Source organism: Arcanobacterium sp. (ex Cirak et al. 2026), from assembly GCF_053585065.1.
The window spans coordinates 57,672-112,973 of sequence record NZ_JBQJCE010000005.1 but is presented as its reverse complement, the minus strand read 5'-3'; the positions used below and the strand labels follow the sequence as shown (position 1 = coordinate 112,973).

The window sequence follows — 55,302 nt, the reverse complement described above, 5'->3', positions numbered from 1 at the left end:
AAGCCTACCAGCGCCGATGGTACTGCACTCGTGAGGGTGTGGGAGAGTAGGACACCGCCGTCAACCCATATTCACAGTCACTGGCCCCCACACCCCCCCACCCCCTCTCTTCTTTTCTTGTTAACAAACACAGAAAAAGAAAAGAAGACCACAAAAGGGGGGGGGAACACGGGGGCCACACCCACACCCAAAACAAAAATATCGGAGCGCAGAGTTGAACCCGTATGAGTTGAACTCCATAGATGGACGCCTATATGCGGATGTTAGGCCCGGTTACACAGATTTTATTGTTGACACTCTCGTTCGCGATTTTCCGCGTGATTCCCATATTGTTGACATGGGAGCAGGTACTGGAAAGCTCACGTTGGCATTACTCGAACGTGGTTTTTATGTGACCGCCGTCGATCCCTCTGTGGATATGGTGAAACAACTTCGGTCAATGACTGGGGATCATCCGATGCTAACTGTTCAACAAGCGAAGGCTGAATCCACTGGTATTTTGTCTCATTCCATCGATTGTGTGGTTTTTAGTCAGTCTTGGCATTGGATGAATAAACAGGCTGCACTAAACGAAAGCTTCAGAATCTTAAAGCGGGGTGGACGTTTTGCCACGGTATTTAATCAACTGGATGTCAGTTTTGCGTGGGTTAAGCGACTGACACGTATCATGCGATCTGGAGATATCCAACGCTTAACGAAACCGCCCCAGCTTGGTCGAAGGTTTTCACATCCGATGCTCACAATTGATTCATGGTGTCAGCTTTTGTCTCCTCAGCAGCTACGTGAACTTGGAACAACCAGGGCTTCATGGCTGAAGTCCTCAGATGAGTACCGCAGGCATATGCGGCGCAATCTTGATTCATATCTTGAAGAGATGGGGTATGGAGACACTCACCGTATTGAACTTCCTTACATTTCCATTTTATGGGATGCCACGCGGCTGTGAACAGGGAATATATCGACCGTTACAGTTTTGAATGCTGTAGAACATTCCCTACATTTTGTTGTAATGTGGTGCCGTGGAGCAAGAGCACAACACTGTCTCACCTGAATCACAGCCGCGGAGGTACCCGCTAGCTGTTCGGTTAATTGCAGCATTCGCTATCATTTCGTTGTTTGTTGGAAGCGTGTTAATCGCAGCACTTATGGCGCTATGATCGTGGCCCAATTGCACCAGAGCAATGTGTCGACATGTAACTGATTATTATGACGAAATAGTGCTCAGAAGATTGCTGATCTTCGTCATTTTGAAGGGAGGCGTATGTGCGTAAGCAGTCTGCGTTTATTGCCGCAACGATGATTTCGTGCGCCCTCTTTTCTCTTCCTGGTGCTATTGCAACTGCTCGAGTGTTACCAATGTATGGTGTGGCTCCCACAGATACGGATCTCGCACGTAAAGTGCCAGCGAAGACCGGCTGGCAGACGTTACTCTCTCAATCTGAACGTTTGATGCATGGGGTCACCCCCTCCGTGATTGAGTGTGGCCGATTATTTCCAGGATCTTACGGTGTATTGCTAAAAGGTTGGTGGACGAGCGCGCTGACGTCGTTTACGGTGACATCCCCATTGAAGGTTTCGTCTGTAACCTCCGAAAACTCGCCTATGGCCACACCAACGACGTCCGTTCCCATGGTTTCTGGATTGGCTGAATCGTCGGGGTCAGTTAGGGCATCGTCGGCTCCAGGGTATGTACCGTGGAAGGATCTTGTTCCTGGAACCCCAGTCGTTAGCCCGACGTCGGGAAAACCGAGTGTTTTTCCGACGGCAACACAAGAACCTTCACCGGTACCGTCCTTACCGTTGCCAACCACGACGCCGTGGTTGGCGCTGACACCCGCAGAAACCGTGAACACTGAGTCACCGTCGCCGGCTCAAGCTGAACCGAAAACTGAACAGACGCAGTCGGTGACGCCGGTGGTTCCTGAGGAACCTCAGCACAAGAAACCTGCCGTTTCTGTAGAACCTGATCGACAGGAAGCGGCTGATCCGCCACAGACAATAGATGCAACTTCTCCCGCAAACACTGCGGGCGACAGTGCGCCGCTTGTTGCCGATCGTGTGCTGGTGTCAGAGTCAAATACCGATGATAAATATGCTGAGTCAACACACGAGAATGTCGACGAGGCAGAAGAAACGACGATAGATCTTTTTCAACTGTCTGTTGAACATGGACTGAGCGAGAGCGCACCGTCAAAATCACGTATTGTCCCCAAATTGCCAATATACGGGCCGTCGGTCAGCTCCGATTCTGTGCTCGAAAGCCGGCCGGGACAACCGATTCCGCCACGAACGTCGACTCCTGATATCCTGCGCCCGCAGCCAGCAATTCTCGTCTTTGACAATTCAGATTCAGCGCGTCATGGGCTTGACACCGCGGCAACTCCACTTCTCGTCGGTGCTGCAGCTCTCGTTGTCATAACGGGTGCTGGTGCTGGAATTGCCTTATATCGGTGGCGCCCATAGTTCTGCCATGCGTAGCTCACCTGCCGTCGGGAAAACTGGACTAACCTGTGAAGAGAAGTTTTACACTGGCGATTTGGAGAATACAGTGCAAGAAGAGCTCGAGCAGATCTCAGCAATGCCAATTCGGGACGCGGATTCACTTCTCAACCGTTTCACGTTCATCAAAGGAATGCAGGCAGCGGACTCCGTTGTGCAAGCTGCGAGGGAAAAGCCAGGCTTTGGCAACTCCTTTGCCGATTATATGGCTCGTATTACGTGGACACCGAATGGGTGGGGGAGCAGGTCGGTCGTTCCCTATGGGCCAATTTCGCTGGATCCTGCAGGCTCAGTACTCCACTACGGACAAGAAATTTTTGAAGGTCTGAAAGCTTTTCGGCATGAAGATGGTTCCGTGTGGACATTCAGACCAACATATAATGCAGCGCGTCTGAATATGTCCGCTCGACGACTGGCAATCCCCGAATTGCCAATTGATGATTTTATGGCGTCGATTGTATCGGTCGTGCGTGCCAACGAGCGCTGGGTGCCCTCACAGATGGGGACTTCGTTATATCTGCGTCCTTTTATATTCGCGTCGGAAGCATTCTTGGGAGTTCGGGCAGCAAAAAAATACGAATATATGGTTGTTGCTTCACCGGTGGGAGCCTACTTCTCAGGAGGGCTGAAGCCAATCGATGTGTGGGTTGATCGTACGTACCACCGAGCTGGCCCTGGAGGCATGGGCAATGTCAAGACCGGTGGCAACTATGCGGCGTCCCTTCTTCCGAATTTGGCTAGTCACGACGCAGGGTTTGATGAAGTGCTCTTCCTTGATGCGGCGACGAACACCAATCTCGATGAGCTCGGAGGTATGAATGTCTTCGTTGTCTATGCTGATGGACACGTTGCTACGCCGTCACTCTCGGGAAATATCCTTCCAGGAGCGACGCGGTCGTCGATTCTGCAACTCTTGCGTGCTCGCGGAGTCCAGGCAGTTGAAGAAACTATCTCTCTTGATTCTGTTCTCGAGGGGATCCGCTCAGGCAACATTAGTGAGATGTTTGCGTGTGGAACTGCGGCTGTTGTGACACCTATTGGGCGGCTGACATCTGATGACTTCGACGTTTATCTTGAAGGAGGAGACGTCGTTCAGTCAGTTTACGATGAACTTGTGGGCATCCAGATGGGGCGAGTAGAGGATCGCTTCGGCTGGTGTTACAGAATTTGCTAGGGACGAAAATCCCAATTGTGGCTGGGGCACGCTATTTCTGCATGTCCCGGCCATTTCTTTGATATATCAATGTTTTCTTCATCACGGAATCGACATCTTGCGGCAGTAAATGGGACTTGAGTCCACATCGTGTGATCCGGAACATGCCCAAGTTTTCTCTAGAGCCAAAAAGTATCGTGGCTTACATCGTTTTTTCTGGACTAAACCAAAAATTGTCGTGAGAATGGAAGTGAAAACAAAGCACATCGAGTCCAAAGGAGAAAACTCATGAGTGCAACTGTTGAAGCCGATGCCAAGTTTGCCGAGGCGTGGGATGGCTTCCAGGCCGGACATTGGCAGGAAGCGGTTGATGTCCGTGACTTCATCCAGAAGAACTACACCCCCTACGAAGGTGATGCGTCGTTCCTCGCGCCTTCGACTGAGAAGACCCTGCGTCTGTGGGATCACCTCGAGAAGAACTACCTGTCGGTAGAGCGCAAGCGCCGCGTTTTCGACGTGGACACTGAGACTCCTGCTGACATTGATGCTTTTAAGCCGGGCTACATTTCTGATGATGACGACGTCATTGTTGGCCTCCAGTCTGATACGCCGCTCAAGCGCGTGATGATGCCAAATGGTGGCTGGCGCATGGTCAAGACCGCTCTTGCTGAAGCTGGTAAGGAAGCAGATCCAGAGGTCGAGAAGATCTTCACCAAGTACCGCAAGACGCACAACGACGGCGTATTCGATATCTACACTCCGAATATCCGTGCAGCCCGTTCCTCACACATCATTACTGGTCTTCCTGACGCATACGGCCGTGGCCGCATCATCGGTGACTACCGTCGCGTGGCTCTCTACGGTGTTGACTACCTCATCAACGAGAAGCTCAAGGACAAGGATCTTAACGCTGACGAGCCATTCAGTGAGCACTGGGCACGTGATCGCGAGGAAATCTCGGAACAGATCAAGGCTCTCAAGAAGCTCAAGAAGATGGCTGCCGATTACGGTTTCGACATCTCTGGCCCGGCAACCAATGCGAAGGAAGCAGTCCAGTGGACCTACTTCGCTTACCTCGGCTCTGTGAAGTCGCAGGACGGCGCTGCAATGTCTTTCGGTCGACTCTCCAGCTTCTTCGATTCCTACTTTGAGCGTGATTTTGCTCGTGGCATTCTCACGGAGTCAGAGGCTCAAGAGATCATCGAGGCTCTTGTTGTCAAGCTCCGTATCGTGCGCTTCTTGCGTACCGAGGCTTACGATCAGATTTTCTCGGGCGATCCGTACTGGGCGACTTGGTCCGATGGCGGTACTGGCGAGGACGGCCGTACCCTTGTGACCAAGACCTCTTTCCGACTCCTCCAGACTCTCGTGAACCTCGGCCCAGCTCCAGAACCGAACATCACGATCTTCTGGTCGAAGCAGCTTCCGCAAGGTTACAAGGACTTCTGTGCAAAGGTGTCGATTGAGACTTCGTCTGTGCAGTACGAGTCCGATGACCAGATCACCGCTCAGTGGGGTGACGACGCCGCTATCGCGTGCTGCGTTTCTCCGATGCGCGTTGGTAAGCAGATGCAGCTCTTCGGTGCGCGTGTGAACGCGGCAAAGGCTCTTCTCTACGCTATTAACGGTGGCCGTGACGAGATTTCGGGCAAGCAGATCGTGGGCGGCTTCGAGCCCATCGAGGGCGATGGCTCACTCGACTTTGACGAGGTGTGGGACAAGTACGAAAAGATGCTCGATTGGGTTGTTGGAACCTATGTCGAGGCTCTGAATATCATCCACTACTCGCATGATCGTTATGCATACGAGTCGCTGGAGATGGCTCTTCATGATTCGAAGATCCTGCGCACGATGGGCTGTGGCATTGCAGGACTGTCCATCGTGGCTGACTCGCTGTCCGCAATCAAGTACGCAAAGGTGACCCCGATCCGCGATGAGACCGGACTCGTGGTTGACTACAAGACCGAGGGCGATTTCCCGCTCTACGGCAACGACGACGATCGTGCCGATGACATCGCCGCAACTGTCGTTCACACGGTGATGCAGAAGATCCGCGCGATCAAGCTCTACCGCAATGCCCTTCCGACCCAGTCTGTTCTGACCATCACCTCCAATGTGGTGTACGGAAAGAACACCGGAAACTTCCCGTCGGGACACCGTGCGGGAACGCCGTTCGCCCCGGGTGCGAACCCGGAGAATGGCATGGATACTCACGGAATGCTCTCCTCGATGCTTTCGGTGGGTAAGCTCAACTATCAGGACGCCCTCGATGGCATCTCCCTGACAAACACCATCGTGCCGTCTTCACTTGGACGCACGCTGGACGAACAAGTCACCAACCTTGTTGGCATCATGGATGCTGGCTTCATTAAGAAGGATTGATAATTATGACCAAGACCTATGCAGAGCGCCTCGAAGAGATGAAGGCTGCACGCGTCGATAACGGTGGAGTTCAGGGTCTTTACCATGCGAACATCAACGTTCTCAACCGTGAGACCCTCGAGGATGCCATGGAGAACCCGGAGAAGTACCCGCAACTGACTGTTCGCGTGTCAGGCTACGCCGTGAACTTCGTGAAGCTCACCCGCGAGCAGCAGCTCGACGTGCTTTCCCGCACATTCCACCAGGGCATGTGATTCCTGGAAAGGAATTAGCATTTAGCTAGCTCATACAATTCGAAAGGATCGGGACAATATGACCGAATTTGATGCTCGAGTTTATTTCGGCTCGGAAGGATCAACCGGGGAGTATCGTCCCGATCCTCTCGAATATGAGGTGCCACGCTTATCGGGCGCTGGTACCGCTGGTATCGAGTCGGCTGGTGAGATGACCCACGAAGAACATCTCGCTGCCGTTCGTGCCGGAGAGATCGGTTCTCTCCACTCGTGGGAATTAGTCACTGCAATGGATGGGCCAGGAACTCGTATGACGGTGTTTATGGCTGGGTGTCCGTTACGTTGTCTGTATTGCCACAACCCCGATACCTTCAAAATGAAGGACGGTACAGCTATCCGTGCGACAGATCTTCTTGATCGAATCAAGCGCTATGTGCCCGTTTTTAAAGCATCCAACGGAGGCATCACTTTCTCCGGTGGAGAGGTTCTGATGCAACCAGCTTTCCTCAAACGTGTGTTGAAGCCCCTCAAAGAGTGGGGCGTGCACGTTGCGCTTGATACCTCTGGTTTTTTGGGGCGCAACCTCACTGATGAGATGATGGAGAATGTTGATATGGTTCTCCTTGATATCAAGTCAGGTGATGAGGAGACTTACCAGCGTGTGACCGGTCGTTCTCTGCAGCCGACTATCGACTTTGCTCGACGCCTCGAAGCTGCGGGAGTAGAAATTTGGGTTCGGTTCGTTCTGATCCCTGGCTTGACTGATGATCCCGAAAACATCGAAAATGTTGCCAAGCTGGCATCATCGTTCTCCACGGTATCGCGCATCGAAGTTTTGCCATTCCATCAGATGGCGAAGGACAAGTGGGCGAATCTCGGCCTTGAATACCAGCTTCGCGATGTCGAACCGCCGTCGAAAGCAACAACAGAAGCGGTGCGCGACGTCTTCCGTAAATACGGCAAGACAGTCTACTAACACATACTTTTACCAGCGTTGCTGGTAGTCAGCTTCTCCTGGCTACCAGCAACGCTCTGTTAAACATTATGTCGATGGGCGCGAGCCAAAAACCGCGGTGCCAACGCGCACCAGTGTCGATCCCTCAGCAATTGCGAGCTCAAGATCGTGAGTCATCCCCATCGACAGTACATGACCTTGTACAGTTCCATCTGCTGTCATCGATTCTAAGAGACCACGGGTGAGTGCAAAGGACCGTCGAATATCGCCTTCATTTTCAGTGTGAGCTCCAATTGTCATCAGCCCCTCCAGACGGAGAAGACCCAGATCGGCAATCTGTTCTGCGAGCATACGTGCGTGGTCAGGGTGGACGCCATACTGGGATGAAGCGGAAGCAGAATTGACCTGAATTAGCACAGAAAAAGGCCCACTAGCAAGGCCATTATCAATGCGAGTGCGTTGTCGGCGTGCAATTCGCGTTGCCATGTGAAGCGAATCGACAGTGTCAATTCGTGACGCATAGTCCATTGCGCGGGCGAGCTTGTTTGATTGAACATGTCCGATAACAGTTGTCGAATGAACTGGAGCGCCACATGCGGCAAGCCCAATCTCTGTATCGACGAGCTGAGAAACAAAATTCTGCCCCAAATCGGACACGCCTGCCTCAAGTGCCTCGAAGACAGCACTGAGAGGCTGATGTTTCGCAGCCAGTTGAAGGACGACGTCGCCCGGTTGCCGTCCAAATAACTGTTCAGCTTCACCAATACGGTGGCGCACCTGCGCGATTTTCGACGCGATACTCATCGCGTACCTACTTTGATCATGTGGATCACAAGTGTGCCAGTGTCATCACATTCATCGAGGTCAACGTACGCCCACAGCGCCCAATCGCTGTCGCCATCACCATCATCGATCGTCTGAGTCACCAGCCATAGGCGTCCAGGAGCATGTGTCTCCAAAAGCTCTGACGCGTTACTTTCATCCATGCCAGCAGTGAGAAGATCAGCATATGAAGGATCTTCAAGAACCGAGAAAAATGCATCACCACGAGCCACAGTATCGGTTCCAACATATTCGTAGTCGTCCCAGTATGGATCAAAACAATCGGCCCAGTGGTCTGCATCCCAACCGTGTCGCCCATCCAGTCGACCCAGTTCATCCCAATCTTCGCGGTCGATCGCCTCCACTCGAGAAAACATTGCCTTGCGGACAGCTTTGCGCAAAGCAAACCGATTCTTACTCAGCGCAATATTGCCGTCGGCGTCGGCGCCGAAAGCAGATTCCTCACCATCAGTTGCATTGTCATCCGAAAGAAGCGTCAGTTCACCTGGTGTGATCGTCCCATCTGCAAGGGCTTCCCACTCGTCCAGAAGTGAGGAGTCGATGGAACGTACCAGCCGTCCAAGCCAATCGATAATCTCATCGACTTCTTCCGTACGTGCCTCGTTAGGCAATGTCTGGCGCATCGCTCGATATGTATCAGTGAGATAGCGCAAAATCACTCCCTCAGAGCGCGCGAGATCGTATCTTGATACGAGTTCAGAAAAAGTCATCGCTTCCTCGACCATCGCTCTGACTACTGACTTCGGGCTGAGGTTGTGTCCGAGTACCCAAGGATTAGTTTGTGCATAGATCTCTAGCGCAGGGGTGAGTAACGATGCCAGTGGCTTCGGCCAGGTGACTTCGTCTGCTAGCGCCATTCGTTCGTTGTAATCGAGCCCTTCAGCCTTAAGTTTGCCAATGAGTTCACCCTTCGCCGCCTTCTGCTGTGCATACAACAACGGGCGAGGATCTTCTTGAACAGATTCAATGACAGAAACGACGTCAAGCGCATACGTGTCGCTTTTTTTATCAAGTAAATCGAGGGCAGCAAGGGCAAACGGGGCGAGAGGAGAGTTCAATGCGAAGTCATCGGGGACGTCGCGGGTAAAGCGCAAGGGATTGAGACCAGGATGTGTTCGGCGCCAATTTCGATCGTCATGGCGGATAACCCCTGCCTGCTCAAGTGACGCAAGAATCGACAGCGCCTGACGCAACAGGAGATTGCGCGGAGTCGGCGGTTGATGATTATCGGTGAGCAGAGCCCAAATTGCTTCCACAGGATGAGGACGTTGGAGAAGATTAAGGATCATCGCGTGATTGACACGCATCTGCGAGGAGAGTTTCTCCGGCGCCGCTTCAATAATGCGTTCGAACGTTTTCTGTGACCACGACAGCCCCTCAGGAGCTTTGACTTTCTGGACGCGTTTGATTTTGATCGGGTCGTCGCCGGCTTTACGTAGACGGCGGGCATTCTCGATTTCGTGCTCTGGAGCTTGCACGACGACGAAGCCCATCGTATCGAAACCAGCGCGCCCTGCTCGTCCTGCGATCTGATGGAATTCACGGGCTTGAAGTTGGCGCATCTGTGAACCATCGAATTTCACTAACGAGGTGATTAACACGGTGCGAATCGGAACATTAATCCCGACACCGAGGGTGTCCGTTCCGCAAATCACGGACAACAGGCCAGCTTGGGCAAGACGTTCGACGAGACGGCGATAACGTGGCAGTAGACCAGCGTGATGGACTCCAATGCCGGCGCGCAAGAGCTTTGATAGTGTCTTGCCGAAGCCGGGGCTGAATTTGTATGCCCCCAGTGCTGATGCAATTTTTTCCTTGGCATCTTTGGAAATAACCGAAACGGATTGCAATGTCATCGCCTGTGCAACAGCTTCCCGTTGCGAGAAATGAACCACATAAACAGGTGCCATATGTGTATCGACGAGTTCTTTGATGACTTCGCTGATGGGTTCAGTCGACCATGTGTAATGAAGCGGAACTGGGCGCTGAGCACCGGCGACAACCGAGACGGGACGGCCAGAACGTCGCTCAAGATCTGCTTCGAGCGCGCTCGTATCGCCGAGAGTTGCTGAGAGAAGGACGTATTGCGCATGGTGAATTTCGAGTAATGGCACTTGCCATGCCCATCCGCGTTGAGGATCGCCGTAGAAGTGGAATTCATCCATGACGACGACGTCGGCGTCTGCGCTATCGCCGTCACGCAATGCAATATTGGCGAGAATCTCTGCAGTTGCACAGACAATCGGTGCCCCGGCGTTAATCGAAGAATCGCCAGTGACCATCCCGACATTATGCGCACCAAACAAGGTGATTAACTCGAAAAATTTCTCAGAAACGAGAGCCTTTAAAGGAGCTGTGTAGTAGGCAGTGCGGCCGGTGGCAAGCGCCGCAAACAACGCTTGCATTGCGATCATCGACTTACCTGAGCCCGTGGGCGTCGCCACGATGACATGATCACCTGAAACGATATCGAATAAAGCTTCAGTCTGGTGGGGATACATCTCCTTGCCAGTAGAGACGACCCAGTCTTCAAAAGCCTCGGCGATAGCATCGGGTGGGGGAGTGAGACCGTGAGCATCTTCGAGCATATCGAGGGCACGGTTGAGCGAATCGTTCATTGCTCTCCTTTCACCAGACAGTTTACGCGGCGTTGCGCTCGCGGGAACTAAGCTCTGAACGCACCGCGTCTTCAACGACGTCGGCGATTGCTTTCCAGCCTGCGCGATTCGGGTGGAAATATTCGCGAATGTTCCACGTATCAAATGGGGCAATGATCCAGGAATTTTTCGAGGATTCCGGATCGAAGGAGTGCTCACCGAGCGCATGACGGGTAGAAACAAAGTGGACGTTTGCTCCCGCCTCGGAAGCTGCTCGTTTTGCGGTTTCATCTGCGCAGTCTTGGAGCTGTGTCAGTCGCTGTCCGACGTCGACTCGTGGCGAGAGCTTCCCACCGATTGCGTAGTGAGTGTCCGCTAACAGTGTCGGATAACCAACGATGAAGATATCGGCTTTGCCGGAGGCTCTGTCTGAAATAGATGTGAGAACTTTTGTCAGAGCATCGTGCAATGAATGTGAAACGTAATCCTGTGCTCGGGCTAGAGCAGCGTCACACAGGCGAGCTGATCGAGCCGTGAGGCATGCTCCAGCGATTTGTGCGAACCCGGCGTCATTGCCGCCAATAGAGATGAGAACGACGTCGGTGTGATCGGTAACCGCATTACGTTGCGGTTGATTGGTTGCCGAGCACCAGGCGGTTGCGGTGTACTCGTCGCCTTTTCGCGACTGGGCGCTCAGCGTGATATCGACGGTGATATTGGCTTGTTTGCTGTCACAGATACCGTGAGATTTGGCGATTTTCAGCCAGTGCGTCCACGGATCCTTTGTCTCTGAAATGCGATAAGTGGCTGTTGCATGAGAAAAATTGCGGAACTTTTGTTTGTGGGACGTCACATTAGCCATTTTGGCTGAAGAACATGATGCATCAGTGAATTTCGCGTGGAGTGCGTGTGCAACCAGCGTGCCGTAGTTGTGTGGTGAACGCCAGCAGTTCTCATCTGAGTAGTCACCTGCTCCATTTCCTGAAGCGTAGGAATCTCCTAAGAGAACAATATTGATCGGATCGCGAGTCTGGGAGGAAGGCCCATGATTGATTCCTTGATTCGACACGAGCCACCAGCCGGCAGAGACGAGAGCAATGACAAGGAGGGAAATGGTGATAGTTGCAGCGATCTTCTTCATGAGGAGTCCTGAAAATCGGGGAGCGGATAGGAAAATGGCCAACCTCTCGGTTGGCCATTTTCTTTTTGTACACCGCCTGGGACTTGAACCCAGAACCCTCTGATTCAGTCATGACCAACAGAAAGCGTGTTCAGATTCTTTCTATTAATTCTAAAGTAGATAGCGTACTCCGAGCGGCCTAAACTTCGGGAATGATTGAATCATATTTGACGCATCTTAAAGCGGCTGGGCAACGCCGGGCAACGGTTCAACTACGCGAATTTCACTTGAAACGCCTACAGCGTGAATTAGGCGCTCTGCACACTCTTTCGCTTGCTGACCTTGAGCAATTCCTTGCTAATCCTGACTTCGGTAACTCTTACCGGCGATCACTTCGGGCAACACTGAGGGGCTTCTATTCTTGGCTTCAAGCCACTGGGCAACGCTCCGATAATCCGGCTGCGCTCCTTGCGAAAGTACCTGCAACGCCTCCGAAGCCTCGGCCGACTCCTGATATTGCCTACCGTCGAGCGCTTAAAGACGCTGACGAGGATTTAGTCCTTATGCTTCGACTTGGAGCTGAAGCTGGATTGAGGCGCGGCGAGGTTGCCCTGCTTCATTCCCGCGATGTTGTCGAGGATTTGAACGGAATTTCGCTATTAGTGCATGGCAAGGGCGGAAAAGAAAGAATCGTGCCCCTGAATGCCGCTCTAGGGCGGCTTGTGGTCTTGCGATCTCAAGAAATGCGCGGTTGGTTCTTCCCGGGCAGGATCGACGGGCACATATCGGCCGCTTGGGTAGGTAAACGCATATCCCGGCTCCTTCCCGATGGTATTGGGATGCATACTCTCCGGCACCGATTCGCAACAAGGACGTGGAGCGCGACACATGACCTCTTGAGCGTTCAACAGCTTCTTGGGCACGCTTCGCCCGCAACCACTCAATTGTATGTTGGTGTTGAGGTTGAGCGGTTGCGGGCGGTAGCGTCTGAAGCGGCCTAGTCCTTCGATAGTTTGTCGTTCATCGAGCGCATATCGGCGCGTAGCGAGTCGATCTCTGAGCGGAAATCGCGGCGGATTTCGCCTATCTGGTGGCCAAGCGAGCCGTGCCAATCGGCGCTAGTTTCCTGTATCTGATCGATAGATTTTTCAATCCTTCTTATCTGATCTTTCATGCTAGAGCCGTGGTTAGGTGTGAGCTGGATACGGACTATTTCCGAGTCTTTCTCGATTTGCTTTAGCCGTGGAAGGACGACGCCTAAGAGCGCGGCGATCCCTGCAAACCCGCCAAGGTTCGAGAGAGTGGTCACGACTGCGTTAAACATGGAGCGTCCCGTCTGGAAGTTCTGAGTAGTCGGCAGCGATTTCCGGTGTCGGTTTCTTCGTGACGTCGTGGACACCTGCGGCGGTCAATCCGAGCGTGAGGCCAGCCGCGATCTCGTAAACGAGTGGATCATCAATATAGTATTGGGTGAGCTGTAGGCCGACGCCGAGAATGACGGCCAGCAATGCTGACCATTTGCCGCGGATTCCGAAGTCTTTACCGAGATTCACGAGGGCGTAAATCATCGCGGGCGTGGCCAGCGCTAGAACGGAGTCGAATGTCATTTTTGTTTCTCCTTAAAGTCTGAAAGATTTAGCTAGTAGTGTTTGGTGGGCTTTGATCGTGTAGGGGCCGTAGTCGCCGTCTATTGCCCGGTTGTAGTAGCCCTTTTCGGTCAAAAACTTCTGAAGTCCGGCGATTGTGTAGTATCCGGGTTGGCCGTCAACCTCGCGGGTGTAGAACTTTCCCCATGAAAGGTATTTCTGCCACCCCGCCCACGTGGCGGTTTCTTGACCAGTTTTCGGCCAGCGGTAGAGTGCCCGGTCGGACAAGAAAAGATGCTCTGCTGTTTTTTGATAGGCACCTCGCACACCGTCGATAGCGCGCGTATAGTATGGGACTTTGCGGGGTGCAATGCGGGGCGCGGTCGGGGGCTTGGGTGCCTCATGAGCGCCCGGCTTTTCTACCGGGTGATCGATCGCCCGTGGGTGGTGATAGTCAGTAGCGAGAATCTGCTGAGCGCGGTTGAAAATTGCCGGGATTTGCATTATTCGACGGTCGCCGGGGCACGTCTTACCCCGGGCGTTCGAGAACCGCCAACCGCTCTGAGCGGCTGACCACGTGAGCCTGTTTTTCGGGTCAAACTTTCCAAAGTTTCCGACGATCCCCATACGGTGCCACGTCAGCCCGTCGAGCGGGCGATCCGGCGTGGCGATCCGGTTAGGGATACCCCATTTAGCGACAAGGTAGGCAAATAATTGTGCGAGCTTTTCAATCTGATAGGCGTCGAAAGGTGGGATATCCGAGCCGTTCTTCCAATAGCCCGGCGCCCGATTTGGGTATCCGTCCGAGTTCTCAACCGATACCAAGAAAGGATTTCCTTTGAGGTCGGCGGCGGCTTGACGGTTGATTTCGCACGCTTGACGCAATGGTACTGGCCCCATCGGATTGTAAAAGTGCGCATAGGTGCCGCCCGGCCCCGGGTTAGGCCCGTATATATCATTAGAGCCGGAAACGGCGGTGTGAATACTCATTCCCCTTGGTCGAATCCGGTAGGGGAGCCGCCCGGTCACGAGGTCTCGGATTGCTTGCGGAAAATACTCTTTGCCCATTTCTTCTCCTTAGCTGGTCTTGACCAGACGCCACACGAGGGTGATATCTTCCGTGTTCGTCGAGCCAATGCGCATTAGTCGAATCTGAATCGTCGAGTTGGATTCACCGGCGCCGGATTGGCCGATAGTCCAAAATCCGGTTGCGGTGTGGAGCTGGTAGAGAAAGCCATAGCCGGACGGCGGATAGTACGGGGCATTTAGATTGACTGACGCCGCGCCTACACCTTGGTAATTCGTGAGAGTGTAGGAAGTGGCTAAGATTTTCACCTTGCCAGTTTCGGCGTATTCAGTACCGCCGATTAATATGCGTCCGCTAGCGACTTTTGATCGCGATTCGGCTACCGCATCGGATTTGATCTGGTCGTTAATAGTGTTGAATTTTGAGGCGGTTGCTAGCTCGCCGTCAGCCCACCTGTCTATCATTTTCTAATCCTTTCCATTGAGTAAATTCATAGGTTGTCTCCCACGATTCGGGCGTGATTGAGTGGCGAATCGAGGTGATGTGAGCGGTGGCGCTCGATCCTCTATACCTGACAAATACGGGATCGAGTATTTCGAGTGTGGCTAGCGTTTCGAGCGCCGCGTAGTCGTATGCCCGTGCCCGTTCATCGACGGGGCGGAATTTTGCGGTTTTCATCACCTGCTGAGGCTGGTATGCAGCCAAAAATCCGTGGATAAATTCCTGAAGAACGGCAATGTCGGCGGCGGCGGTCTCGATCTGAACCGAGCGAGAACCATAGGTAGCCGCCAAGGTAGTGTTGGTCACTGAGATAGTGCTGGTCGTTCCCTGCCACTCTGATTGCTCATTGATCCCGGCCGAATTATTCACCGCCGTGAGCGTCGCGATCACGTTCTCTGAATCGGCGGCGGCGTCAACCTCAACGGGCGATATTTTCGGGAGAGTCGAAGGTGCGCCTTCACCCATTGAGACTGCCGCAATTGGGGTGGTATTCGGTGTGTCAATCGAGCGAATTTCGCCATGTAGTCCTGCCCACCACGTGACGCCCACAGTGGCACAAATCATGTCAATGTAGTCAACGAGTGTTGACTGCTTGACTATCGAGCCGATTTGAGGTGGCACAACGTCGCTATTGCGTGTGTGGTTCCATGTGAACCCGTCAGTGAGATTAGCGAGGAGATTCTGCCAGCCACGCGGTTTAGGCGAAGTTTCTTGATATTTCGTGACTGCCGCGATATCCGCGAGGATATCCCGCGCTTCGATTTGCACCGTATATGTGCCGTCCTTCGCCGGGTTCGAGAGGGTGCGAGCGAGTCGGCCTGTGAAAAGACGTCGCCGCGATCCAGTATCGAAAGCAACAATCGGCATTCCCGGCCAAAGGTTCGCCGATCGAGGATCGAGCGCATTAAAGAAATTCGCAACGAGCGTTCCAATTTCCGCCCGCCCGGCGAATCCGTTGTACTGAATGCCACGGTTGATCTCAACAACGGTCGCCGGGCCAAGGATTGACTTCCATACATGAGTAGCGCCTGCCGGTCGCAGGACACCGCCGCTAATACGTGATTCACCGATTCGGAAATGAGTCGAATAGGTTTCGGGCTTCGGGAGCCGGAAAGCTCCGATAATCGCCTTTCCAAGCACAGCAGAATTGAGCGTATCGAGCGGGGTATAGGCGAGTAGTTCGAGGCGGGCGGTTCCCTCACGGGCCGCGTAATCGAGAATGACTTTCGCGGCGCACCGGTCGGATGTCCACCCCGAAGTAGCCGATTTGATATCGATCGTGATAGGCGATTGTGGGTCAATTGAGACTTGGACGCGCTGTCCCTGCAACCGCTCACGGTAAGCGAAACGCTTCACCGTGTTTTGAATCTTCACGTATTCGGAGCCGGTCGCTGACGCGGCAGCCGCCGTTAGCTCCACTGAAACGGATTTGATGACGGCGGATTCGACTGGATCGAGCACGGCAGTTGCCCGGGTAGGTGAAGAATAGGAGAAAGTAAATTCCCCACCGTCCGCGAACTGCATACCCTCCGATTCGGTCGTGAAGTCCTCACGCTTGAGAAAAGTTTGCATTACAGCCGCCTACCTGAGGTGCCCGAGTATTCGGCCAATGCCCTTGCGATCACACGGCCAGTTTCGGCAGTCGGATTCAACGCTTGAACATTGATAATGATCGGAGAGCCACCGGCCGTAGCAAGTCCGGTTCCTCCGAGGCTCAATTCAGGGGAGCCAATCAGGCCCGGAAGGTCACCGGTTAGTCCTGCGAGTGATCGGCGGACATTCCCGTATTGGGACTCAAGCCCTTTAACAAATCCCTGGATAACGAGACGGCCATTCTCCTTGAGTAGCACCGCGTCGTAGCTTGCTGGGCCTTTCCAATCAGGGAGCCAAGACGTCAGCGTGCCGAGGGCAGATTTCACCTTGCCGAAAGCGCCCTTGATACCTGAAATGAATCCATCAATGACCTTGCGGCCAGCCCCTAGGAGGGTGCCGCCGATATTACCGAGCCAGCCAAGAATCTTTCCCGGTAGCGAGCGGATAAGACCAGCAAGGCTCGAAATTCCGTTCGAGACTCCATTCCTGATGCCCTGCCAAGCGCGGGTAACAACACTCTTGGCAAGATTCCATGCGGCCGAGAACCCGCCAGATATAACTCCACGGACGGACGAAACAACAGAACGTATAACCGATAGGCCGGACAGAACAACCGATTTAATCGCTCCCCATACCGCGCCGGCCACGGCCTTGATGCCATTCCAAGCGCCACGCCAAACGCTAGAAACGGCACTCAGATAGGCTCGAACGGTACTCGCGATAGCCGATACTGCGCTTGAGATCGCGGCCCGGATTCCGTTCCAAATCGCTTTGCCAACGGACGAGACGGAAGTCCACACACCCTTAATCCATGCACCGGCGGATTGAATCGCCCCAACTATCGCGTTCCATGCGTTGATTACGGCGCTCCTGAAGCCTTCGTTGGTCGTCCAAAGGTAAGTGATAGCGGCGACGAGCGCGCCAATCACCGTAATCAAGATACCGACGGGGCTAACGCGGATTTCGGCATTCAGTATCTTTTGAGCGACAGCGGCGCCGGTCTGTGCGACTCTCACGGCCGCTAGGGCGGTCTGATATGCCCGATATCCGATCATCGCGCCACCCACGGCGGCCGCGATTAGGCCAATGGTCGCGATATGATCTCGAATGAAAGTGCCGAGCGAAACGAGCACCGGGATAACGCTTTGCTTGATAAATCCGGCCAGTTTCTGTGCGGCGGGCACCACCTTTTGAACAATAAATCCTTGGACGATTTCGAGTGCGGGCGCCACATTGTCTGAGAGCCAACCAACGAGGGACGAGACAGCGGGGATAAGGATTCCGCCAAGTGTTGCGGCCGCGTTTTCCAACTTCGCCTTGAGTACTTGCTGCTTATGCTGAAGCGTGTCAGTCTCACGGCCAAACTTCCCGTGCATATCAGCCGTTTGCTCCATGATAAGCGCGAGGGTCGCGGCCTGATTCGCTTCTGAGGATAGCGAGCCGCCTACCTTCTTGAATCCAAGTTCCGCCGCCTTAGCGTCGATTGAGGCTTGCTTGAGCGAAACACCGTATCGCTCAATCGGGTCGCGTTCGCCCTTGAGGGCACTCGAAAGCGCTTCGACTGCCTGAGTGGTCGAGCCACCAAAACCGGCCGACAGATCGGCGCCGAGTGCGATCAATTTGTTTGTTTCGCCAGCGAGGGCCTTCATCGAAGTGCCGCCGTTTTTGAGCTGAGCACCAATCACATTAGCCAACTCATTGTATGAGTTCTTCGACAGTCCTACATCGGTTGCGGCCTTCGCCGCGAATCCATGAATGACCTTTGCGTTCTCTTTGAAAATATCATTGACCGTACCGACGGACTGCTCCAGGTCTGATGCCGCCTTGATCGATGCAACCGCAATGCCTCCGATAGCGGCCGCGCCGTACTTTGCGGCCGACGCGGCCAGCGATCCGAGCTTGCGCATTCCCGCGCCGAGCTTAGATAGGCCCGAGGTGTCGCCCAAATCGCGCATAGCTCGCTTGAACTTGCGGGTATCCGCAAGCACCGAAACATTCACTTGATGTTGTGCCACGGGGTATCACTACTTCTTTGCCATTTGGTTGATCTGCTCAATAATTTCTTCACGCTCATATACCGACATCCGCCAATAATCGATTGGGCGCCAAGACAAGACGGCCATGAATTGGCCGAGTTCTTTCACTCTTGCGAGTCGGCGGCCGCGCCTTTTCCCAATGCCTGATTCACGAGCGTAAGAATTTCTGGATCGCGCTGTGGAGCTTTCTCGATAGCGGCATCCATGAGCTGATTCGATTCGGTCGTGGTGAGTTGCTCAGCCTGAGAGCGAGTGAACTCAACACCGAGCCGCATTGCCGCGATAGCAGTAATCGCCGCCATAACTTCGCCGGTAGAATGCTTATCGGGTGAGGTGAGATCGATGCCGAACTTGGATTCAATCATCGCGATTTCGGCCATTGTGAGCGATTCGTAGAAATCGGCCCCGGCCGGAGCGGCCGTTAATTCTTCATTTTCCATTGGTGCTCCTTAAAGATTATTTTCGAGGTTGTTTCGGTCGAAGATTTCGCCAAGCCCTTCACTGAGCTTGTCAACGATTGCGCTTTGCTCACGCGTGATAGCGTCTGCGAGGAAGGCGCGGCGCGGCCGGCCTTTCTTGAATAGTCCGCCACGATAGCCGTAGTGAACGATTGGGGCATACGGGGCGCGTTTACCGCCCGCGCGTACAACTGCCTTAGTTTTGCCCCGCCCGGCGCGTATCGTTGACGCGAGTTTTCCTGATACGCGCGGTACATGTGGCATAGCCGCTTTGACCACGATTTCCCCAATGTCATGCATGAGGGTTTTCATGTCTGACGTGTCGGCTCCTGCTTTTTCGAGGGCGCGGGCGGTCTCCTTTAGTCCGCGTGCGCGTAGCTTATACCCGTCCGCGAGTACTTCAATATCGGTCATGATGTGACAAGGCTAGATTCGATGACTTCAAACGAGATTTCGGTCGTGCCATCTTTTTCTCCTGCTTTTTGGCCCATTTCGGGGCGCAACTTGGGAAAGTTGAGTTTGCCCGTGATATGCGGCTGATTCTGTGTGGCTTCCTCGTTTCCCGCTGGTGCAAGGGTAAAAGGAACGTCTCTTTTGCCTGGATTGTTGTATACCTGCATCATTAACGCGGACGCGTCGAGGCTCTGAATAATCGTGACCGAGATTGTCTCGTTCACGCCGCCCTTGTTATCGAAAGTGACGGTTCCCGAGTCCTTCTCCGAGTCTGTTTTCTTCCATTCCGAAATTTCGGCCATATATTCTGTTCCGTCGAGCTTCAGCGAAAGGGCGTAGCCATTCAATCGTGCTACCATGATTGCTCCTTATTGTTGAATGAGTGATTTTGCGGTGATTTTGACGGCTGGGTAAGTCCCACCCGTAGATTGTTCAGTGAGTGCGAAATACGGCGCCACGGATTCGGGTATGGCGGCGTCGGATTCGACTAGACCGGTCATTGCGAGGTAAACAGCGTTGTCAAGTTCGTCTGTTGCTTGCTCTTCAGACTTCCACGGCGCCGTGATGATAGTCACAGTCCATGTAATTTCCCATGCCCCGTAGGTTGATGCCGGGGCGACGTTCTCAAGCTCAAGAAATGCTGTTTTCTCTTTCAAGACCGGTGGCGGGCACCGAAACACGCGAAAATCTGGCAAGGCAACTTCAATAGCGGCCTTGATCTGCGAGCGGTCTTGCATGACGCTCACGCGAACCCGCCTCCTACATAGGGCGCGAGTATCGGGTACGCGGCTTTGAGTGGGTCGCGTGCGAGCCGGACTGGCGCGGCGTCACCGAAAGGTGAAAGGACACCGCCCGGCGCGCCGCGGCGTGTGTGAAGTTCGCGTGCTACTTCCACGGTTGCGTATTCGAGCACCTTCACGGGCACTGTCGAGTTACCCACGTATCCGGTTGTCAGTTCGACGGCCTGATCTGCCAAAATAGCTAGCGTTGCCGTGTCGGTTTCGCTCATGTCCGCTGTGTAGTAAACGGACTGCGTGAGTTCGTTCGTTACAGTGGCCAAAAGGTTAGCGCGTGTTTCGGGTGTCATTTTCAGCCCGCCGGGGTGAGCTTGACCGGGAGAATACCCGCCGTATCCGGGACATAGTGCGCGGCGTAGCCGTAAATCGCGAAGTCCTTGGAAAGATTGAGCGCCGTTTCATCCTGAAGTCGGAAGGGTGCGCCGGGCGCTTCTTGAACCACGAGGGCATCGGAGGAATAGAAAGCGATCGTATCCTTGCCGGGCGCGATCGAGACCGGGAGTGTCGCGAAGGAGCCGGAAAGCGATGGGATCGAAATCGTTCCCTGAGAGCGATCGGGTGCGTTCTTGAATTTGAGCGCCTTCGGGGATTCTTCAAGGGTCGCAAGATACTTGAAAATTTCGGGCGATACCGCGATGCCTTCGAGTAGCATGTCGGAATCTTCAAAATATTGTGCCGCATCAATGAAAAGAGCAATGAGGTCATTCACAGTGAGGGCAGTTCCGGCCTTCTTCGGATCAAGTTTGGTCTTTTCAAGCTGTGAAGTGACCGTGGCGGCGAATAGCTCCTTGGTCGCGTTTTCAATCGACGCGGCATAGTGGACAGCCATTCGAGAGAAAAGTGTGGAGAGGTATTGTGCGCTGCCACGTTCGATCTGCTGAAGCGTGACGCGGGCCGCGCCGCCGAAGGTATTGACCGGGGCGTTACCCGTGGTGAGGGTGATCTTGCCGAATGGGAGATCAGCGCCTTCAGTGCCTTGCTTCTGCACGACGATAGAATCCTCACCAAACTGTGGGAACTCGATGCTCATTCCATTCTTCGGGAGATCGAAAGTATGAGTGAAAAGATTAGTGAGGCGCATTTTCGCGGTCATGCGATCGACAACACGATCAACCCAAGCCGGGCGATTTGTCTTATCGTCGGCCGTGGTGATACCCGAATAGGAACGGCGAGCGAGTTCTTCATCACCGACGACGGCCTTCACGAACTCGCCGTAGGATCGGAAATTGAAATCCGTCTCAGGTGTTTGTGGTGTGAGTCGATCCGTGAGGGTCGAGAATTGGCGCTCTAGCCGGTCAACTGCGGATTCGAGTCCCTGAATCACGGCTGAAGTTGTGGAATCAATCGGGGTTGCGTCTGGTGCTTCAACAGTCATTGGTGTTTCCTTTCGGTTTCTGATTGAAATGATTTCGGTTTGCGGATATGCGGGAAAAGTAACGAGCGATACTTCATCGATCTGGATAGACCGCTGGATAATCTGTACCGTTTCTTCGGTCTGTGTAATCTCTGGGTCTGCTAGCTGTCTGAATCCGATAGAAAGACCTGAGATAGCACCGTCTCGAATGAGTGTCGCCGCGTCGATACCTGAAGCAGTTTTCGAGATTCGGCCGGTGATATAAAGCCCGTCCGACTCTGAGCGCGTATCAATCACTAGGCCGATAGTTTCGAGGTGTTCTAACCTGAGTTTCACGCCGGTTTCTGCGAGTGTGATAGCTTCTTGTGGGATTTTCTCGAAATAGCCGGGCGCGATTTCGGAAAACACGTCGTAGGGGACTGCTAGCGCGTCGAACTCGAAGCCGGTAGCGGTTTCTTCAACCGCTCGTGTTGTCAAACTAATTGACCGTGTTTCCAATTTGATCTCCTTGGCTATTGAGTGGTTCGAGTCCTTCGGAGGCGCGTACCTCAGACACTGTTAAAAATCCCGCTTCAATAGCGGTCTTATATGCCGCGTAGCGCGTCGAAGTGTCGGTACGTAGCAAACCTTCGAGGTTGAATCGGCAGGTGTTCCCGCGAGGGGTGAGCTTGTCAAAGGCTTCTTCAATTTCGCGAATGTACGCCATGACCGTGTAGCGCAAAAACGTGAGTTCGTCCTGCTCCAAATTCGCGTAGGTTTGTGTGCCACCATCGGGCGATGCCAGCATGAGACGGGCTGGTATTCCGAACATGCGAGCGACGGCGATGGTATCTGCCTGTTGGTTTTCGAGGAATTGCAGTTCTGAAGGGCTAAGCAAAATCGGCTTGAACGATAGACCAGAGCCGAGGACAGCGATTCCATTCCCCGGTGTCATTGAAGCGTTCGCGTCGGCCTTGTATTGCGCGGCCTGTTGCTGCGTCAAAACCTGATCGGTCGAGAGGATTCCGGTCGGCCTTCCGCTCTGGTTCGTCCAATTCGAGGCGTAGCGGGTAAGCGCTATTGCTCCTTCGATACGTGCTTGGCACGCTTGAATCGGGCCAAGGCCAAGCGCTTCACCCGGTATGTGATTGAGTCGAAGGTGAATGATCTCGGAGGGCTTGATTTGAGATCCGTGCCATGAATAGGTACGTGAGCCGAATTTGTCGATGGATACGGCAACGGTTTGAGGATTCAGCACCTCAACGTTGTAAACATTGCCACCGCGATTTCTGCGTAAGCGCCAGTACGCATTTCCTCTGAGTGCGAGAGATTGGACGGTCTCAGCGAGAAAGGCGCCTTGGCTCATTTCGGTGTATGGTTGAGCCACAATCGCGGGGGCAATGTTCAGCTTATCCGTCCCGCGCCACACGTCGAGAGTGAGCTGACGCACTGCCACTTCGAGGATTGACACGGCACGATAAACAGAATCCAGCGTCCGAGGGTCGCGTGATACTTGCGCCCGCGCTATCGCAACGTCGAGCGGCGCGGCCGCTACTGGAATAGACTCAACCCCGGTAGAGCGGGTTAAGATTCCAAGTGACTTTGCGAAATTCTCGAATGCCTTCATGGCTAGAATGATGCGCCGTTACACGGGTCGGATCGAGCCAATTCAACGAACTGTAATAAATAGTCAACGGTGTGTCAGAAAATCTGGATAACCGGGGCGCTAAGCCGTGTAGCGGCCGCGTGCTGAGCGAGCACCGTAGCGCGTAGCGCGTCTACTGGGCCGGTTGATTTCGCGGCGTCGATTACGCGCGCTTTCGAGCTTGAACGCAACACCGCGTGTTTAATCGCTTCGGCTACTTCGCTATTGCCGTCGTGGGTCAATGTGCCTTCCCTTAGCCGGTCTGCGAAAGACTGGCACGCGGCCTGATACTCACCCCAAGAATAAATTTCAGTAGGTACTTCGTTTTCTAGTTCTTGGATCACGGTCTGATTCGGGCCGGACGCGTCGGCCACGATAGCCCGATAGCCTTTCGCCGCGAGCTTGCGCAGTGCTGGGCGTAGCCACTGTGTACCGGGCGCGGTCGCCGCGATCGCTGTAGCTGGGTCGCCGTCGTCGTCAAGCCAACCGGCCGCGATAGTCGCACTAGTACCATCCAGGGCGATATCCCACGCGATCGCGATATCTTCTGGGCGGGACGGGCGTGGCCGCTCTTTCGGTGCTGATTGTGGGTCGAAATTCCACCTGAGCGAGTCCCACACTGCCAAATCGTAGGCTGTTTCTACCGTGTCGGTTCCTAAGTTCAAGTACGATCGTCGCCAATCGCCAAGGCTAGAGTCTGCGCCTAGGTCTCTGATTTTGCGGGCGGTCTGCGTGTATCCGATAGCCGGGTGGAAAGCCAACGTGTCGTCGCCGTAGGGGTCACTGTCTGCGAGTTCTTCGTCCGCGCTCCACTCAAAATAAGCAATCTTGGATTCTGGGTCATTCACGGCCGCGCGCCCCAAAGCGATTTTGTCATTAAGCCATGTCGAAGCGCCTGTGCCGCGGGTCGAGAAAATCCATAATTGTGAGTTAATCACCGTGAGGAACGTCGGCTTAATCGCGGCTTCGATTTCTTCGCCCTGCGCTTGGCTGAACGCCCACGCTTCGTCGACTGACGCTAGGGTATTGCTATCGCCGTGACCTGCTGAAGCGGTCGGGGCGAACGGTGCGAGCGTCGAGCCGGTCGCATTAAAGCGTAGTAGTTCTGAGCCTTTACCGCGATTCACTTTGAACCGCTTTTCCAAGTCCACGGGTGGAACATCGTCAACTATCTTTTTCCAACGCTTGCCCGCGTCCTTGCCGGTCTGAGCTGTCATGACCGCTATGTGGTCTTTGAATGCGAGTAGCCGGTGGGTATGAATCGCGCCCATGAGGTCAGATTTCCCGGCCTGACGTGGAACTGTCACGATTACTGTTTCATATCGCCAAGCGCCTGGGTTCGTCGGGTCAAGTTCGCAAGCTACGTCTGCTACTTGTCGTTGCCACGGCATGAAAGCCCGGCCACGTACTGCGAGTGATACCGCGTCAGCGACGCCGCCCAAAGTCGGGTTAGACGGATTCCTCTTGGTTGCGTACTTCGCTTGTCCCTTCTTCATGCTAGCGCGGCTTTCGTGAGCGATTCGATCACCTCAGCGAGCGAGTCAAACGCGCCGCCCGTCTCTAGCTTCGGTTCGGGTAGTTTGTCGAGTGTTTCAAAAAGTTGCTTCGTCATTTGAGTCGTGGCCACGGTGAGCTTTTGAGCCTGTAGACCACGGTCAACGGCGCGCGCGGAATGCTTCAGCGTCTCACCGATAGCACGGTACTTACCGACGAGCATACCGGCTTCTTGAAGGCTAGCGAGAGTGTCAATCACAGCGGCTTCGATAGCGCCAACTGCGTGAGACTCATTGCCAGCGGGGACTATCTCAAATAGTGGTTGAGCACTCATTAGCTTTTCTTTTCGTTTCGTAGATTTTTTTCGTTGTTCGTGTGTTATTTCTTGTTTTGTCCCGTTTTACTGAGCGTTCGGGGGGAAATTTCAGGTGGGGGCGCGTCTGGGAGCGGCCTAGACTTTCAAAAAAACCGAGTATCAATCTGCCTTGCTCTTGGTCTGTCCTGCTTTGGTGGTGCTGCGCCCCGTGACGTGTTGCAATGAAGGTGCGCCGGGCGAAGATTCGCGATGTTATCGCTTCCTCCATGCTTGCGCGGTACAACGTGATCGATCGTGAACGATTGCGGGTCTGGGTAGCGCAATGCGGGATTGATTAGCTCATGACATAGCCAGCACTCGAAGCCGTAATGATCAGCGACTAACTGCCGTAGAGCGGCGATCTTCTTTCCGCCTTGCCACTTACTCACAGTGCTAACTCCAGCTCTGCCACTGACTCCCACACCTGAGCCATAGTGTCCCTCAGCATGTCTCCGAAGTCCTCAATCCGTGACGACTCGACAGTGCCAGCCATATCCCGCTCAATAGTGTGATAGGCACCGATAAGGCAAGACTGCAAGTGTGCAATCCTTGCTCCTTGCTTCGTGTACCCTCTGCCCATTGAATGCGCTACACGCATTCTTGCTTTTTCTAGTGTTGTGCTCATGATGCGAACTTCCTTTTGAGTATGGCGATAGCCGCCGAGGCTACATCGCCGCCAGTCTGCTTGATCGTCTTTGCTATCTCATGCTTGACTGCATTTGCTCTTTGCTCCTGCTGGGCTTGCTCTTGCAAGCGCTGGAGCTTGATAGCCCTGCTGCGGGCTTCCTTATACTCATTGCTCATGTGAAGGTCTGCCTGAACGCGGGGAGCCGCGTTCGAGACTCCCCCGTAAGGGGGGCGAAGGTTTGCACTGAGTTCCGCATGGAGGGAACCGCGAGATTTAGCGGGTTTGAAGATCGTTGCCCTCTGATTCAGGGTAGCGAGTCGGCGGTAAGTGGCGCGGCGGCGTTCGACTGCGCGGGCGTCAGCTTCGGGGCGGGCACCATTGATAAGCTCAACGAGTGCCGATTTGATAATGCGAATGAAGGAAGGTGCAGGGGAACCCGCAATAATCCCGCCCCGTGTCCACTCGATAATGCCAAGCTCTTCAAGCAAGACAAGGCACCTTCGAGTCCAGCGCTCAGAGAGTCCGCCGGTGGATTCCGATATTTGATACGCGGTAACTGCGCCTTGAGCCGAACCATCAGGTAGGCGGTCTGAGAGCGCTCTCAGCACGGTTCGCACCGCCTGATATTTTCTTCCCTCACCGAGTGGCCCCCACCCGGCGCGTGAAAGTGACCGAATGAGGGCCGGTGTTGGCCAGTAAGCCGAAGGCGTTGTGCTACTCATTGTCGAAGTCCAGCATTTTCGAGTTAATCGTGACGATAACGGACATTTGAACGAGAATGAGCGCGGCTAGTCCGCGAACTTCCCACAGCGGCGAAAATGTCACGAGGAAGAACATGCAAACGAGAACAACGATGTTCACAACCTGCCACCAATTGATTTTCACTTCTTGCCAACTTTCTTTATGTCGGTTCGGTACTGAGCGCCGAAGGGAGGGAGCGAGACGCCGTGAGCCGCCAACGCGTTGAGGTCTCGAATAGTCCAATTGCGAATCCCTGCGAGCTTTGCGTAGAACGTTCCGCGCTGAACGTGAATAACCGCGGCCATATCGTCCGCCGTTTCGCCCGTGTAAGCCATGTGCGCCTTGATTGAGCGCTGAATCAATAGTGTGTAACCATCCATGCCGCTAACTTACAGCGTGTAAGTAATACATGCAAGTCATTTTGTAAGTAAAGCCGACAAAGCGCGCGTATTTCCTTGATGTTTGCGCAGACATATAGACATTTTGTCTATATGTGTTACAGTCTGTTTTATGAGTGTGAATGTATTGGGACGGAATTTACATAGCGTGGTAGCTGAGAATATCCGCGCTGAATCTGCACGTAGGCTTATCAAGCAAGCGGACTTGGCTAAGGCGCTTGGAATGACAACCGGTGGTATTGCCCTTAAATGGAATGAGCGTCGCCGTTGGACTATTGACGATATTGAAGCGGTCGCAAACGTGCTCCACATTGAGCCGTTCGAGCTTCTAAAGCGAAACAGTGGCCAACCGAAGTTGACCGCCGTTCCTGATCGGTACACCGCCAGGGACTTGAACCCTGAACCCTCTGATTAAGAGTCAGATGCTCTGCCAGTTGAGCTAGCGGTGCTCGTTGGTTGGTTTCGATTACCTCGCAACGAAGAAATACTTTAGGCGGATTTTTTCGTGAATGCAAATTCGTTTAGTTGTTTTATGGTGTGACCTCACGCACATCAACTTTTCTGGGGTGATTCGAGGAATGAAGAGCTACTGGAGTGAACAAACGCTAGACTTGGATCGAATTGGCCAAAACAAAGGGAGGCAACGTGGCAAGACCGATCGTCACACTGGCAACTGCAGAGGAATTTCCAAATCTTGATTCGGATGATCAAAATTTGCCAGACGCTCTCCGGGAGCGCGGGTTTGAGCCTCGTATTGCGGTGTGGAATGATCCTTCGGTGAATTGGGCGGAAGCTGGAACCGTTGTTGTTCGTTCGACTCGTGACTATGCGCGTGACCCAAAGGGGTTCATTGGATGGGCAAAATCCTTGCCGCGTGTGTTTAATTCTCCGTGGGCGATGGAATGGAATTTGGATAAGCATTACCTCAAGGGGCTGCATGAGGCGGGTCTGCCAACGATCCCTACTGTATGGCTTGAGCCGCAGCAGAAGCTCTCGAAGCAGCAGATCCACTCGCGTTTCCCTGCCTGGGGTGATTTTGTGGTGAAGCCGGCAGTTTCTTCCGGTGGCCGTGGAACTGGCCGTTATACGGCAACGGATGCGAAGTCGCGCGCTGAGGCAATTCTTCATGCGCAATACGAGCTTGAACGTGGTCGCACTGTGATGGTTCAGCGTTACTTGTCGGAGATTGATAGCTCTGGTGAGTCCTCGCTGATCTATTTCAACGGTTTGGCATCACATCAGGTAGAGAAAGCGGCAATGTTGCATCCGCGTTACCGCGCGGCAATGGATTCCTCGATCGCTGACGAGGTTGTGAAGGCTGCGAAGCCAACTGAAAAGTACTGGCATTGGGGTGAGCGGATCCGCCAGGCTCTCCATTCGGAGTTGCGTAAGTTTGCTGGTCACGATGAGATCTTGTTGTTCAATCGCGTTGATCTTGTTGAGGGTGGTCCGGAGTCTTCTGAAGAGTTCTACGTCATGGAGATCTCGCTTATTGATGGCTCACTTTACTTGGGGTCGAACGATGAACATTTGAATCGCTTTGCTGATGCGATTGAGGTTCGTGCGTTTGATCACTGAGGCCTGTTATTGGGAGGAAATCGGGGTAAGTGAGGTGTATCACTTACCCCGATTTCGCTCGCAAGGGTTCCACTGATATAGTTGTTCTTCGTTCCCAGTGGGAAACATGGTGGCTGTAGTTCAGCTGGCAGAACGCCTGGTTGTGGTCCAGGAGGTCGCGGGTTCAAGTCCCGTCAGCCACCCCAGAATAAAATCCCGGCATTCACTTTTCAGTGAATGCCGGGATTTTATCGTGTGAACATACTGAGTGCGCGCTACGCGCACAAGGAGTCCACACCTGAATATGCGCCCCTTGTGGCGTTAACGTGTTAGTGGCGTTTGTGAGCCTGTTCGGCTCGTGTACGTGTGAGGTCTGCAAGAACCTTTGCCGCTTCGTCGCGTGCCTCGTCAGATGTCGGGCCTTCGTCCTGTGGCATCAAAACTGCACGGTAGTAGCGAAGTTCATCGATCGAGTCGTAGATGTCGCCAAGAGCCTGGTGATTTCCAGACTTTTCAGGTGCAGCAAAATATGCGCGAGGGAACCAGCGTTTGGCGAGTTCCTTGATGGATGAGACATCGATAATGCGGTAGTGGAGGTAGTCGACCAGTGTGGGCATGTCCCGGTAGAGGAACATGCGATCAGTGCCAACCGAATTGCCGCCCAGCGGAGCCTTGCCTTTTTCAACGAAACGAGAGATGTACTCGATTACTTTGGCTTCGGCATCGGCTATCTCGAGACCCTCATCCCACTTGTTGATGAGTCCAGTGACCGTGTGCATATTGCGCACGAAATCGTTCATGTTCTCGACAGAGCCGGGAGTTGGTTTGATGACGAGGTCGAGGCCTTCGTCAAGCGGGTTGAGCTCGGAATCTGTGACGACGACGGCGATTTCCACCAGAGCGTCTTTTTCAAGATCAAGCCCTGTCATTTCGCAATCGATCCAAACAATAGGTGTGTTTTGTGCAGGAAAATTACTCACGCCACTCATTTTACCAGCCGTCAGTGCCCCCATCCGGATTCGAACCGGAAACCTGCAGATTAGAAGTCTGTTGCTCTATCCGTTGAGCTATGGAGGCGTAGTAGCAAGTGTAATGGGAGAGAGGCGGTAGCTGAAAGTTGGGCGGCGAGTCGCCAACACTAAAACGGCGAAATTGCCTGCGAAAAAGCCGCGTCGGACCCCGCAAGTGTGAGTATTTTCAAGCATAATAGAGGCTGTGAATGCTGTATCAAATTCGGATCTTGTCGCCCTGGTTGAGCGTACTGTGGAAGCGCTAAATGGAGTTTCTTTACCTTTGGACATGCCTGGTACTCGAGAATTGGACACCATGCGTCGCCAACTACTTGCGCAACTTGAATCACGAATTTTGCCGCATATGCGTCACTCACAAGTCCCCACCATCGTCGTCGTTGGAGGGTCATCCGGAGCGGGGAAGTCGACTCTCTTCAATTCTGTTCTCGGTGAGGAACTGAGCGAGGCGGGTGTTCTGCGTCCAACGACACGCACACCAGTGATTGCAGTTCATCCAAGTGATTTTGCGACGATGACGCGTCATGGCATTGGTCATTATGGCAAGTTTGTGCGTGCCGACGGCGGTATCCCAGGTATTGCGTTCATTGATGCCCCTGACCTGGACTCTGTTGACGAATCCAACCGTGAACTTTCAGCTCGTTTGATGGACTCAGCAGATCTGTGGGTTTTCGTCACGACTGCTTCTCGATATGGCGATTCTGTGGCGTGGTCAGCACTCGAAGCTGCACGCCAACGAGGAATTACGGTGGCGGTGATCCTGGATCGCGTTCCCGAACGAGCACTGGTTGCTGTTCGCGCTGATCTCACCCAGCGCATGGCGAAGATGCATCTCGAAGATTCACCTCTGTTCGTTATCCCTGACCAAGGGCCTCACGAAGGCTTGTTACCCAGTGATGTTGTGGCGGAGTTCCGTGGGTGGCTCGAAACAATTGCACAACGTCGTATGGGTCAGACACTGGTTGATCGCACTACGGCTGCGACTCTTCCGCAGTTGCGTTTAGATCTCAACACATTAGCTGAAGCTGTTGAGATGCAGTCGAATGCGATCGTTGATTTGAAAGATAAGGCGAGGGAAGCGACCGCTGCTCCTCTCGAAAAACTGGCAACGAATATTGAACATGGACGTTTTGGACGTGGCGCTCCGACGACGTCGTGGCTCTCGCTTGCCTCAACTGGAGGCCCGTTGGCATCGCTCGTTGCGCATCGTACGCCAAGGCTTTTTGCGCGTCGCAAGCGCACAGACCGTGACAATGCCATGGCGGCCATTTTTGATGCGGTTCTGTCGTCGGCTCGTGTGGCGCTTTTACAAGGTATTCTCGCGGCGCGTGCCAATGCGCAGGTCGCCTGGCAAGAAGACATGGCTAACCTTGAAGAATATGCGCGATCAGCGTCGGCAAATGTGGATCCTGAGGCGATCGCTGACCGGACACTGTCAGCGTGGTCTCGTGATTTGCGCGAGTCGGTGACGGGGGATAACCCCTGGCTGTCCGCGATTGGTAACGCGGCGCTTGTTGGTGTCGCCGCAGGCGGAGTGACCGGCGCACAAAAGGCTGCCGAGGAGCTTGGGCTCGTGGAAGAAGTTGATCATGCCCGTGCGTCGTTGGCTCTCCATGTGCGTGAAGCCATCGTGGACGTCGGGCAGGCGTTCGCCCACGCGTTGGATGAAATTTCGGTGGGCGATGCGCGATCACTCCGGTTGCGAGCCAGTGAACTGTTGGATGTTGAGCATATGGTTGAGAGGGCATGATGAGTAAAGAAATTGTTGCGGAACTCAGTGATCGTCTCAGGCGATTACAGGTGGCGGTGAACTCTGGCGGAGAATTCTTCGATCCATTTGTTTCAGCTCGCGCACAAGACGATCTCCGTCGCGCCGAGGAAAGGATGGAACTTGGTGCTGGGTTGACGGTTGCTGCACTCGTTGGGGGAACTGGTTCGGGTAAATCAACGATGTTCAATGCGATCACTGGCCTGGATTTTGCCGATGCCGGCGAACTCCGGCCGACTACGGAGCGTGCGGCTGCGTGCACATGGAACGCAGACTCACACGTGCTTCTCGATTACCTCGAAGTGAGCGAGGATCGACGCATCGATCATGGGTCGATCCTCACGGCAGGTACGGATCGTCTTGATGGACTGGTGCTTCTTGATCTTCCAGACCATGATTCAGTTGCGATTGGCCATTCCGTGCTCGTTGAGCGACTTGTTCCCATGGTTGATTTGCTAATTTGGGTTCTGGATCCGCAGAAATACGCGGACGAAGTGCTTCATCGCGGGTATCTGTCCGCATTGACGGCGCGTGCTGACTCAATGATCGTTGTACTGAACCAGATTGATACTGTTCCGGAGTCGGGTAAAGCCGCGCTCGTTGCCGATGTCAAGGCATTACTTGAACGTGATGGTCTTCCAGACGTTCCCGTGCTGACGGCGTCTGGCTTGCATGGGCAGGGTGTTGATGACATTCGACAGCGGTTGGAAGTAGCTGTTGCAGCGGATTCGGTTTCTGCGAGAACGGCGTCGGCAGAACTTGATGCGATTGCTTTGCGCCTTCGTTCGAATTTGGGTGAATCAGAACCGAGCCTGGAAATGGAAGCCATCGAATCGATCTCGGATCGGATCGTTCGTGCATCGGGTGTGGGTGCCGTCGTTGAATCTATCCGTGATGCCAAGGGTCTGACTGATTCCGCGTTGGTCGTTCCGGAACAGCCGTCAAACACCATGGTGGCTGCGATTCGCGATACTTGGTTGGCGCACGTTCGTGAGGGACTGCCCATAGCGTGGCAAGAAGCTGTGAGTGCTCAGGTAGCGAGCCCCGAGAGGCTACGTCGCGCAATTGGTGGGGCATTGCGTTCGGTGCCGTTACCGTCAATCAGTCGGGTTCCCTCGCTCATTCTCATTGCTTTTGGGGTATTATGCGCTATTGCCGGAATCGCGGTTGCGGCTCGCGGCATTCCTTTCGACGACACTGTTTCCCGAACTGTGACGGCGTTAGTGGGCATCGTTATTTTTGTGGTCTGTTGGTGGTGCGCGAAGCGACGTTTAGCGCACCATGCTCGTGTGGCTGCGGAGCATTATGAAAATGAGGTGCATCAGGCAATTGTCGACGTTACGCGCGAAAACCTTGTTAATGGTGCAGATACCCTTATTCAACGTCATCGGGATACGCGCGAAGCTCTGAGTTTCTCCTTGCGAGGATAAGAGTTTTCCACACGTTGCACAAGTGCCGCCTTTTTCCACAGAAGAGGCGGCACTTGAGTTTTCTCTCGCTCTGAAAATCCACACTTGTGGTATCCACCAAGAGATAAAGGAGAGACAATGTCTAACGACACTATCGTGGCAATTCGAGGTTTCGCTGCTGCTGATCCTCAAGTATTCACTAATGCGGTTGATCCCGAATCAGGGGAAGGGTACGAACGGCAGTGCACTGTATTTCGTATCGGTGTGACACCCTCGTACTATTCGTCGGCCTCGAAGGAATTCCGAAATGGAATAACATCGTGGTATACCGTGAGAACTTATGGGACGCTCGCACAAAATGTTGCTGAATCGGTTCGCCGGGGAAGTGCATTGATGGTTCGGGGGCGTTTGAATATTCGGCAATACACGGATAATGAGGGTAATCCTCGCCAGGAGAACGTGATTATTGCAGACGGCGTCGGGCTTGACCTCAACTCGGGGACAGGGCATTTAATCAAGCGTCGGCGAGATCCCCTCCCTGCGGTTGACGGAGAACCGAGTGATCGGGGTGAGGGGCGCCTCGAAGGTAGTGATAGCGAACACCCAGGAGATAGTGAACTTTGCCAACAAGAGTCCTCGGGTGTACATGGCAAGGATAAAGATTTCGCTGGAAATCTTGCGCAGGTTTAACAGACTGTGGGAGTAGCGTTGCTAGCCACTCCCACACGCGAATCACCAGAGTTCACGTGGCCAGAATCTCCCAAGAATTCGCGGTTTCGAGCTGGGATAAGCTGTGATTTTTCGCTAGTGTGAGAAGCGAGAGTATTCCGCGAAACGATGAGTGGAGAAAAGTGGCTGAATTTATTTACACGATGAGCCGCGCCCGCAAGGTAGTGGGCGACAAGGTGATTCTTGACGACGTCTCGATGTCGTTTTTCCCAGGTGCCAAGATCGGCATGGTGGGTCCTAATGGTGCTGGAAAGTCAACGATCTTAAAGATCATGGCTGGGCTTGATGAACCGTCTAACGGTGAAGCTCGTCTGTCGCCTGGTTATACCGTGGGTATCCTCCTGCAGGAACCGCCGCTGAATGAAGGAAAGACCGTCCTGGAGAATGTCCAGGAAGGCATGGGTGAGATGTTCCAGAAGGTGCAGCGTTTCAACCAGATCGGTATTGAAATGGGTGAACCGGATGCTGATTTCGATGCGTTAATGGAAGAAATGGGTAAGCTCCAAAACGAGATCGATGCTGCGAATGCATGGGATCTTGATTCGCAGCTCCAGCAGGCGATGGATGCATTACGTTGTCCGCCGGGTGACATGCCGGTGAATGTTCTTTCCGGTGGTGAGCGCCGTCGCGTTGCGTTGTGCAAGTTACTTCTTGAAGCGCCAGATCTGTTGTTGCTTGACGAGCCAACGAACCACTTGGATGCAGAGTCTGTGCTGTGGCTCGAACAGCATCTTCAAAAGTACCCCGGCGCAGTGATCGCCGTAACCCACGATCGTTATTTCCTCGATCATGTGGCGCAGTGGATCGCCGAAGTTGATCGCGGACATCTTTACCCCTATGAGGGTAACTACTCGACTTATCTCGATACCAAGGCTGCACGTCTGGAAGTCCAAGGGAAGAAGGATGCAAAGCTCAAGAAGCGGCTCAAGGACGAACTTGAATGGGTCCGTCAGAGTGCAAAGGGGCGCCAGGCAAAGTCCAAGGCTCGATTGGCTCGATACGAAGAGATGGCCGCCGAAGCTGAATCCCAGCGGAAGCTCGATTTCGAAGAAATCCAGATTCCGCCGGGGCCGCGTTTGGGTAACGTCGTCCTTGAAGCAACCGATCTAGAAAAGGGTTTCGATGGACGTACTCTGATCAAGGATCTGTCATTCTCGCTACCGCGAAATGGCATCGTGGGCATCATCGGCCCTAACGGTGTTGGAAAGTCGACCTTGTTCAAGACAATCGTTGGAATCGAACCACTCGATGCAGGTAATCTCAAGATCGGTGAAACAGTTCAGCTGTCCTACGTGGATCAGAATCGCGCAGGAATCGACCCTGAAAAGTCCTTGTGGGAAGTTGTTTCTGACGGTCTTGACTACATCCAAGTCGGTAACGTCGAAATGCCTTCACGGGCTTATGTTTCGGCGTTCGGTTTCAAGGGTGCTGATCAGCAAAAGAAAGCAGGCATCCTTTCGGGTGGAGAACGTAACCGTCTCAACTTAGCCCTGACTCTCAAGCAGGGCGGAAACTTGATCCTGCTGGACGAACCGACGAACGACCTCGACGTTGAAACTCTTGGTTCACTCGAGAATGCGTTGCTGAACTTTGCAGGTTGTTCCGTGGTCATCACGCACGATCGTTGGTTCCTTGATCGCGTTGCCACCCATATTCTTGCATGGGAAGGTACCGAAGAGAATCCTGCTGCGTGGTACTGGTTCGAAGGAAACTTCGAGTCATACGAGAAGAATAAGGCTGAACGCCTTGGCCCGGATGCGAACCGTGCTGGAGCTCAAGTCTACCGAAAGCTTACTCGCGACTAACGCACAGCGAATGGCTCTCACATGTGGGGGGTGAAGAATGGCGAGAATAAATTCTCGCCATTCTTCACCCCCCCCACATCATCTTCGTGATTTATGGCGAACCATGCCCTCTTGAGTCATCGTTGCCACATGATGCTTATGCTGGAAGAACTTGGCGATTGTCAAGCCGCGCCCGCCTTGGGCGGAAGGTGACGTGAGCTCAGCTAGTATCCAATCGGACATGTCGACCTCACGGTGCCACCAAATCTGGTGATCGAGAGTTGCCAAAGACAGCGCCGGATCTAACCAGAACATTGAGTGCATCCGCATGATAGGTTCGAGCATGAACTGATCAGTGGCGTAGGCTAGAAGCGCTCGCTGAAGTGTTTGAGAAGCTTGTGGCATCGGCGATCGGAGCCGGAACCAGATGAGGTTCGGTTCTGAGGTCTGTGGTGCAGAACGTAGCCATAAGGGCTGTTGAACATGACGGATATCGACAGCATTTGTTGAATTGAAGGTTCGTGCAATCGGAAGGTCAAGGTTTGCAAAGAAATCAGTCGACGAGCCGAGCCGTTCAGGATCTGGAGCCACCGGCGTCGGCGATTCATACTCAACTCCAGGCTGAACTTCCTGGAATGATGCACGCGCGTTGAAAATCGTTTTCCCGAATTGTGACGCCTGAATAATACGCGTGGAGAATGATCGTCCGTCGAGGATTTCTGCCACGTCAAACTGGATAGGCTCTTCTAAAACTCCGGGGCGTAGGAAAGCAGCTGTCATCGAGTGGATTTGTCGGCCAGATTCCGCGGGTTTGAGGGTTGCTTGTGCAGCCACAACAGCTTGCGCAAAAACTTGCCCACCGTAGACTCTGCCAGTGACCTGATGTAAATTCGTCCCTTCAAAAGAACGAAAAGAATTCTGACGCAGGCGAAGGGTTCGCAGCACTGAGCCAAGGGGCTCAGCAGTGGTCGTCGGCATTGGGATAAAGGTAGCCATATTCTCTCCAATCGTCATCGTTAACACTAGCGTCAAATTTGTGTGGACGAATCTCAAGAAAACTGTCTTCGATACTGCAAGATTTTGCAATTCTTGGCATGATTAAGGCAAGGATCAGTGAAGTTCCACAATTAGGAGTCAATATGGCCTCTCGCGAGAAATTAATTTCATTGGCGAACGCGTATCGTGTCGCCACAGAATACTGGGATTTTGACGGAAATCTTACCCAGGTTGAGGATGAGACCCTCGCTGCTGTGTTGGCTGCGATGGGGGTCGATACCTCGTCAGATGCAGCTGCTGATGCTGCGTTGAAGAATAAGGACGAGGCTCCTTGGCGACAGATCCTTCCCACCTGTACGGTAGCTCGCGATGATCAAGATTACTCGGTGTTCGTTCACGTTCCAGATGGGTGGGCAGTCAAACTTGAGGCATACCTCGAAGACGGTTCAACCATCACTCTGCCACAGGTCGAGGATTTTACTCCAGCACGAAATATCGATGGTCACATGATTGGTCAGGCGCGTTTCCTTGTTCCCGCAGGAACGCCCACCGGCTATCACACGCTTCACGCGGAAGTGTCATTCGCTGATTCCGAAATTCGCCACGACTCCGCTCCACTCATCGTGACGCCAGCACGCCTCGATAATTCCGCTCTTGATGAGCGCCGCTCGTGGGGAATGATGGCACAGCTGTACTCCGTGCGTTCAAAGGCGTCATGGGGTTTGGGCGATACTCGTGACCTTGCAGAGATGGCTTCGACATTCGGGGCAATGGGCGCAGACTACCTGCTGGTGAATCCGCTACATGCCGCTGAACCAATCGAACCACTCGAGAATTCCCCCTATCTTCCAACCACCCGTCGATTCTTCAACCCGATGTACATTCGTCCCGAGGATATCCTTGAGGTTGCCTACCTTTCGGGGCCTGACCGGTCGCTCGTTGCGTGGGCAGGGGAGGACGTAAAAAAGTCGTCGCTGAAAAATGAGCATATTGATCGCAATGCTTCCTGGAGTGCTAAGCGTAAAGCTCTTGAAGTAATTTTTGCGGCCGGGCGTTCGCAGTCGCGCCAGCGTGAGTTTGAACGCTATTGCGAACTTGAAGGCCAAGGTCTGGCAGATTTCGCATTGTGGTGTGCCATTGTTGAAAAGTACGAGGGAGCCTTCCCCAACGAATTACGTGATATTAAATCGCCGTATGTTGCACGTGAACGCCGCGAGCTCGCTGAGCGCGTGCAGTTCTGGATGTGGTTGCAGTGGGTGATGGATTCTCAACTCGAAGCAGCCCAAAACTTGGCGACGCGTTCGGGGATGCGCTTTGGTATCGCACACGATCTCGCTGTGGGTGTGCATTCGGCGGGTTCTGATCGGTGGACGATCCCTGAAGCATTTGCCAATGGAGTTGAAGTTGGTGCTCCAGCGGACATGTACAACCAGCAAGGACAGAATTGGTCGCAGCCGCCGTGGCGTCCCGATGCTCTGGAGAAGATGGCATACTCGCCGCTTCGAGATATGGCGCGCACCGTCCTTCGCCACGCTGGCATGATTCGGGTCGATCACGTTGCTGGTTTGTTCCGACTGTGGTGGATCCCCGTTGGCGCATCTGCTGCAAAAGGAACTTACGTTTACTTCAACCATGAGGCAATGGTGGGAGTTCTCCTCCTCGAAGCTCAACGTGCGGGAGCAACCGTGGTGGGTGAAGATCTCGGTACTGTTGAGCCGTGGACCCGTGATTATCTCAAGGAACGTGGAATTTTTGGCACCTCAGTGTTCTGGTTCGAAAAGAGTGCTGATGGAATGCCACTTCCGCCTGAAAACTACCGCAGTGATGTTCTCGCCTCGGTTGACACTCACGATCTTCCGCCTGCCGCAGGTTACCTTGCCGGTGAGCATGTCGATCTGCGTGAGCGTTTAGGGCTTCTGGTTGAACCAGTGGAGAAAGTGCGAGCCGACGCAGAACTTGAGAAGGAGCAGGTTCTTCACCGTCTGCGTGAATATGGCTTGGTGGGTGAGGAACCTTCCGAACGCGAGATTGTTGAGGCGTTGCATGTTTATGTGGCGCGCACTCCAGCTCCGTTTGTCTGCGTCTCCCTCGTCGACGCCGTTGGCGAACGTCGCGCTCAGAACCAGCCGGGAACATTCAACGAGTACCCGAACTGGTGCATTCCGCTTGCCGACGGGACTGAGGAAGTCGTATTGACCGAGGAACTGCCCACGAATCCGCGATTGCAATCCCTTGTGTCGACGTTGAATGCAGCGATGGCTGAGGAAGAAGCGAAGCGTCACTGAAGGAATCAAAATGGAGCGCCCAAGGTTTGCCTTGGGCGCTCCATTTTGATTCTCTTGTTTACCATTATTTACCAGCATGTTCTGTGTGAAAAGATCGATCGCTTGGGCTGCCAATCATCAAATATGGAGAGCCTCGCGGATGTGTCAGAAAAATTTGTTCACTATTTGATGAGGTAATCAACTATTTAGCGAGTAGCACAAGGTATGGTGGAGGGGCTTTTGCTCCTGTGTTTTTAGCTGACACTGACAGTAGATCCGCATATGTGCAGGGAATTTAAATGACAATTTGCTTAATTTCTTGTGAGATTTTGCTAGGCAAGGCAAAAAGCATGTGCTACAATCATTGCGTTGGTGCTCCTAGTGGTGAGTTGGGGAGTTGCCAATGTGTCAGAAGCGTTGTAGGCTCAGCCTCCGCCGATGACAATCGCCCGGGGAAACCCGGCGGGCACGCACGTGTACGCACGGTTGAGTGTCATGAGGCGGGGAGTGGTGAGACTCCCCGCCTCGATTTTTTAATCCAATGAAAGTACACGGTATTCACTGAGCTAGAAGTAAGAAAAATTTGATTGTCATGATCGTTGAGAAATCATGCGAATCTGTTTTCCTGTAGACGAATAAATGGGGTCGGGGGGTGTGGAACTTCGCCACACACCCCGACCTCAACAGATCACGTCGCTTGATGACTCAGGCTTGAGCACGTAACTTGCCAATAGCGAACGCTGAGGGATAATCAGGCATCCGCCGCCTGCGCCTTTGCTGCGCGTTCAGCGCGGTCGACTTCCTCCGACACCAGACGCAGAAGCGCTGGTGCCGTTCCCTTATGATCAGCGAGCCACTGCTGACCACGTGCCACAATATCCTCACCAAGATCCTCGTGACCAACGAGCTTGGTGGGGAAGGTGTAGGAAATCATGTTCGACGCGATCTCAAGCGTGCGATCATTCCATACCTGCTCAAGTGAGTCGAAGTAGCGATCGACGAACGGAACCAAAAGTTCAACATCTCCACCGTCAAAACCGAGAGCCAGATTGCGCTGAACAGTATTGGGAACTTCGCCAGCGAGAATGTCATGCCAGACGCCTTCCTTGACGCTGGCGTGAGAAATCGCTGCACGCGCACGCGCAGCGCCTGCCGCGCCAGAAGCGGTATTGTCACGCTCAACGCGCTCCTTCTCAATTTCAGCTTCGCTCACGCGTCCAGCTGCTGCGAGACGTCGCAGAATCACCCAGCGGAAATTTGCATCCACTGCCAAGCCATGTGGCACATCATCTGCGTCGAGCCACCCGGCGATGCGATCAAGCTGAGTATCTGAATCTGCGAGATTTACTGCGGACATTGCAATTTGCAACTGGCGATCCGATTCGGGCTCCGTGGCATCAACAAGGGCAAACATTGCCTCAGCGACACGCGCCTTGAGTTTGGCTCTCTTGGACACTGAGGAGTAGAGGTTCGTTGCGGTCTCAAGTTGCGAAAGTAAGTAACGAAGCACGGTGCCGTGATCTTCAGTCTTGAGTGCCTCAAGCGCGAGATCCACATACTGCGATGCTGGCATTTCGCCGTCACGCGTCATATCCCACGCTGAAGCGAGAACCAATGTGCGCGGGAGTTTATCGTCGAAATCGTTGATGTGTGCTGTGGCAAATGCCAGCGAATCAGCATCCATTCGCACCTTGGTGTAGGTGAGATCGCCATCGTTGAGAAGTACGATGTCAGGACGAGTCTTGCCGACGAAATCCTCGACGGGAGTCGAATCGCCGTCGATGTCGAGCTCCGTATGAAGCACGCGAACAAGTGTGCCGTTATTGAGTGAGTATCCGCCGACGCCGATGCGATGCGGGCGCAGTGAAGCGCGTCCGTCGGTTTCTTGCGTGATCGAGAGTGCGGTGATCACGCCGTCCTCGCCAACCTCGAGTGTTGGGGATAGAGTGTTGATCCCAGATTCCTCAAGCCAGATCTTCGACCACGCCGTCAGATCGCGTCCCGAGGCCGTCTCCAGCTCCGAGAGTAGATCGGCCAGGGTAGCGTTGCCCCAGCTCATCTTCTTCAGGTACGCCGACACACCGCCAATGAAGGCGTCCCATCCGACGTAGGCAACGAGCTGCTGGAACACGGATGCGCCCTTACCGTAGGTAATACCGTCGAAGTTCACCTGGACGTCTTCGAGATCGCGGATCTCAGCGGCGATCGGGTGGGTGGATGGAAGCTGATCTTGTGCCATTGCCCACTGTTTTTCTGAAGCATTGAAGGTGACCCATGCATCTGTCCAGCGTGTGGCCTCAGCTGTAGCGACGTGGCTCATGAACTCTGCGAAGGATTCGTTCAGCCACAGATCGTTCCACCACTTCATCGTGACAAGATCGCCGAACCACATGTGAGCGAGTTCGTGCAGCACAGTCACTGCACGGCGCTCGATGAGCGCACCGGTTGCGCGTGAACGGAAGACGTAGTCATCCAGAATTGTCACGCAACCTGGGTTTTCCATCGCGCCAGCGTTGTACTCAGGAACGAAGATCTGATCGTACTTACGGAAGGGATAATTCACATCGAAAGCGTCCTCGTAGAAGTCGAGTCCGGCCTTGGTGATGTCGATAATTTCTTGCCAGTCAAGAAAGTCAGCCAGTGATGCGCGTGCGTACACACCCATGGGAATGACGCGACCATCGCGTGATGTTGCTGTGTCTTCGCCACCCACATATGGGCCAGCGACGATCGCATTGAGGTAGGAGGAAATTTTCTCCGTCGGTGTGAAATCATAGCGAACAGTGTCAGCATCAACCTCAATTGGGTCTGGAGTCGGGGAAACCGAGAACACTCGCCAGCCCTTCGGAGTGCGGACCGAGAACTCGAACTGTGCTTTCAGATCTGGCTGTTCGAAATCAGCGAATACGCGTCGCGCGTCCGGAACCTCGAACTGGGAGTACAGGTAGACTTCACCGTCGGCTGGGTCAATTGTGCGGTGCAACCCTTCACCAGTGTGCGAATATTCCATTGTTGCGTCAACAACGAGGGTGTTGTGCTCGGCGAGGTTATTGAGGCTGATACGAGTACCGTCGTAGGCAGAAACAGGAACTTCTTCACCATTGAGAGTGATGTTTTCCACCGAGTGAGCAAGTAAGTCAACAAAGGTTGATTCACCTGCCACGGCATCGAAAGTCAGTGTAGTGATGGAATGGAAAGTTGTTTCGGAACCTGTCAGATCTAAAGCGATATGGTATCGAGGATTCGACACGACGTTGGCACGGAGTTCGGCCTCTACGCGGGTCAGATTTTCGCCAGGCATGGACGTCCTTTCAGTAGAAAACGCTATCCATCCCAAGGGTACGCGGTGTGAGAGAACCGTGCGACTTTATCCGCCGACGGAGACTGCAAGTTGCGCATGGCAGACTCAAGTTGCACATGTCGGTTGATTCGATTTTCCGACGGCGGCGAAAAAATGGTGAGGGGAGCAACCAATCGGTTGCTCCCCTCACGCGTGTTTCACTCATTACCAGATTCGAACGCGCTCGTCTGGTGCGAGGTAGAGGGCATCCCCCTCAGTGACGTCGAATGCCTGCGCGAATTCATCAACGTTCTTCACCACGCCATTCGCGCGGAATTCGGCCGGTGAGTGTGGATCGGTTGCCACGCGCTGGATCATGAGTTCGTCGCGGCGAATCTCTTGCCAAATGCGCCCGTAGGAGAGGAAGACGCGCTGAACACCTGTGTAGCCCTCAATAATTGGGGCGTCCTGCGAGCCAGCTAAGCCAGCACGCTTGCAGGCGATGTCGTAGGCTTTCAATCCGATGCTCAATCCGCCAAGATCGCCAATATTCTCACCAAGTGTGAGGGCGCCTTGGACGTGATGTGGGGAGTCTTCACCGAGCTGGGCGGGGATGTAGGAGTCATACTGGCCGACGAGTGCGGCTGTGCGCTTTTCGAACTCAGTGCGATCAGCGTCAGTCCACCAGTTATTGAGCTGGCCGGTACCGTCGTACTTCGAACCCTGATCGTCAAAACCGTGGCCGATTTCGTGACCAATCACTGCACCGATTGCGCCGTAGTTCCAGGCAGGATCGGCGTCGGGCTGGAAGAATGGCGGTTGCAAAATCGCGGCAGGGAAAGCGATTTCGTTAGTCGGAGGCATATAGTAAGCATTCACCGTTTGAGGAGTCATCAGCCATTCGCTACGGTCAACGGGCTGCGAGAGCTTCTCAATTTGACGGGTCCACTCGAAACGAGCTGATGCGCGAACATTGCCGACGAGATCCTCGACATTAACCTCAAGTGCTGAATAATCGATCCATTTTTCCGGATAGCCAATCTTGGTGGTGAAATGATCAAGTTTGTCCAGCGCTTTTGCTTTGGTTTCCTCAGTCATCCAGTCCAGAGAAGTGATCGACTCCCGGTACGCTTCAAGCAGGTCAGCGACGAGCTGATCCATGAGTTCTTTAGACCGAGGTGGGAAGTGCTTGGCGACGTAACGCTTTCCAACAGCTTCCCCGACAGCACCGTTGACAAAGCCGACGGCGCGCTTCCAACGGTCACGCTGTACCTGAGAACCTTGGAGAACCTTGCCATAGAAATTGAAGTTGGCTTGAGAGATCTCTTCAGATAGGTAAGGTGCGCGAGCAAGGATCGTGTGCCAGGTGACGTACGTGCGGAGATCCTGAAGCTCTGCACGCTCCCACTGTTGGGCAAAGCCTTGCATCGTCGACGGCGAGGTGACGATCAGATGCGCCATATTCTCTTCGGTTAAGCCTGCTGCCGCAAAGAATGGAACCCATGCAAAACCGGGAGCGCTATCAACAAACTCGGCGAAGGACATCACGTTATTTGTCTTTTCGGCGTCGCGCATCTGCACTGGAGTCAGGTGATGGGAAGCGAAGGCTGATTCAACGTCCAAAATTGCGCTCGCAGAATCTTGAGCAACGTCAGCCTCAGCACCTGTTGCTAGAGCCCACAGGACTGGTACGAAGTCGCGATAGGCAGCGAGGATCTCTGCGTAGCTTTCTTCGCGATAGAACGACTCATCCGGTAGCCCCAAACCTGACTGGTAAAGGTAGACGGCGTTGGCATCAGGGTTGTTCTTGTCATTGGAAACGTATGGGTAAGCTGGTACATCGACACCGGTAGTGAGAAGTCCACCCAGAACAGCAGCGAGTTCGTCTTTTGATGTTGCGGCATTGATGAGGTCAAAATCTTCACTGAGCGGTGTAGCTCCGAGTGCATTGACTCGAGTTTCATTCATGAAGGACTCATACAGGCCGGCAATTTGCGCTTCTTCGGGATCCTCAGAATCTACATTCAGCCCCTCAATGATGTTGCGTACATCAACCTCTGACTGATTCCGCAGGTCAATAAATGAGCCTGTGGAGGACTGGTCATCGGGAATGGTTGCAGTTTTTAACCACTCGCCATTGACGTGGCGGAATAGATCATCTTGCGGGCGAACCGAGTGGTCAAGGCCGGCAAGGACTTCCTGTGTTGTTGCATCAATATCCATGGACTGAGTCTACATGGGGCTAACTAGATGAGAACAATTGTGCTCGCGGGTTATGCTAGAAACATGCGCGTACATATTGCTGCAGATCATGCAGGTTTTGAATTGAAAGCTCACTTGGTTGAGCATCTGACCCAGGCTGGCCACGAGGTTGTGGATCACGGTTACGAGACATACGACAAGCTTGATGCATACCCCCCGGTGTGTTTCGCTTGCGGTGAAGCAACCGTGGCAGATCCAGGGTCGCTGGGAATCGTCATTGGCGGTTCGGGTAACGGCGAACAGATGGCAGCGAACAAAGTGAAGGGCGTTCGTGCGGCGTTGGTGTGGAACGAGGAGATCGCCGCCTTGGCTCGCGAACACAACAATGCGAACGTGATCTCTATTGGTGCTCGTCAGCATTCGATTGAGGAAGCGACTCGTTTTGTTGACATTTTTCTGTCGCTGGAGTTTGATCCGACCTCGCGTCATCAGTCGCGTATCGCCATGATGAGCGACTACGAAAACAAGTAAAATTGTGGAGTAAATGGGCCTGGAAACGCTGACGTTTCCAGGCCCATTTTTATGAGTGAGTATGTTGCGAACCTGTTGTCGAGAAACGTGGCGTGGGGCTAAATCCACAATGCTGGATCGATCAAAGGATCATCATGCTGAACGTGAGAGCGGTTCTTTGCTGGCACCCCGACGGCGGTGTTACCTGCGGGAACGTCCTTCACCACGACAGCATTGGCGCCAATTTGAGCATCGTCACCCACAGTGATTGGCCCGAGAACTTTTGCTCCCGAGCCGATAACCACACGGTTTCCTACCGTAGGATGGCGTTTTCCCGCATTGCGCGAGGTTCCTCCGAGCGTGGTGCCGTGGTAGATGACGACGTCGTCACCAACCTCTGCGGTTTCACCGATGACCACTCCCATCCCGTGATCGATGAAAAGACGTTCACCGAGTGTAGCGCCGGGGTGGATCTCAATTCCAGAAAGAAAGCGCGCGGCTTGAGATACCACACGCGCAGAGAATTTGGCATTGTGATTCCACAAGCAGTGAGCCACGCGATAACCCCACACGGCATGGACGCCGGAGTAGGTGAGCGCAACTTCAAAGCGGTTGCGTGCCGCGGGATCGTTGTCCATCGCGGCGGCGAGATCGCCCCGCATTCTTGCAATCACACCCATCGGTGTCTCTTTTCTTATCGTGATCGATGTCAGGAGGGTGTATCAGTCCACGAGTCCTTCAAAAAGAGCCGTGGATACATAGCGTTCCCCGAAATCAGGAATCATCGCCACGATGGTCTTTCCTGAATTCTCAGGGCGAGCCGCGACCTCAACCGCTGCGTGGAGTGCTGCACCTGCAGAGATACCAACCATTAGCCCTTCTTCGTGAGCTGTGCGTCGAGCCATGGCGATCGCGTCATCGGACTTTACGGTCACGATCTCATCGTAAATGCCGGTGTCTAAGACAGAAGGGATGAAGTTTGCGCCCAGACCTTGGATTTTGTGTGATCCGGCTTTTCCGGTTGAGAGCAACGGCGATTCGGCTGGCTCGACGGCGATGACGTGAAGTTGCGGGTTACGTTTCTTCAGGTAGTGTCCAGCTCCGGTGATGGTGCCGCCAGTACCAATGCCTGCGATGAAGATATCGACATTTCCATTGGTATCTGCCCAGATTTCAGGGCCAGTCGTCGCTTCATGAATCGCAGAGTTTGCTTCGTTGGCGAACTGCGAAGCAAGAATTGAGCCTGGGTTGTCTGCCACGATTTCCTTCGCGCGATCCACAGCCCCTTGCATACCCTTAGCCGGATCTGTGAGTTCGAGTTCTGCCCCAAAGCCACGAAGCAGTGCGCGACGTTCTTTCGACATCGACGACGGCATGGTCAATACCACTTTGTAACCACGAGCTGCGCCGACCCACGCGAGGGCGATCCCTGTGTTACCTGATGTCCCTTCGACGATCATGCCGCCTGGTGTCAGAGCGCCGGACTTTTCTGCAGCATCGATGATTGCGACACCGATACGGTCTTTCACAGAGTTTGCAGGATTAAAGAATTCGAGTTTGCCGATGATGTTGGCATTTCCGTTTCCGAGACGATTGATTCGTACCAGGGGAGTACGGCCGACGAGTTCGGTTGCGTTGTTGTAGAGAGGCATATGGTTTTCCTTCTGATCAGTGCTTCAGCACACGAAAAATGGGGTTTGCCTAAATGGCGTTCACGATGTTTGTTGGGTGGAGTGTGAGCGGCGAGCGAGCGCAAGTGCGCACGGGTAAAGCTCGACGCCCTAGCGACACTGGCATCGGGTGGTGGAGAATGTGACATCTATGGCCATCTCAACACCACCTTTCGAATACAACAGCTTTCAACTATATTTTGCAGTTTAATCGGAATCGTTCACATGTCAAAGCCTCCCGGCGCTTTCCTCGCTCAGGATAATTCCAGCATCAATAGCACTCGATGAGCCAGAGGTGAGCTGAGCCAGCGTAGCGTTGAAGGAGTGGAGATCGGGCACTGCAACGTCAAGCTGGACACGGGAGGACTCGTAATTCACGCCAACCACGTCGTAACCACCTGCGCGAAGATCCGCCTCAACTTTTCCGGCAACAGAATGCATAAGAGACACTCGTGCCCGCACGAATGGAATTTGACGCACCACCCTACTTCCGGCAAGAGTTCCGGCGACGGCGTCAGTGTAGGCTCGAACGAGTCCTCCTGTCCCAAGAAGCGTCCCTCCGAAGTAACGGATCACGACGACGGCAATATCGGTGAGGTCTGCCCCTGCCAGGACGTCAAGCATAGGGCGGCCAGCTGTTCCTGACGGCTCACCGTCGTCGGACGAATGCATGAGGGGCTGGGCTCCGGGAACCGACACAATGAAAGCGCTGCAGTGGTGTCGTGCGTCGGGAAATTCTGAGCGGCAATCGGCGACAAGAGCGCGTGCCTGGTCTGCGCTCGACACGCGCCGGATTCTCGTAATGAAGCGCGAACGCTTGATTTCGAGTTCGTTAGCTAGCTCCAGATTCTCGCGTGAAAGTAACACAGGCATACCTCCATTATGACAGGACGAAGTCACGGGCGATAAACGGCGGTGTAGTTGGACACACATCACCGATGCAGGTTCGCGCGCGAGGGTGGTATCGGCTAAACTATCCCGATGTGTGCTCGATATAGAGCAACTGGAAAGACTTGGCCGGAACCGCCGGCCTGGAGTAGTGGAAGGAGCGGAGATCATGGCAGTACCTAAGCGCAAGATGTCCCGCAGCAACACCCGCTCTCGCCGTTCCCAGTGGAAGGCCAAGCTCACAGAGCTTCAGGTGGTCAACGCTGGTGGCCGCGAGGTTCGCATCCCGCGTCGTCTGGCGAAGGCTGCTCAGCAGGGCAAGCTCGATCTCGCCTGAGCGTTACGAAAGGCTGCTCAGCAGGGCAAGCTCGATCTCGCCTGAGCGTTACGAGTTGTGAAAAATCCCGATCAGTATGATCGGGATTTTTTCATACCTGTAGGCTATGTCATCAGATCCGACTGTACTGGGGCAGTAGTGGCCTACACTAGAAAGCAACGGAAGGGACAAACATGAGTGTTGAGTTTCCAATAGTGAATGGCAAGCCGTCCTCGACTGCAGTGAGCCGGGGGATGATGGAAGCTGCTTTAGAGGGCATCGCTCCAGCTGCAAAAGTCATCGGAGAGATAAAGAACTGGCGCACAGACTACGGTGCACTGTCATGTGAACTCACTCGTTGGGATGATCCAGCACGAGGGCCTGACGTTGCACGCCGGGGGTTGGAATTTCTTCATATGTTGCCCTCGAACGGTCATACCCTGGGCGCGTTATCGCCTACCCCTGCGCCGAAAAGTGAGACCTACGGGGGTGTGGGCACGGTCAGTGAACTTTCGATACCCTACGGGACACGCCAGCTCACCATGGAAGAGTTTGTTCGTCTCCTCCCTGACTGGAGACATGCTAACGCGATCACTTCACACGCTGCAGACCAATTAGTGTGGGCAGCATTTAATGGCCTTGACCTTTCAGGGCGACGAATCGCGGTCATTGGAGCTGGAGCTGAACTGGCTCCCACACGTTTCCTCCTTTCCCGAGGCGCTGATGTCTTGGCTGTCATACGTCCAGAATCTTCCCGCCGTGAGGCGCTGATTGCTGATGCCAGTGCACTTCCTGGCACACTTCACGTTCCACAGGTGGGCGACGTCGCACGTGATCCGTCCACCATCGCCGGGTGGCTGATCGATAACGGCGTCGAAGCGATTCTTGAGTGCCTCTATGCGCCAGGAGCCAAATTTCTTGCTGCTGCAATTGGCGCAGACCAGGTCATTCGTATGGTTAGTGAGGCTCGCGATATTCTTGTGGGCTACATCGGCTCTCCGCTCGACGCTGTCGTCCTACCTCCTCGACTTGCGCCCGGTGGTGACGAATGGTCACGGCGCGCTCGCGGAAAAGGCGCCATGGACGCTGGTGTCTTTGATGCGGTGATTCCACTTCAAGGTCCAAACTATTTAGCGTCGAAGCGAATCGGACGTTGGAGGGCAACCGATTTACGTGCTCACGGCACACGGGTGTCGTACCACATTGCACCGCTAGCTCAGACTCATTCTGTGCTGGATACGGCAATCTTGCAGGCAGCATATCGTGGAATGGGAATATTTGGGATCTCATCATTCCCCGCCAATGCCACGGCAGCGATGATGGCAATGCTGTTTGCTGGTGATCTGTTGGAGCAACGTCCACAAAATGATGATTTTCTTGTGGCATCGGCGTTTCCAAGTGGATTCTGGGCAACGAACCGCAAACCTGCTTCGGTGCTGAACACTGCGGCTGCGATTGGGAAATTGATGTTTTGGCGAAAAATTGAACCTATTGAGTGAACGCCTACCCGACAAACGTTTTAGGATTGACCACATGAAGAAAAGCCTTGCGGTAGTAGCCGCGCTCTGTTCCCTCGCCCTCACTGCGTGTTCCTCGATGAACCAGCCCACCACCACTGCTGGAACGACACCGTCGGCGTCCGCGTCGTCAAGTGCATCTGCCAAACCAACAGTAAAGAAGTATCCGACACTGAAGTCCACCCAGAAACTCAAAGCTGAAGCGGTGAACGGTGGTACTGCCTATACGACGGTTGACGGGGCAGTAACGCTCACTGCGCCGACGGGATTCACGGCATTGACGAAGGGAACTAACCCGCTATCTGAAGTGTGGCTTTCCTCTGGAAAAACTCAGATTCTCTTATCGAAGCTCGGCAAGCCGCTCACGGACACAACCAAAGAAGACTATCTTGCGTTGTTGGCCAAAGGAGATTCATTTAAAGATTTCGATGTGAAACCGAGCAGCGATGTCACAATCGACGGAATCAGCGCCTGGAGTTTTGAACTGACAAAGAAGCAGGGAGCAACGCATGTTGCGCAAATTTATGTGGTGGAGCATCGCGGGGTCACGTATGAAGTGACTGTGAAGGCTGAGGACCAGGCCGGATTTTCCGCCGCAGAGAAAATCATCTTGGGTACTAAACTCAACGGCCAGGGATAAATATCGATCAGCTCAGACAGTGGCGGGATGCGAGGCATTTGCCCACATCCCACCCCTGTCTGGGCGGGTTGCAGACGTGAACTAGTCGTTTACTTCAGCTGGGTCGGCGGACACGCGGCCTTGAACGCCCTGATCCAAGGCGTCAATGAGTGCCACTTCTTGCGCCGTGAGCGTGACCTCGCCAGAAGCGAGATTTTCTGCCATGCGTTGTGGGGTGGAAGACTTAGGGAAAACGATGTGCCCCTTCGCGATATGCCATGACAGGACTGTCTGTGCCCACGAAATACCGTGTGCTTGAGCAATTTCGCCAATAACACCACTGGTATAGTCAACCTTTCCTTGACCCAAGGGTCCCCATGCTTCGATCGCGATGTTGTGGCGAGTAGAGAGTTCGACGGCGGGGCGCTGCTGGAACTGTGGGTGAAGCTCAATCTGATTCACCGCCGGAATCAGTCCGGTTTCGAGAACCGAAGGCAAGTAACGCTCATCAAAGTTCGACACACCGACTGACTTGGTCATTCCTTCACCGCGTAACTGTCCGAATGTCTCCCATGTCTCCTGAATCGGAGCACGCTCAGGAGCCGGCCAGTGAATGAGATAAAGATCGACGTAATCGAGGCCGAGCTTTTCTAACGATTCTTCGAGCGCGGCACGTGTTTGATCCTGACCACGGCGGTTGTTCCATAACTTCGTGGTGACCCACAGCTCCTCGCGTGGAATACCAGATTCCGCAATGGCTTTTCCAACTTCTGTCTCATTGCCGTAAATCGCGGCAGTATCAATGTGTCGATATCCAGCTGCCAGTGCACTAGTGACCCGTTCGACAGTGTCTTTGGCCGGAACGAGGAACGTTCCGTAGCCAATCTGAGGGATCACTCGAGTGTCATTCAATGTCAGGGTGGGGGTTGCCATCGTGATTCTCCTTTCGTTGAGGCACTGTGTTTACAATATCGGGAATATAATCAAGCTCTTCGTTGTTCAGTCTTTAGTGAAAATTTTCCGGGAATGAAGCTCGGGGAAATGTGTCAAGGAAGGAACGCGATGGAATTCGATGTGTTGGTGATCGGTTGGGGCAAGGCAGGAAAGTCAGTGGCGGGAAAGCTCGCTGGTGCGGGGAAGAAAGTCGCCCTCGTGGAGCAGTCCGCCACAATGTACGGCGGCACGTGTATCAACGTTGCCTGTGTACCGACAAAAACTTTACTTACTTCAGCGAACGCACGCCGTGAAAATGACAATCCAACGCAATATTTTGCCTCCTCTGTCGACAAGCGCGATGCTCTGATCTCCAAGCTCAATTCCGTCAACCATGCGATGCTTGAAGGGAAAGTGACGCTGTTCGACGGGAAAGCCCAGTTTGTCGGCCCCCACGAGGTGCGCATTACACCAACCAACCCGGGCGGCCACGTCGCCGGCGCATCCGAAGGCAGGAGCGACGCACAGGAAAATGGACAAACGGAGCATCGCGAGGAGGAAATCCATCTTCGCGCCGCCAACATCATTATTAACACTGGTACTGTGCCAACCATCCCCGATATCCCCGGCACTGAACTCGATGGCGTGTACGATTCGACGACTATTCAACACGCACAGCCGTTCCCTGATCGCCTGGCGATCATCGGTGGCGGAACGATTGGCCTTGAATTTGCGACGATGTTCAACGGCTTTGGCTCACAGGTGACGGTAATTACGCCCGGCGATCGCCTACTCCCGTCACTCGACGAGGACGTTGCCGCCCTTGTCTACGACACAATGCGTGAGCAAGGAATCGAGTTTGTTTTGTCCGAACGCGCGAAGGCCATTGACAAGACCGACGACGGGCTTGACGTCGTGTTTGATGGCGGTCGAGTAAGCGCCGACGCTGTGTTGCACGCAGTTGGTCGGAGTGCTACTACTGATGGGCTTGGTTTGGACGCGGCAGGCGTGAAAACTGACGAACGTGGGTTCATGATCGTTGATGATCACCTGCGCACCAACGTTGAGGGAATCTATGCGGCAGGGGATATTAACGGTGGCCCACAGTTCACCTACATTTCCTTTGACGACCATCGTATTTTGATGGACGAACTCCTCGGCGACGGCGGGCGTTCCCGTGCTGATCGAGTGGCTGTGCCCACTGCGACCTTCATCAATCCACCGCTAGCAACCGTCGGGATGAGCGAGAAAGAAGCGAGGGAAAGCGGACGTAATGTGCGTGTGGATTCGAAGAAAATCGCTGAAATTCCGGTGATGCCTCGCCCGAAGATTGTCGGGAACCCAGCCGGAATGGCAAAGTTCATGATCGATGCAGACACGGACGAAATCCTTGGCGCGGTGCTGTACTGCATCGATTCCCAAGAACTGATCAACACCGTGGCGCTCGCGATGCGTATGGGCGCACCGGCGTCAATGTTGCGTGATGGTATCTGGACGCACCCGGCTTCCACTGAAGTCTTTAACGGCGTGATCGGATAATTCGAGGATCATTGATACAGAGGAAACATTCTTCCCTGGCTGGCGATAGCGACTTCTGCCGGTGTCGCATCTCTTATCAAAGACGACGCCGGAGTGTTTGGGCACGTTGTCTTCGTCTGTTTTCATTTGGCCGCTGGGAGGCTGCTGCGATAGTAAACATCAGGTTCGGGAGGATCTGAGGAGGCAGTGCTGATCGCGCCACGATTAAGCGAAGGATTCCCCTGAGCTTGCTACCGCGAGTAGTAGGCTCAGGGGAATCCATAAAAGTCTTGACGAGCGAGCTTGCAGCATCGCTCGTCAAGCTTTTTCAATTATCGGCGATGGCGGCCAGTGGTGGCGTCTTTGGCTTTGGCTTTTGTGACGCCGTGGTGGGCGTCATCGAGGTTGTCTTTGGCCTTGTCTTGGGCATGCTTGGCTGCCTCAAGGTCAGACTCGGCCTTCTTGACGTTCTTCTCAGCCTTATCCACGTTCTTTGTCTTAGCATCAACATCGGCTTTGGCTTTCGCTACGCCTGTTTTCTGTTCGAGCAGGTCAACCTCAGATTGGGCTTTAGCCTGACCTGCCTTAGCCTGGTCGAGGTCACGCTTCGCCGCATCAACGGGAGCCTTAGCATCCTTGACTGCCTTGTCTGCTTCACTCTGGACAGCCTTAGCCTTGTCGAGGTTTGCTTTCGCTTCGGTCACGGTCTTGTCTGAGACGGTGGCCTTGCGTGCCGCATCGAGATCCTCCTTCGCTTTGGCGAGGTTTTCCTTCGCGGCAGGTTCAGCCTTGACAGCATCCTGGGCGGCAGTCTTTGCAGCCTCAAGAGCCTTCGTCTTGGCCTGCACGTTCGCCTCTGCTTCCTTCACGGCTTTCAAGGCAGCATCTGTACGACCCTCAGTGACTTCGGCAAGATGCTTACGTGCCGCATCGAGATCCTTCTTGGCCTGATCCACGCTGCCTTGAGCCTTGTCGAGCTCGGCTTTGCGAGCCTTCATTTCCTGCAATGCTTGCGCGGTTTCGGCTTCTGAGTTCTTGACACCCTCAGTGTAGTGCTCGACAGCAGCCGCGCTTGGTAGCACGCCACCAATGAGGTCTGGGTTGGTGACTTCTGCAAGGTCTTCTTGGGCTTGAGCGAGCTGGCTTGTGAGAGTATCAATCTTCTTGGTTGTTTCTTCCACAACGCTCTTAGCCTGGTCGAGGTCACGCTTGGCCTGGTCACGGTGCGCGGTGGCAGTGTTCAAGCGTTCTTCGGCCTGGCGGATCAGTTTCCCTGCCGGATCCTCCCCGTTACGAGCCTCATCGAGAGCGCTCTTTGCGCGCTCAACCTCACGCTGCGCAGCATCCACACGCACCTGAGCAGCCTGAGCCTTCTCAGACAGCGCGTTAAGCTCGTTTTGTGCCTGGTCGAGGACGCTCTTTGTGCGGGCCACGTCCTGGTCGAGTTTGCCCGTGTCGACGTGGGCGTGGGTGAGGACGTTGCGGATTTCTTCTGGTTCGAGCTGGTTAGCAAGATTATTCTTCTTCAACTGCTCGCTTGTTGTGAGCGAATCCTTTTGCGGATATTCGGCAGACGAGAACTCATCACCCACAGTGCGGTTGATGTCCTCATTCACACCGGATGAGGTGTGGTATACGGTGACGGATTCCGCGATCGGTGCTTGTTTACCGATCACTGATTCTGGCTCAGTGACCATATATGTGCCATCAGACTTGTCATCAATCTGGGTACGGTCATAGCCGCGCATGACGACAACGACTCTGCGTGGATTGTCGTTTTCGGGAGAGTATTTCACGGCGATTTGTGCGCCCACAATGTTCGGGCTGACCATGTTCCGCTCATGGCCGGGTGAGCTGTAGAACTGTTCGAAGAGCGTTTCGGCGACAGCGATCGGGTTTTCGAAACCTCTATTATAAACCCTATAGGAGGCGACGTTCTCCATCGTGAAAACCATGTCATTGTCGTGGGAAATGTCCCCCGTCTTGGTATACTCGTCAAGCAGATGGTCCGCCCAGTCAAGCGTGTCTCCACGGAACTCTTCACCATCAACCAACACCAGCTTCGCCAACCCAGCGGCTTGACGGTAGGCGTTCCAGTAGCGCAATAGTGCCGCCTCGGTCAGGCGTGCTCGTTGTTCAACGGTGAGCTTCGAGACGCGAATCTTTGTTGTCCCCAGGGCGGTATCTCGTGCCGTCACGGCCTTGTCGTAGGCTGCGCGAGCATCGGTGAGCGCAGCCTGTTTCAGGGCAAGATCACGCTTGGCCTGATCGTTGGCCTGCTTGAGCGTTTCATGCTCAGCAGTGACTCGGGAAAGTTCAGCCTGGGCAGCGTTGATCGCGTTCTCGCGTGCCTTGGTAGCGTCCCCTGCCTGGCGGCGAGCCGCCTCCAACTCTGCCTTCGCTTCACTCATGCGCTTTTCGGCGTCAGCCAAAGCCGCAGTGGTTGAGTCAACCTTCGCTTTCGCTGTGGCGAGATCCTTCTCGGCGCTAGTCTTCGAATCGGTGAGAGTCTTGACCTTGCCCTGAGCCAGAGCCAGGTCAGCCTTGAGCTGTTCGCGTTCACGAGCAAGATCTGTTTTCGCTTCAGCAAGGAGCTGGCGTTGAGCATTCAGCGCATATTCTGCCTCGTCATACTTCTTCTTCGCCTCATCGTAAGCGTACTGGAGTGGCTCGACCTGTTCGAGAGCCTGATCGAGCTTCTCCTTAGCGGCACTAACCTTGTCTGCTTCAACCTTGTGGTCGCGAGCAACCTCGGCTTCAACCTTTTCCAGGTTCTGTGACGCGGCAACAACACCGGCGCGGGCCTTGTCCAGCTCTGCCTCAGCCTTAACCACACCATCCTTAGTGGTGGCGATGTTCTTTTCCGCAGCCTCTACGCTAGCGTTTGCTTGGGCGACCTTCTTCTCGGCAGCCGCAATATCATCAGCGATCTTCTTTTGCGCGGCAGTGAAATCCTTTTGCGCTGTTTCAAGATTCTTACGCGCCATAGTCACGCCAGCATTCGCGTTCGCAAGAGCTGTTTCTTTACCTTCAAGAACACTCAATGCCGCATCATAGGCTTTCTGCTTGAGAGCAACAAGCTCCTTAGCAACACTGAGAGTATCGTTCGCTTTCGCTAACTGTGGGGCAAGCTCGGCGCGTGCAGCCATCGCAGCTTTCAACCCAGCCTTTGCCGCGTCAAGCTCGACGCGTGCCTTCGCAAGACGAGCACGCGCATCAGCAACACCCTGAATACGGTTGGCAACATTCATATGCGCCTTGTCCAGGGCACGCTTAGCTGCGGCTTCGTTCGCTAGCGCTTTGACGAGGCTAGAGCGGTAGAGCGGGGCGATAGCGTAGCCCATTTTCTTCCCCGACTTTGTTGTGTAGACACCCTTCACGGTGCCACGTTTCGTGCTTGCCGACGCGTTCGTGCCATGCGAGGTGGCCTTGCGTAGTGTCGGCAAGCTAGGAGCAGGCGCGGACGTGTTGTGCTCGGCAGGAGCAG

General features: G+C 54.0%; 51 protein-coding genes and 3 tRNA genes (1 of these 54 cut by a window edge). 20 read left to right on the top strand and 34 right to left on the bottom strand.

What is annotated here, in order from left to right; translation table 11 throughout:
- Nucleotides 1–214 precede the first annotated feature (214 nt).
- The 6 genes from ACTOVJ_RS04235 to pflA all read left to right on the top strand — a co-directional run bounded on the left by ACTOVJ_RS04235 (nt 215) and on the right by pflA (nt 7,243).
- Entirely contained in the window at nt 215–946 is a 732-nt protein-coding gene (locus tag ACTOVJ_RS04235) for a class I SAM-dependent methyltransferase (RefSeq protein WP_449502499.1), read from the top strand.
- 317 nt (nt 947–1,263) lie between these two features.
- On the top strand, nt 1,264–2,463 hold the full coding sequence (locus ACTOVJ_RS04230) for a hypothetical protein (RefSeq protein WP_449504444.1): 1,200 nt from the start codon (nt 1,264–1,266) through the stop codon (nt 2,461–2,463).
- 115 nt (nt 2,464–2,578) lie between these two features.
- A complete protein-coding gene (locus tag ACTOVJ_RS04225) occupies nt 2,579–3,673 on the top strand; it encodes a branched-chain amino acid aminotransferase (protein ID WP_449504445.1) in 1,095 nt (364 codons plus the stop codon).
- A 267-nt stretch (nt 3,674–3,940) separates the two neighbouring features.
- Nucleotides 3,941–6,034: a formate C-acetyltransferase gene (gene pflB, locus ACTOVJ_RS04220; protein WP_449504443.1), complete on the top strand. Its 2,094-nt coding sequence runs from the start codon at nt 3,941–3,943 to the stop codon at nt 6,032–6,034.
- A gap of 5 nt (nt 6,035–6,039) precedes the next feature.
- A complete protein-coding gene (gene grcA2 / locus ACTOVJ_RS04215; protein WP_278012357.1) occupies nt 6,040–6,288 on the top strand; it encodes an autonomous glycyl radical cofactor GrcA2 in 249 nt (82 codons plus the stop codon).
- 58 nt (nt 6,289–6,346) lie between these two features.
- Nucleotides 6,347–7,243 carry a pyruvate formate-lyase-activating protein gene (gene pflA / locus ACTOVJ_RS04210; RefSeq protein ID WP_449502496.1) on the top strand — a complete coding sequence of 299 codons (897 nt, stop codon included), beginning with the start codon at nt 6,347–6,349 and terminating at the stop codon, nt 7,241–7,243.
- A gap of 66 nt (nt 7,244–7,309) precedes the next feature.
- Here the strand turns inward: pflA and ACTOVJ_RS04205 are convergent, their stop codons facing one another.
- Genes ACTOVJ_RS04205 through ACTOVJ_RS04195 form a run of 3 tightly spaced genes read right to left on the bottom strand, consistent with a single transcriptional unit; the run spans nt 7,310 to nt 11,803 of the window.
- Nucleotides 7,310–8,026: a YggS family pyridoxal phosphate-dependent enzyme gene (locus ACTOVJ_RS04205; RefSeq protein ID WP_449504442.1), complete on the bottom strand. Its 717-nt coding sequence runs from the start codon at nt 8,024–8,026 to the stop codon at nt 7,310–7,312.
- Nucleotides 8,023–10,683: a DEAD/DEAH box helicase gene (locus ACTOVJ_RS04200; protein WP_449504441.1), complete on the bottom strand. Its 2,661-nt coding sequence runs from the start codon at nt 10,681–10,683 to the stop codon at nt 8,023–8,025. Before ACTOVJ_RS04200 ends, ACTOVJ_RS04205 begins: the two co-directional genes overlap by 4 nt.
- Before the next feature lie 22 nt (nt 10,684–10,705).
- A complete protein-coding gene (locus ACTOVJ_RS04195; protein WP_449504440.1) occupies nt 10,706–11,803 on the bottom strand; it encodes an SGNH/GDSL hydrolase family protein in 1,098 nt (365 codons plus the stop codon).
- 191 nt (nt 11,804–11,994) lie between these two features.
- Here ACTOVJ_RS04195 and ACTOVJ_RS04190 point away from each other — a divergent pair, with 191 nt between their 5' ends.
- Nucleotides 11,995–12,783 carry a tyrosine-type recombinase/integrase gene (locus ACTOVJ_RS04190; protein WP_449503841.1) on the top strand — a complete coding sequence of 263 codons (789 nt, stop codon included), beginning with the start codon at nt 11,995–11,997 and terminating at the stop codon, nt 12,781–12,783.
- On the opposite strand, the gene ACTOVJ_RS04185 is transcribed toward ACTOVJ_RS04190, so the two are convergent.
- From ACTOVJ_RS04185 to ACTOVJ_RS04090, 20 genes are all read right to left on the bottom strand, one after another.
- Complete coding sequence (locus ACTOVJ_RS04185) at nt 12,780–13,106, bottom strand: hypothetical protein (RefSeq protein ID WP_449503840.1); 327 nt, start codon at nt 13,104–13,106, stop codon at nt 12,780–12,782. The two genes, ACTOVJ_RS04190 and ACTOVJ_RS04185, sit on opposite strands and share 4 nt — an antisense overlap.
- Nucleotides 13,099–13,389 (bottom strand): hypothetical protein, encoded by a 291-nt coding sequence (locus tag ACTOVJ_RS04180; RefSeq protein ID WP_449503839.1) that lies wholly within the window; start codon nt 13,387–13,389, stop codon nt 13,099–13,101. Before ACTOVJ_RS04180 ends, ACTOVJ_RS04185 begins: the two co-directional genes overlap by 8 nt.
- 12 nt (nt 13,390–13,401) lie before the next feature.
- Nucleotides 13,402–14,436 (bottom strand): peptidoglycan-binding domain-containing protein, encoded by a 1,035-nt coding sequence (locus tag ACTOVJ_RS04175; RefSeq protein ID WP_449503838.1) that lies wholly within the window; start codon nt 14,434–14,436, stop codon nt 13,402–13,404.
- Nucleotides 14,437–14,445: 9 nt separating this feature from the next.
- A complete protein-coding gene (locus tag ACTOVJ_RS04170; protein ID WP_449503837.1) occupies nt 14,446–14,859 on the bottom strand; it encodes a hypothetical protein in 414 nt (137 codons plus the stop codon).
- The gene (locus ACTOVJ_RS04165; protein WP_449503836.1) at nt 14,840–16,468 is read right to left on the bottom strand and encodes a hypothetical protein; all 1,629 of its coding nucleotides are present in this window, start codon (nt 16,466–16,468) and stop codon (nt 14,840–14,842) included. The genes ACTOVJ_RS04170 and ACTOVJ_RS04165 overlap by 20 nt, the downstream gene beginning before the upstream one ends.
- Complete coding sequence (locus ACTOVJ_RS04160) at nt 16,468–18,504, bottom strand: phage tail protein (protein ID WP_449503835.1); 2,037 nt, start codon at nt 18,502–18,504, stop codon at nt 16,468–16,470. Before ACTOVJ_RS04160 ends, ACTOVJ_RS04165 begins: the two co-directional genes overlap by 1 nt.
- Nucleotides 18,505–18,629: 125 nt before the next feature.
- Nucleotides 18,630–18,965: a hypothetical protein gene (locus ACTOVJ_RS04155; protein ID WP_449503834.1), complete on the bottom strand. Its 336-nt coding sequence runs from the start codon at nt 18,963–18,965 to the stop codon at nt 18,630–18,632.
- Between the two features lie 9 nt (nt 18,966–18,974).
- On the bottom strand, nt 18,975–19,397 hold the full coding sequence (locus ACTOVJ_RS04150; RefSeq protein ID WP_449503833.1) for an HK97 gp10 family phage protein: 423 nt from the start codon (nt 19,395–19,397) through the stop codon (nt 18,975–18,977).
- A complete protein-coding gene (locus tag ACTOVJ_RS04145) occupies nt 19,394–19,795 on the bottom strand; it encodes a hypothetical protein (protein ID WP_449503832.1) in 402 nt (133 codons plus the stop codon). The genes ACTOVJ_RS04150 and ACTOVJ_RS04145 overlap by 4 nt, the downstream gene beginning before the upstream one ends.
- Before the next feature lie 9 nt (nt 19,796–19,804).
- Nucleotides 19,805–20,182, bottom strand: coding sequence for a hypothetical protein (locus ACTOVJ_RS04140; RefSeq protein ID WP_449503831.1), 378 nt, complete (start codon nt 20,180–20,182; stop codon nt 19,805–19,807).
- Nucleotides 20,179–20,445, bottom strand: coding sequence for a hypothetical protein (locus ACTOVJ_RS04135; protein WP_449503830.1), 267 nt, complete (start codon nt 20,443–20,445; stop codon nt 20,179–20,181). Before ACTOVJ_RS04135 ends, ACTOVJ_RS04140 begins: the two co-directional genes overlap by 4 nt.
- Nucleotides 20,446–20,525: 80 nt before the next feature.
- Entirely contained in the window at nt 20,526–22,085 is a 1,560-nt protein-coding gene (locus ACTOVJ_RS04130) for an HK97 family phage prohead protease (protein WP_449503829.1), read from the bottom strand.
- On the bottom strand, nt 22,066–23,193 hold the full coding sequence (locus ACTOVJ_RS04125; protein WP_449503828.1) for a phage portal protein: 1,128 nt from the start codon (nt 23,191–23,193) through the stop codon (nt 22,066–22,068). Before ACTOVJ_RS04125 ends, ACTOVJ_RS04130 begins: the two co-directional genes overlap by 20 nt.
- A 74-nt stretch (nt 23,194–23,267) precedes the next feature.
- Entirely contained in the window at nt 23,268–24,707 is a 1,440-nt protein-coding gene (locus tag ACTOVJ_RS04120) for a terminase (RefSeq protein ID WP_449503827.1), read from the bottom strand.
- Nucleotides 24,704–25,039, bottom strand: a complete 336-nt coding sequence (locus tag ACTOVJ_RS04115) for a hypothetical protein (protein ID WP_449503826.1) — start codon at nt 25,037–25,039, stop codon at nt 24,704–24,706. The genes ACTOVJ_RS04120 and ACTOVJ_RS04115 overlap by 4 nt, the downstream gene beginning before the upstream one ends.
- Nucleotides 25,040–25,164: 125 nt before the next feature.
- The gene (locus tag ACTOVJ_RS04110; protein ID WP_449503825.1) at nt 25,165–25,449 is read right to left on the bottom strand and encodes an HNH endonuclease; all 285 of its coding nucleotides are present in this window, start codon (nt 25,447–25,449) and stop codon (nt 25,165–25,167) included.
- On the bottom strand, nt 25,446–25,685 hold the full coding sequence (locus tag ACTOVJ_RS04105) for a hypothetical protein (protein ID WP_449503824.1): 240 nt from the start codon (nt 25,683–25,685) through the stop codon (nt 25,446–25,448). The genes ACTOVJ_RS04110 and ACTOVJ_RS04105 overlap by 4 nt, the downstream gene beginning before the upstream one ends.
- A complete protein-coding gene (locus tag ACTOVJ_RS04100; RefSeq protein ID WP_449503823.1) occupies nt 25,682–26,410 on the bottom strand; it encodes a hypothetical protein in 729 nt (242 codons plus the stop codon). The genes ACTOVJ_RS04105 and ACTOVJ_RS04100 overlap by 4 nt, the downstream gene beginning before the upstream one ends.
- The gene (locus ACTOVJ_RS04095) at nt 26,403–26,573 is read right to left on the bottom strand and encodes a hypothetical protein (RefSeq protein WP_449503822.1); all 171 of its coding nucleotides are present in this window, start codon (nt 26,571–26,573) and stop codon (nt 26,403–26,405) included. The genes ACTOVJ_RS04100 and ACTOVJ_RS04095 overlap by 8 nt, the downstream gene beginning before the upstream one ends.
- Nucleotides 26,570–26,809, bottom strand: coding sequence for a hypothetical protein (locus ACTOVJ_RS04090; protein ID WP_449503821.1), 240 nt, complete (start codon nt 26,807–26,809; stop codon nt 26,570–26,572). Before ACTOVJ_RS04090 ends, ACTOVJ_RS04095 begins: the two co-directional genes overlap by 4 nt.
- Before the next feature lie 130 nt (nt 26,810–26,939).
- Here ACTOVJ_RS04090 and ACTOVJ_RS04085 point away from each other — a divergent pair, with 130 nt between their 5' ends.
- A complete protein-coding gene (locus ACTOVJ_RS04085) occupies nt 26,940–27,242 on the top strand; it encodes a helix-turn-helix domain-containing protein (RefSeq protein ID WP_449504635.1) in 303 nt (100 codons plus the stop codon).
- Here ACTOVJ_RS04085 and ACTOVJ_RS04080 read toward each other — a convergent pair.
- Nucleotides 27,204–27,276 (bottom strand) — tRNA-Lys (locus tag ACTOVJ_RS04080). The two genes, ACTOVJ_RS04085 and ACTOVJ_RS04080, sit on opposite strands and share 39 nt — an antisense overlap.
- Before the next feature lie 196 nt (nt 27,277–27,472).
- Here ACTOVJ_RS04080 and ACTOVJ_RS04075 point away from each other — a divergent pair.
- Together ACTOVJ_RS04075 and ACTOVJ_RS04070 are read left to right on the top strand one after the other, a co-directional pair.
- Nucleotides 27,473–28,405, top strand: a complete 933-nt coding sequence (locus tag ACTOVJ_RS04075; RefSeq protein WP_449504439.1) for an ATP-grasp domain-containing protein — start codon at nt 27,473–27,475, stop codon at nt 28,403–28,405.
- 109 nt (nt 28,406–28,514) lie between these two features.
- Nucleotides 28,515–28,590: transfer RNA gene (locus ACTOVJ_RS04070), tRNA-His, on the top strand.
- A gap of 123 nt (nt 28,591–28,713) precedes the next feature.
- On the opposite strand, the gene orn is transcribed toward ACTOVJ_RS04070, so the two are convergent.
- Together orn and ACTOVJ_RS04060 are read right to left on the bottom strand one after the other, a co-directional pair.
- Complete coding sequence (gene orn, locus ACTOVJ_RS04065) at nt 28,714–29,373, bottom strand: oligoribonuclease (protein WP_449502491.1); 660 nt, start codon at nt 29,371–29,373, stop codon at nt 28,714–28,716.
- 15 nt (nt 29,374–29,388) lie between these two features.
- Nucleotides 29,389–29,461: transfer RNA gene (locus ACTOVJ_RS04060), tRNA-Arg, on the bottom strand.
- Between the two features lie 138 nt (nt 29,462–29,599).
- Between ACTOVJ_RS04060 and ACTOVJ_RS04055 the strand changes: the two genes are divergently transcribed.
- The 4 genes from ACTOVJ_RS04055 (at nt 29,600) to ettA (ending at nt 35,123) form a co-directional block, all read left to right on the top strand.
- Nucleotides 29,600–31,162 (top strand): GTPase, encoded by a 1,563-nt coding sequence (locus ACTOVJ_RS04055; protein ID WP_449503582.1) that lies wholly within the window; start codon nt 29,600–29,602, stop codon nt 31,160–31,162.
- Nucleotides 31,162–32,610, top strand: coding sequence for a GTPase (locus ACTOVJ_RS04050; RefSeq protein WP_449504438.1), 1,449 nt, complete (start codon nt 31,162–31,164; stop codon nt 32,608–32,610). The genes ACTOVJ_RS04055 and ACTOVJ_RS04050 overlap by 1 nt, the downstream gene beginning before the upstream one ends.
- Nucleotides 32,611–32,727: 117 nt before the next feature.
- Nucleotides 32,728–33,279, top strand: a complete 552-nt coding sequence (locus ACTOVJ_RS04045; RefSeq protein WP_449503580.1) for a single-stranded DNA-binding protein — start codon at nt 32,728–32,730, stop codon at nt 33,277–33,279.
- Nucleotides 33,280–33,440: 161 nt separating this feature from the next.
- Complete coding sequence (gene ettA / locus ACTOVJ_RS04040; protein WP_449504634.1) at nt 33,441–35,123, top strand: energy-dependent translational throttle protein EttA; 1,683 nt, start codon at nt 33,441–33,443, stop codon at nt 35,121–35,123.
- A gap of 78 nt (nt 35,124–35,201) precedes the next feature.
- Here ettA and ACTOVJ_RS04035 read toward each other — a convergent pair whose 3' ends face one another.
- A complete protein-coding gene (locus tag ACTOVJ_RS04035) occupies nt 35,202–36,098 on the bottom strand; it encodes an acyl-CoA thioesterase (RefSeq protein WP_449502486.1) in 897 nt (298 codons plus the stop codon).
- Between the two features lie 98 nt (nt 36,099–36,196).
- Here ACTOVJ_RS04035 and malQ point away from each other — a divergent pair, with 98 nt between their 5' ends.
- A complete protein-coding gene (gene malQ / locus ACTOVJ_RS04030) occupies nt 36,197–38,383 on the top strand; it encodes a 4-alpha-glucanotransferase (RefSeq protein WP_449502485.1) in 2,187 nt (728 codons plus the stop codon).
- Nucleotides 38,384–39,113: 730 nt separating this feature from the next.
- Here the strand turns inward: malQ and pepN are convergent.
- Nucleotides 39,114–41,663: an aminopeptidase N gene (gene pepN / locus ACTOVJ_RS04025; protein WP_449502484.1), complete on the bottom strand. Its 2,550-nt coding sequence runs from the start codon at nt 41,661–41,663 to the stop codon at nt 39,114–39,116.
- A gap of 204 nt (nt 41,664–41,867) precedes the next feature.
- Nucleotides 41,868–43,865, bottom strand: coding sequence for a M13 family metallopeptidase (locus ACTOVJ_RS04020; RefSeq protein ID WP_449504272.1), 1,998 nt, complete (start codon nt 43,863–43,865; stop codon nt 41,868–41,870).
- Nucleotides 43,866–43,928: 63 nt separating this feature from the next.
- On the opposite strand from ACTOVJ_RS04020, the gene ACTOVJ_RS04015 reads away from it, so the two are divergent.
- Nucleotides 43,929–44,375 (top strand): ribose-5-phosphate isomerase, encoded by a 447-nt coding sequence (locus ACTOVJ_RS04015; RefSeq protein WP_449502482.1) that lies wholly within the window; start codon nt 43,929–43,931, stop codon nt 44,373–44,375.
- Nucleotides 44,376–44,473: 98 nt separating this feature from the next.
- On the opposite strand, the gene epsC is transcribed toward ACTOVJ_RS04015, so the two are convergent.
- From epsC to ACTOVJ_RS04000, 3 genes are all read right to left on the bottom strand, one after another.
- Nucleotides 44,474–45,034, bottom strand: a complete 561-nt coding sequence (epsC, locus tag ACTOVJ_RS04010) for a serine O-acetyltransferase EpsC (RefSeq protein ID WP_449502481.1) — start codon at nt 45,032–45,034, stop codon at nt 44,474–44,476.
- Between the two features lie 42 nt (nt 45,035–45,076).
- Nucleotides 45,077–46,006 (bottom strand): cysteine synthase A, encoded by a 930-nt coding sequence (gene cysK / locus ACTOVJ_RS04005; RefSeq protein WP_449504271.1) that lies wholly within the window; start codon nt 46,004–46,006, stop codon nt 45,077–45,079.
- 246 nt (nt 46,007–46,252) lie between these two features.
- Nucleotides 46,253–46,897, bottom strand: a complete 645-nt coding sequence (locus ACTOVJ_RS04000) for an IMPACT family protein (protein ID WP_449504270.1) — start codon at nt 46,895–46,897, stop codon at nt 46,253–46,255.
- 184 nt (nt 46,898–47,081) lie between these two features.
- Between ACTOVJ_RS04000 and rpmF the strand changes: the two genes are divergently transcribed.
- The 3 genes from rpmF (at nt 47,082) to ACTOVJ_RS03985 (ending at nt 49,385) form a co-directional block, all read left to right on the top strand.
- Nucleotides 47,082–47,249 carry a 50S ribosomal protein L32 gene (gene rpmF / locus ACTOVJ_RS03995; protein ID WP_278012338.1) on the top strand — a complete coding sequence of 56 codons (168 nt, stop codon included), beginning with the start codon at nt 47,082–47,084 and terminating at the stop codon, nt 47,247–47,249.
- A 173-nt stretch (nt 47,250–47,422) separates the two neighbouring features.
- Nucleotides 47,423–48,727, top strand: a complete 1,305-nt coding sequence (locus ACTOVJ_RS03990) for an NAD(P)-dependent oxidoreductase (protein WP_449502478.1) — start codon at nt 47,423–47,425, stop codon at nt 48,725–48,727.
- Nucleotides 48,728–48,761: 34 nt separating this feature from the next.
- Nucleotides 48,762–49,385, top strand: a complete 624-nt coding sequence (locus tag ACTOVJ_RS03985; RefSeq protein WP_449504269.1) for a hypothetical protein — start codon at nt 48,762–48,764, stop codon at nt 49,383–49,385.
- A gap of 81 nt (nt 49,386–49,466) precedes the next feature.
- Here ACTOVJ_RS03985 and ACTOVJ_RS03980 read toward each other — a convergent pair whose 3' ends face one another.
- Nucleotides 49,467–50,297 carry an aldo/keto reductase gene (locus tag ACTOVJ_RS03980; RefSeq protein ID WP_449502476.1) on the bottom strand — a complete coding sequence of 277 codons (831 nt, stop codon included), beginning with the start codon at nt 50,295–50,297 and terminating at the stop codon, nt 49,467–49,469.
- Between the two features lie 129 nt (nt 50,298–50,426).
- Here ACTOVJ_RS03980 and ACTOVJ_RS03975 point away from each other — a divergent pair, with 129 nt between their 5' ends.
- A complete protein-coding gene (locus ACTOVJ_RS03975) occupies nt 50,427–51,836 on the top strand; it encodes a dihydrolipoyl dehydrogenase family protein (RefSeq protein WP_449504268.1) in 1,410 nt (469 codons plus the stop codon).
- A 311-nt stretch (nt 51,837–52,147) separates the two neighbouring features.
- Here ACTOVJ_RS03975 and ACTOVJ_RS03970 read toward each other — a convergent pair whose 3' ends face one another.
- Nucleotides 52,148–55,302: the 3' portion of a hypothetical protein gene (locus tag ACTOVJ_RS03970; protein ID WP_449504267.1), read on the bottom strand. 298 nt of this gene lie beyond the right edge of the window; only the last 3,155 of its 3,453 coding nucleotides appear in the window; its start codon lies off the right edge, out of view — the gene reads right to left on this strand; the stop codon is at nt 52,148–52,150.

Coding starts and splice junctions, on each gene's coding strand:
- ACTOVJ_RS04225 (WP_449504445.1), top strand. CDS start 2,579: ATGCCAATTCGGGACGCGGATTCACTTCTCAACCGTTTCACGTTCATC.
- pflB (WP_449504443.1), top strand. CDS start 3,941: ATGAGTGCAACTGTTGAAGCCGATGCCAAGTTTGCCGAGGCGTGGGAT.
- grcA2 (WP_278012357.1), top strand. CDS start 6,040: ATGACCAAGACCTATGCAGAGCGCCTCGAAGAGATGAAGGCTGCACGC.
- pflA (WP_449502496.1), top strand. CDS start 6,347: ATGACCGAATTTGATGCTCGAGTTTATTTCGGCTCGGAAGGATCAACC.
- ACTOVJ_RS04205 (WP_449504442.1), bottom strand. CDS start 8,026: ATGAGTATCGCGTCGAAAATCGCGCAGGTGCGCCACCGTATTGGTGAA.
- ACTOVJ_RS04200 (WP_449504441.1), bottom strand. CDS start 10,683: ATGAACGATTCGCTCAACCGTGCCCTCGATATGCTCGAAGATGCTCAC.
- ACTOVJ_RS04195 (WP_449504440.1), bottom strand. CDS start 11,803: ATGAAGAAGATCGCTGCAACTATCACCATTTCCCTCCTTGTCATTGCT.
- ACTOVJ_RS04190 (WP_449503841.1), top strand. CDS start 11,995: ATGATTGAATCATATTTGACGCATCTTAAAGCGGCTGGGCAACGCCGG.
- ACTOVJ_RS04185 (WP_449503840.1), bottom strand. CDS start 13,106: ATGTTTAACGCAGTCGTGACCACTCTCTCGAACCTTGGCGGGTTTGCA.
- ACTOVJ_RS04180 (WP_449503839.1), bottom strand. CDS start 13,389: ATGACATTCGACTCCGTTCTAGCGCTGGCCACGCCCGCGATGATTTAC.
- ACTOVJ_RS04175 (WP_449503838.1), bottom strand. CDS start 14,436: ATGGGCAAAGAGTATTTTCCGCAAGCAATCCGAGACCTCGTGACCGGG.
- ACTOVJ_RS04170 (WP_449503837.1), bottom strand. CDS start 14,859: ATGATAGACAGGTGGGCTGACGGCGAGCTAGCAACCGCCTCAAAATTC.
- ACTOVJ_RS04165 (WP_449503836.1), bottom strand. CDS start 16,468: ATGCAAACTTTTCTCAAGCGTGAGGACTTCACGACCGAATCGGAGGGT.
- ACTOVJ_RS04155 (WP_449503834.1), bottom strand. CDS start 18,965: ATGGAAAATGAAGAATTAACGGCCGCTCCGGCCGGGGCCGATTTCTAC.
- ACTOVJ_RS04150 (WP_449503833.1), bottom strand. CDS start 19,397: ATGACCGATATTGAAGTACTCGCGGACGGGTATAAGCTACGCGCACGC.
- ACTOVJ_RS04145 (WP_449503832.1), bottom strand. CDS start 19,795: ATGGTAGCACGATTGAATGGCTACGCCCTTTCGCTGAAGCTCGACGGA.
- ACTOVJ_RS04135 (WP_449503830.1), bottom strand. CDS start 20,445: ATGAGCGAAACCGACACGGCAACGCTAGCTATTTTGGCAGATCAGGCC.
- ACTOVJ_RS04125 (WP_449503828.1), bottom strand. CDS start 23,193: ATGAAGGCATTCGAGAATTTCGCAAAGTCACTTGGAATCTTAACCCGC.
- ACTOVJ_RS04120 (WP_449503827.1), bottom strand. CDS start 24,707: ATGAAGAAGGGACAAGCGAAGTACGCAACCAAGAGGAATCCGTCTAAC.
- ACTOVJ_RS04115 (WP_449503826.1), bottom strand. CDS start 25,039: ATGAGTGCTCAACCACTATTTGAGATAGTCCCCGCTGGCAATGAGTCT.
- ACTOVJ_RS04105 (WP_449503824.1), bottom strand. CDS start 25,685: ATGAGCACAACACTAGAAAAAGCAAGAATGCGTGTAGCGCATTCAATG.
- ACTOVJ_RS04100 (WP_449503823.1), bottom strand. CDS start 26,410: ATGAGTAGCACAACGCCTTCGGCTTACTGGCCAACACCGGCCCTCATT.
- ACTOVJ_RS04090 (WP_449503821.1), bottom strand. CDS start 26,809: ATGGATGGTTACACACTATTGATTCAGCGCTCAATCAAGGCGCACATG.
- ACTOVJ_RS04085 (WP_449504635.1), top strand. CDS start 26,940: ATGAGTGTGAATGTATTGGGACGGAATTTACATAGCGTGGTAGCTGAG.
- orn (WP_449502491.1), bottom strand. CDS start 29,373: ATGAGTGGCGTGAGTAATTTTCCTGCACAAAACACACCTATTGTTTGG.
- ACTOVJ_RS04050 (WP_449504438.1), top strand. CDS start 31,162: ATGAGTAAAGAAATTGTTGCGGAACTCAGTGATCGTCTCAGGCGATTA.
- ACTOVJ_RS04045 (WP_449503580.1), top strand. CDS start 32,728: ATGTCTAACGACACTATCGTGGCAATTCGAGGTTTCGCTGCTGCTGAT.
- ACTOVJ_RS04035 (WP_449502486.1), bottom strand. CDS start 36,098: ATGGCTACCTTTATCCCAATGCCGACGACCACTGCTGAGCCCCTTGGC.
- malQ (WP_449502485.1), top strand. CDS start 36,197: ATGATTAAGGCAAGGATCAGTGAAGTTCCACAATTAGGAGTCAATATG.
- pepN (WP_449502484.1), bottom strand. CDS start 41,663: ATGCCTGGCGAAAATCTGACCCGCGTAGAGGCCGAACTCCGTGCCAAC.
- ACTOVJ_RS04020 (WP_449504272.1), bottom strand. CDS start 43,865: ATGGATATTGATGCAACAACACAGGAAGTCCTTGCCGGCCTTGACCAC.
- ACTOVJ_RS04015 (WP_449502482.1), top strand. CDS start 43,929: ATGCGCGTACATATTGCTGCAGATCATGCAGGTTTTGAATTGAAAGCT.
- epsC (WP_449502481.1), bottom strand. CDS start 45,034: ATGGGTGTGATTGCAAGAATGCGGGGCGATCTCGCCGCCGCGATGGAC.
- cysK (WP_449504271.1), bottom strand. CDS start 46,006: ATGCCTCTCTACAACAACGCAACCGAACTCGTCGGCCGTACTCCCCTG.
- ACTOVJ_RS04000 (WP_449504270.1), bottom strand. CDS start 46,897: ATGCCTGTGTTACTTTCACGCGAGAATCTGGAGCTAGCTAACGAACTC.
- rpmF (WP_278012338.1), top strand. CDS start 47,082: ATGGCAGTACCTAAGCGCAAGATGTCCCGCAGCAACACCCGCTCTCGC.
- ACTOVJ_RS03990 (WP_449502478.1), top strand. CDS start 47,423: ATGAGTGTTGAGTTTCCAATAGTGAATGGCAAGCCGTCCTCGACTGCA.
- ACTOVJ_RS03985 (WP_449504269.1), top strand. CDS start 48,762: ATGAAGAAAAGCCTTGCGGTAGTAGCCGCGCTCTGTTCCCTCGCCCTC.
- ACTOVJ_RS03980 (WP_449502476.1), bottom strand. CDS start 50,297: ATGGCAACCCCCACCCTGACATTGAATGACACTCGAGTGATCCCTCAG.
- ACTOVJ_RS03975 (WP_449504268.1), top strand. CDS start 50,427: ATGGAATTCGATGTGTTGGTGATCGGTTGGGGCAAGGCAGGAAAGTCA.